The sequence below is a fragment of the Vibrio sp. YMD68 genome (genome assembly GCF_029958905.1).
Classification (GTDB): Bacteria; Pseudomonadota; Gammaproteobacteria; order Enterobacterales; family Vibrionaceae; genus Vibrio.
Window position 1 is genome coordinate 56943 of the sequence record NZ_CP124615.1, and the last position, 55833, is coordinate 112775.

68 protein-coding genes (2 of these 68 running past the window's edge) are annotated in these 55833 nt (G+C 43.0%); 58 read left to right on the top strand and 10 right to left on the bottom strand.

The genetic code is table 11. The features are described from left to right. From QF117_RS21760 to QF117_RS21895, 28 genes are all read left to right on the top strand, one after another. Positions 1-998: the 3' portion of an AAA family ATPase gene (locus tag QF117_RS21760; protein ID WP_282389568.1), read on the top strand. 457 nt of this gene lie to the left of the window's left edge; the window shows 998 of its 1455 coding nt (coding positions 458-1455); its start codon lies off the left edge, out of view; its stop codon occupies positions 996-998. Between the two features lie 2 nt (positions 999-1000). Beyond that, a complete protein-coding gene (locus QF117_RS21765; RefSeq protein WP_181388132.1) occupies positions 1001-1450 on the top strand; it encodes a hypothetical protein in 450 nt (149 codons plus the stop codon). A 13-nt stretch (positions 1451-1463) separates the two neighbouring features. Beyond that, positions 1464-1868 (top strand): hypothetical protein, encoded by a 405-nt coding sequence (locus QF117_RS21770; RefSeq protein WP_017086533.1) that lies wholly within the window; start codon positions 1464-1466, stop codon positions 1866-1868. Further along, the gene (locus QF117_RS21775; protein ID WP_017086532.1) at positions 1868-2068 is read left to right on the top strand and encodes a hypothetical protein; all 201 of its coding nucleotides are present in this window, start codon (positions 1868-1870) and stop codon (positions 2066-2068) included. The genes QF117_RS21770 and QF117_RS21775 overlap by 1 nt, the downstream gene beginning before the upstream one ends. Further along, positions 2062-3306 carry a hypothetical protein gene (locus QF117_RS21780; RefSeq protein WP_282389569.1) on the top strand — a complete coding sequence of 415 codons (1245 nt, stop codon included), beginning with the start codon at positions 2062-2064 and terminating at the stop codon, positions 3304-3306. Before QF117_RS21775 ends, QF117_RS21780 begins: the two co-directional genes overlap by 7 nt. A gap of 10 nt (positions 3307-3316) precedes the next feature. Beyond that, complete coding sequence (locus QF117_RS21785; protein ID WP_181388134.1) at positions 3317-3640, top strand: hypothetical protein; 324 nt, start codon at positions 3317-3319, stop codon at positions 3638-3640. Next, complete coding sequence (locus QF117_RS21790; protein ID WP_053309138.1) at positions 3637-4260, top strand: hypothetical protein; 624 nt, start codon at positions 3637-3639, stop codon at positions 4258-4260. The genes QF117_RS21785 and QF117_RS21790 overlap by 4 nt, the downstream gene beginning before the upstream one ends. A gap of 17 nt (positions 4261-4277) precedes the next feature. Further along, positions 4278-4649, top strand: coding sequence for a hypothetical protein (locus QF117_RS21795; protein WP_181388135.1), 372 nt, complete (start codon positions 4278-4280; stop codon positions 4647-4649). A gap of 25 nt (positions 4650-4674) precedes the next feature. Beyond that, positions 4675-4839 (top strand): hypothetical protein, encoded by a 165-nt coding sequence (locus QF117_RS21800; protein WP_164496845.1) that lies wholly within the window; start codon positions 4675-4677, stop codon positions 4837-4839. A 13-nt stretch (positions 4840-4852) separates the two neighbouring features. Beyond that, complete coding sequence (locus tag QF117_RS21805; RefSeq protein WP_181388136.1) at positions 4853-5470, top strand: hypothetical protein; 618 nt, start codon at positions 4853-4855, stop codon at positions 5468-5470. Between the two features lie 214 nt (positions 5471-5684). Next, positions 5685-6467, top strand: coding sequence for a ParA family protein (locus QF117_RS21810; RefSeq protein WP_041154764.1), 783 nt, complete (start codon positions 5685-5687; stop codon positions 6465-6467). Position 6468: 1 nt separating this feature from the next. Then, positions 6469-7659, top strand: coding sequence for a KorB domain-containing protein (locus tag QF117_RS21815; protein WP_140259107.1), 1191 nt, complete (start codon positions 6469-6471; stop codon positions 7657-7659). A gap of 12 nt (positions 7660-7671) precedes the next feature. Then, positions 7672-7944 (top strand): helix-turn-helix domain-containing protein, encoded by a 273-nt coding sequence (locus tag QF117_RS21820; protein WP_014386681.1) that lies wholly within the window; start codon positions 7672-7674, stop codon positions 7942-7944. A gap of 140 nt (positions 7945-8084) precedes the next feature. Beyond that, positions 8085-8360, top strand: a complete 276-nt coding sequence (locus tag QF117_RS21825; protein ID WP_014386682.1) for a hypothetical protein — start codon at positions 8085-8087, stop codon at positions 8358-8360. Positions 8361-8377: 17 nt separating this feature from the next. After that, positions 8378-8680 carry a hypothetical protein gene (locus QF117_RS21830; RefSeq protein WP_074189612.1) on the top strand — a complete coding sequence of 101 codons (303 nt, stop codon included), beginning with the start codon at positions 8378-8380 and terminating at the stop codon, positions 8678-8680. Positions 8681-8773: 93 nt separating this feature from the next. After that, complete coding sequence (locus QF117_RS21835; protein WP_053309142.1) at positions 8774-8968, top strand: hypothetical protein; 195 nt, start codon at positions 8774-8776, stop codon at positions 8966-8968. An 18-nt stretch (positions 8969-8986) separates the two neighbouring features. Then, on the top strand, positions 8987-9418 hold the full coding sequence (locus QF117_RS21840) for a hypothetical protein (protein ID WP_041154759.1): 432 nt from the start codon (positions 8987-8989) through the stop codon (positions 9416-9418). Then, on the top strand, positions 9415-9660 hold the full coding sequence (locus QF117_RS21845; protein WP_140259110.1) for a hypothetical protein: 246 nt from the start codon (positions 9415-9417) through the stop codon (positions 9658-9660). Before QF117_RS21840 ends, QF117_RS21845 begins: the two co-directional genes overlap by 4 nt. Continuing rightward, on the top strand, positions 9657-10013 hold the full coding sequence (locus QF117_RS21850) for a hypothetical protein (RefSeq protein WP_089204918.1): 357 nt from the start codon (positions 9657-9659) through the stop codon (positions 10011-10013). The genes QF117_RS21845 and QF117_RS21850 overlap by 4 nt, the downstream gene beginning before the upstream one ends. Next, positions 10003-10755, top strand: a complete 753-nt coding sequence (locus QF117_RS21855) for a hypothetical protein (RefSeq protein ID WP_069541810.1) — start codon at positions 10003-10005, stop codon at positions 10753-10755. The genes QF117_RS21850 and QF117_RS21855 overlap by 11 nt, the downstream gene beginning before the upstream one ends. A gap of 14 nt (positions 10756-10769) precedes the next feature. Continuing rightward, a complete protein-coding gene (locus tag QF117_RS21860; RefSeq protein ID WP_032073016.1) occupies positions 10770-11063 on the top strand; it encodes a hypothetical protein in 294 nt (97 codons plus the stop codon). Between the two features lie 13 nt (positions 11064-11076). Then, entirely contained in the window at positions 11077-11280 is a 204-nt protein-coding gene (locus QF117_RS21865; RefSeq protein WP_074189610.1) for a hypothetical protein, read from the top strand. 214 nt (positions 11281-11494) lie between these two features. Next, positions 11495-11971, top strand: a complete 477-nt coding sequence (locus QF117_RS21870) for a hypothetical protein (protein WP_017086512.1) — start codon at positions 11495-11497, stop codon at positions 11969-11971. Positions 11972-12029: 58 nt separating this feature from the next. After that, on the top strand, positions 12030-12263 hold the full coding sequence (locus QF117_RS21875; protein ID WP_014386693.1) for a hypothetical protein: 234 nt from the start codon (positions 12030-12032) through the stop codon (positions 12261-12263). Positions 12264-12324: 61 nt separating this feature from the next. Next, complete coding sequence (locus QF117_RS21880; RefSeq protein ID WP_229626461.1) at positions 12325-14286, top strand: hypothetical protein; 1962 nt, start codon at positions 12325-12327, stop codon at positions 14284-14286. Further along, positions 14283-14876 (top strand): hypothetical protein, encoded by a 594-nt coding sequence (locus QF117_RS21885; RefSeq protein ID WP_014386695.1) that lies wholly within the window; start codon positions 14283-14285, stop codon positions 14874-14876. Before QF117_RS21880 ends, QF117_RS21885 begins: the two co-directional genes overlap by 4 nt. 291 nt (positions 14877-15167) lie before the next feature. After that, a complete protein-coding gene (locus tag QF117_RS21890; RefSeq protein ID WP_282389571.1) occupies positions 15168-15500 on the top strand; it encodes a hypothetical protein in 333 nt (110 codons plus the stop codon). Between the two features lie 11 nt (positions 15501-15511). Then, positions 15512-15742: a hypothetical protein gene (locus QF117_RS21895; protein ID WP_138221968.1), complete on the top strand. Its 231-nt coding sequence runs from the start codon at positions 15512-15514 to the stop codon at positions 15740-15742. 149 nt (positions 15743-15891) lie between these two features. On the opposite strand, the gene QF117_RS21900 is transcribed toward QF117_RS21895, so the two are convergent. The 6 genes from QF117_RS21900 to QF117_RS21925 form a co-directional block, all read right to left on the bottom strand. Then, on the bottom strand, positions 15892-18807 hold the full coding sequence (locus tag QF117_RS21900) for a type III restriction-modification system endonuclease (RefSeq protein ID WP_138221969.1): 2916 nt from the start codon (positions 18805-18807) through the stop codon (positions 15892-15894). 1 nt (position 18808) lies between these two features. Then, on the bottom strand, positions 18809-20692 hold the full coding sequence (locus QF117_RS21905) for a site-specific DNA-methyltransferase (RefSeq protein WP_138221970.1): 1884 nt from the start codon (positions 20690-20692) through the stop codon (positions 18809-18811). Between the two features lie 27 nt (positions 20693-20719). Continuing rightward, the gene (locus QF117_RS21910; RefSeq protein ID WP_235612505.1) at positions 20720-21004 is read right to left on the bottom strand and encodes a hypothetical protein; all 285 of its coding nucleotides are present in this window, start codon (positions 21002-21004) and stop codon (positions 20720-20722) included. A 277-nt stretch (positions 21005-21281) separates the two neighbouring features. After that, positions 21282-21998 carry an LPP20 family lipoprotein gene (locus QF117_RS21915; protein WP_017085192.1) on the bottom strand — a complete coding sequence of 239 codons (717 nt, stop codon included), beginning with the start codon at positions 21996-21998 and terminating at the stop codon, positions 21282-21284. A gap of 96 nt (positions 21999-22094) precedes the next feature. Continuing rightward, positions 22095-22499 (bottom strand): hypothetical protein, encoded by a 405-nt coding sequence (locus tag QF117_RS21920; RefSeq protein WP_017085193.1) that lies wholly within the window; start codon positions 22497-22499, stop codon positions 22095-22097. A gap of 8 nt (positions 22500-22507) precedes the next feature. After that, the gene (locus tag QF117_RS21925; protein WP_282389572.1) at positions 22508-23716 is read right to left on the bottom strand and encodes a hypothetical protein; all 1209 of its coding nucleotides are present in this window, start codon (positions 23714-23716) and stop codon (positions 22508-22510) included. 218 nt (positions 23717-23934) lie between these two features. On the opposite strand from QF117_RS21925, the gene QF117_RS21930 reads away from it, so the two are divergent. From QF117_RS21930 to QF117_RS21965, 8 genes are all read left to right on the top strand, one after another. Beyond that, entirely contained in the window at positions 23935-24738 is an 804-nt protein-coding gene (locus QF117_RS21930) for a hypothetical protein (RefSeq protein ID WP_282389573.1), read from the top strand. A 32-nt stretch (positions 24739-24770) separates the two neighbouring features. Then, positions 24771-25022: a hypothetical protein gene (locus tag QF117_RS21935; RefSeq protein ID WP_282389574.1), complete on the top strand. Its 252-nt coding sequence runs from the start codon at positions 24771-24773 to the stop codon at positions 25020-25022. Between the two features lie 66 nt (positions 25023-25088). Next, positions 25089-25307, top strand: coding sequence for a hypothetical protein (locus tag QF117_RS21940; protein ID WP_140277281.1), 219 nt, complete (start codon positions 25089-25091; stop codon positions 25305-25307). A gap of 13 nt (positions 25308-25320) precedes the next feature. Then, positions 25321-25758 (top strand): hypothetical protein, encoded by a 438-nt coding sequence (locus tag QF117_RS21945; protein WP_140277278.1) that lies wholly within the window; start codon positions 25321-25323, stop codon positions 25756-25758. A gap of 8 nt (positions 25759-25766) precedes the next feature. Further along, on the top strand, positions 25767-26300 hold the full coding sequence (locus tag QF117_RS21950; RefSeq protein ID WP_140277275.1) for a DUF262 domain-containing protein: 534 nt from the start codon (positions 25767-25769) through the stop codon (positions 26298-26300). A gap of 23 nt (positions 26301-26323) precedes the next feature. After that, the gene (locus QF117_RS21955) at positions 26324-26560 is read left to right on the top strand and encodes a hypothetical protein (RefSeq protein WP_140277271.1); all 237 of its coding nucleotides are present in this window, start codon (positions 26324-26326) and stop codon (positions 26558-26560) included. A 13-nt stretch (positions 26561-26573) separates the two neighbouring features. After that, on the top strand, positions 26574-26963 hold the full coding sequence (locus QF117_RS21960) for a hypothetical protein (protein WP_140277269.1): 390 nt from the start codon (positions 26574-26576) through the stop codon (positions 26961-26963). 7 nt (positions 26964-26970) lie between these two features. Beyond that, entirely contained in the window at positions 26971-27144 is a 174-nt protein-coding gene (locus QF117_RS21965) for a hypothetical protein (RefSeq protein WP_165615981.1), read from the top strand. A 25-nt stretch (positions 27145-27169) separates the two neighbouring features. Here QF117_RS21965 and QF117_RS21970 read toward each other — a convergent pair whose 3' ends face one another. Genes QF117_RS21970 through QF117_RS21985 form a run of 4 tightly spaced genes read right to left on the bottom strand, consistent with a single transcriptional unit; the run spans position 27170 to position 30679 of the window. Then, positions 27170-29377, bottom strand: coding sequence for a DNA topoisomerase 3 (locus QF117_RS21970; protein WP_229626485.1), 2208 nt, complete (start codon positions 29375-29377; stop codon positions 27170-27172). Beyond that, a complete protein-coding gene (locus QF117_RS21975; RefSeq protein WP_052481500.1) occupies positions 29378-29680 on the bottom strand; it encodes a hypothetical protein in 303 nt (100 codons plus the stop codon). Next, entirely contained in the window at positions 29662-30435 is a 774-nt protein-coding gene (locus QF117_RS21980) for a hypothetical protein (RefSeq protein ID WP_282389539.1), read from the bottom strand. Before QF117_RS21980 ends, QF117_RS21975 begins: the two co-directional genes overlap by 19 nt. Positions 30436-30439: 4 nt before the next feature. Continuing rightward, on the bottom strand, positions 30440-30679 hold the full coding sequence (locus tag QF117_RS21985; RefSeq protein ID WP_017085216.1) for a hypothetical protein: 240 nt from the start codon (positions 30677-30679) through the stop codon (positions 30440-30442). 163 nt (positions 30680-30842) lie between these two features. On the opposite strand from QF117_RS21985, the gene mobH reads away from it, so the two are divergent. The 22 genes from mobH to traN form a co-directional block, all read left to right on the top strand. Next, positions 30843-33917 carry a MobH family relaxase gene (mobH, locus tag QF117_RS21990; RefSeq protein ID WP_140110309.1) on the top strand — a complete coding sequence of 1025 codons (3075 nt, stop codon included), beginning with the start codon at positions 30843-30845 and terminating at the stop codon, positions 33915-33917. Positions 33918-33923: 6 nt separating this feature from the next. Further along, the gene (traD, locus tag QF117_RS21995) at positions 33924-35792 is read left to right on the top strand and encodes a conjugative transfer system coupling protein TraD (RefSeq protein WP_079857410.1); all 1869 of its coding nucleotides are present in this window, start codon (positions 33924-33926) and stop codon (positions 35790-35792) included. 9 nt (positions 35793-35801) lie between these two features. Then, on the top strand, positions 35802-36386 hold the full coding sequence (locus tag QF117_RS22000; protein WP_053309170.1) for a hypothetical protein: 585 nt from the start codon (positions 35802-35804) through the stop codon (positions 36384-36386). Then, positions 36343-36972, top strand: coding sequence for a DUF4400 domain-containing protein (locus QF117_RS22005; RefSeq protein WP_104975125.1), 630 nt, complete (start codon positions 36343-36345; stop codon positions 36970-36972). The genes QF117_RS22000 and QF117_RS22005 overlap by 44 nt, the downstream gene beginning before the upstream one ends. 16 nt (positions 36973-36988) lie before the next feature. Next, positions 36989-37390, top strand: a complete 402-nt coding sequence (locus QF117_RS22010; protein WP_014386708.1) for a hypothetical protein — start codon at positions 36989-36991, stop codon at positions 37388-37390. A 168-nt stretch (positions 37391-37558) separates the two neighbouring features. Continuing rightward, complete coding sequence (locus QF117_RS22015; RefSeq protein ID WP_172686189.1) at positions 37559-37702, top strand: hypothetical protein; 144 nt, start codon at positions 37559-37561, stop codon at positions 37700-37702. Positions 37703-37859: 157 nt separating this feature from the next. Beyond that, positions 37860-38141, top strand: a complete 282-nt coding sequence (traL, locus tag QF117_RS22020) for a type IV conjugative transfer system protein TraL (protein WP_014386709.1) — start codon at positions 37860-37862, stop codon at positions 38139-38141. Continuing rightward, the gene (locus QF117_RS22025) at positions 38138-38767 is read left to right on the top strand and encodes a TraE/TraK family type IV conjugative transfer system protein (RefSeq protein WP_069541822.1); all 630 of its coding nucleotides are present in this window, start codon (positions 38138-38140) and stop codon (positions 38765-38767) included. Before traL ends, QF117_RS22025 begins: the two co-directional genes overlap by 4 nt. After that, positions 38757-39704: a type-F conjugative transfer system secretin TraK gene (locus QF117_RS22030; protein ID WP_069541823.1), complete on the top strand. Its 948-nt coding sequence runs from the start codon at positions 38757-38759 to the stop codon at positions 39702-39704. Before QF117_RS22025 ends, QF117_RS22030 begins: the two co-directional genes overlap by 11 nt. 3 nt (positions 39705-39707) lie before the next feature. Beyond that, complete coding sequence (locus QF117_RS22035; RefSeq protein WP_079857411.1) at positions 39708-41057, top strand: TrbI/VirB10 family protein; 1350 nt, start codon at positions 39708-39710, stop codon at positions 41055-41057. Continuing rightward, positions 41057-41605, top strand: a complete 549-nt coding sequence (traV, locus tag QF117_RS22040; protein ID WP_083612628.1) for a type IV conjugative transfer system lipoprotein TraV — start codon at positions 41057-41059, stop codon at positions 41603-41605. The genes QF117_RS22035 and traV overlap by 1 nt, the downstream gene beginning before the upstream one ends. A 14-nt stretch (positions 41606-41619) precedes the next feature. Beyond that, positions 41620-41994 (top strand): TrbC/VirB2 family protein, encoded by a 375-nt coding sequence (locus QF117_RS22045; RefSeq protein WP_014386714.1) that lies wholly within the window; start codon positions 41620-41622, stop codon positions 41992-41994. A gap of 94 nt (positions 41995-42088) precedes the next feature. Beyond that, positions 42089-42463, top strand: a complete 375-nt coding sequence (gene traA, locus QF117_RS22050; protein WP_089204935.1) for a TraA family conjugative transfer protein — start codon at positions 42089-42091, stop codon at positions 42461-42463. 207 nt (positions 42464-42670) lie between these two features. Then, positions 42671-48181, top strand: coding sequence for an Ig-like domain-containing protein (locus QF117_RS22055; RefSeq protein WP_282389541.1), 5511 nt, complete (start codon positions 42671-42673; stop codon positions 48179-48181). A gap of 155 nt (positions 48182-48336) precedes the next feature. Continuing rightward, the gene (locus tag QF117_RS22060; RefSeq protein WP_014386716.1) at positions 48337-49041 is read left to right on the top strand and encodes a DsbC family protein; all 705 of its coding nucleotides are present in this window, start codon (positions 48337-48339) and stop codon (positions 49039-49041) included. Continuing rightward, complete coding sequence (traC, locus tag QF117_RS22065; RefSeq protein WP_014386717.1) at positions 49038-51488, top strand: type IV secretion system protein TraC; 2451 nt, start codon at positions 49038-49040, stop codon at positions 51486-51488. The genes QF117_RS22060 and traC overlap by 4 nt, the downstream gene beginning before the upstream one ends. 14 nt (positions 51489-51502) lie before the next feature. Next, entirely contained in the window at positions 51503-51826 is a 324-nt protein-coding gene (locus tag QF117_RS22070; RefSeq protein WP_282389542.1) for a hypothetical protein, read from the top strand. Next, positions 51823-52338 carry a S26 family signal peptidase gene (locus tag QF117_RS22075; protein ID WP_069541826.1) on the top strand — a complete coding sequence of 172 codons (516 nt, stop codon included), beginning with the start codon at positions 51823-51825 and terminating at the stop codon, positions 52336-52338. Before QF117_RS22070 ends, QF117_RS22075 begins: the two co-directional genes overlap by 4 nt. Then, positions 52301-53569: a TrbC family F-type conjugative pilus assembly protein gene (locus QF117_RS22080; protein ID WP_282389543.1), complete on the top strand. Its 1269-nt coding sequence runs from the start codon at positions 52301-52303 to the stop codon at positions 53567-53569. Before QF117_RS22075 ends, QF117_RS22080 begins: the two co-directional genes overlap by 38 nt. Further along, positions 53566-54270: an EAL domain-containing protein gene (locus tag QF117_RS22085; protein WP_074189588.1), complete on the top strand. Its 705-nt coding sequence runs from the start codon at positions 53566-53568 to the stop codon at positions 54268-54270. The genes QF117_RS22080 and QF117_RS22085 overlap by 4 nt, the downstream gene beginning before the upstream one ends. Further along, positions 54267-55274 carry a TraU family protein gene (locus tag QF117_RS22090; RefSeq protein WP_074189587.1) on the top strand — a complete coding sequence of 336 codons (1008 nt, stop codon included), beginning with the start codon at positions 54267-54269 and terminating at the stop codon, positions 55272-55274. Before QF117_RS22085 ends, QF117_RS22090 begins: the two co-directional genes overlap by 4 nt. A gap of 195 nt (positions 55275-55469) precedes the next feature. Further along, on the top strand, positions 55470-55833 hold the 5' end (the start) of the coding sequence (traN, locus tag QF117_RS22095; RefSeq protein ID WP_074189586.1) for a conjugal transfer mating pair stabilization protein TraN. It continues 2417 nt past the right edge of the window; only the first 364 of its 2781 coding nucleotides appear in the window; the start codon lies at positions 55470-55472; its stop codon lies off the right edge, out of view.

A 55833-nucleotide genomic window follows, 5' to 3' on the forward strand; every position in this document is an offset into this window, starting at 1 on the left:
TTGATGATAGCGAACGTTCTGTCATTGCTAACTATGCTCGTGGCCTATCTCACACTCAAATGAAAAACGTCTTTACTTACTCCGCGTATCTCAAGTTCAAAAACGAAGAGTACTTAGGTGAGATCCGTAAAGAGAAAGCACATATTTTACGCGACGTCGGTCTCGATGTGTTGGAACCAACGGACATCGAGAATGTTGGTGGTCTGGAAAACTTAAAAGAGTTTCTTAACGTTCGCAAAGCTGGATGGGACCGCAACCTACCCGTTAAGGGCGTTTTACTAGCTGGTGTACCTGGTGGTGGTAAATCACTGACAGCTAAAGCCGCTGCTGGTGTTCTGGGGACGTCGTTAGTTCGCCTGGATATGGGCCGCTTTTATAGTAAATATCTTGGTGAGACAGAGCGCCTGTTCAATCGAGCGCTACAAACCATTGAAGAGATCAGCCCCACTGTTGTACTGATTGATGAAATTGAGAAATTCTTTGGTAACGCTGATGGTGAGCACGAAGTGTCGAAGCGCCTTTTAGGCAGCTTTTTATACTGGTTGCAGGAACGCAAGAAGAAGATATTTATCGTAGCTACAGCTAACCGTGTTCAGAGCTTACCACCTGAACTAATGCGAGCTGGGCGATGGGACCGCACATTTTTTATTGACCTGCCAACAAACGCAGAGCGCCATAAAATCTTCGAAATCCATATTGCAAAACAAAAAGCTAATTTAGCTGAATTTGATCTGAATAGGCTGGTGGCCGCAACATCTGGCTATACAGGCGCAGAAATAGAACAAGCGGTTATTGATGCTCTTTACCTTGCTAACGCAGAAGACAAAGAACTCAATAACGAAAATTTGCTAGATGCCGTCGGTCGTATTACTCCCACCAGCGAAACACGTAAAGAAGATATAGACCAGATTCGCCGCCTTCGTGATCAAGGGTTCTATCCAGCAAATAATTTTGAAGAAGAAAATCAAGCTGGTTCAGGGCGTAAGGTGTCGGTGTAGGTATGCGTTTTACTCAGGTGTCAATTATCGCATTGCTGTGGACAGCATTCTCTGTCAATGCCAATGGCACTGGCGGAATTATGCTGATAATGCAGCATGATAGATTAAAACATAAAGCAGAGGATGAGGTTATTGTGCCTGGGCTACCTAGTGATGGCTTCATCTTCTCTAGGCAGTATTACCGTTCAGGCGCTGATTTTTTCGTGTGTGATGGTATCAGTTCCGACAAGGGTAAAGTGGTTGCTATTGGTGGAGGTTGCTCAGTAAAAATCAGAGTTGTTCCGCCGTGGTATTCGCTCAAAGGTGTTTCTTACACTTACGAGCATATTGGTGCTGGGCTTACTCTACAGCAGCATCTTGATAAAGAAATTGGTGAGGGGCTCACTAAGCCAGTTTCAGTTGGCTTGAAAGGTAATGCACTTATCGTGTTTTACAAAAAGGTTAAAGATTAGAAGGAATGGCAGAATGAGTCATATCGTAAAAGGTAAGGTGACAGTCGCCTACAAAGACGAAACGCTACTACGCAAAGCACTTGAAACACTTGGCATTGTCGTTGAGAACGAAAGGCTGTATGTCGCGCTAGGTGGCGGCAGTTATTCAAAAGCAGCAGGTAACTATGACCTCGTGTTAGTAAATAAAAGCAACCCAAAATTTCGCATTGGATATCGTAATGAAAACGGGGTGTTCAACCAGTATCAGGAAAACTGGGGAGAAATGGGCTCTTGGACACGAGAGGTTTCATCCAAAGTTTCGGACCGCTATTTAGCGTTTCATTACGAGCAACAGCTTACAGAAGAAGGATTTAACGTAACTGTTCAAGAGCACAATGACGGAACATTGGAATTAGTAGCAGAAGAGGCGGTTTGGTAATGACTAAGAAAGTGAATATTCGTATCAAAGGTGGGAAGGTGAGCGCTGACTTTAGCGGTTTCCAAGGCAAAAGCTGCGAACAGTTGGAAAACAAAATCCGACCAGAAGAGTTGGAAGTTGAAGAAAAACACTTAAAGGATGAGTACCACTTCGATACTCAAACTCAGTCTCAAACGAATACGGAGACCAACACATGGTAGTGAACACTCGTAAGATTGTATCTTTAATGATGCTTTCTGGGTGGTTGCTCTTTGCTCCTGCGGTACTCGCTAATGGCGGTGCCGCAGCAGCAGCTGTTGCTGTTATGAATGGCTCTAATAACAGCACTAGAACGGAGGCTATTCTTCCTCAAAAGTCACAGATATTCGATTATCGGTCTAATGGAGAAAAGCCTCTTGAAACTCGTATAGAGACGTTTCCTCCAGAGAAATGGCGTCAATTAGGTGGTTCGCAAGGTGGTTTTTTCATCTGTCCAGGAAAAGACAGTGAATACCGGACTTACCTTGGAAACAAACGATGTCGCATCCCTGATATTGGTGTGAATGGCTTTCTTGGTGGTATGAAAGATCATCAGGAGCTGCCGTTGGATGAATACTTAGCCATTACAACAGGTAAGAGTGTCGATGTTCAAACGGTTGAGCTAACCAAAAATTACCTGAAAGTGAAATTTGGTTTATATCCAGTTGGTGGAGCGGGTCAAAATCCTACCAGTTCTGTTTTGATTAAGAATGGGCCAGAAATAGCAGAGGCAGCAAAAAGTGGTTTGGAGGCGGGACTGGCCTCTCTTGATGAAGGTGTTATGACGGCTGATGCAGTGCGTCAAGAACTTAATCAAGATGCAAAAAAGGATGATGATGCCTCAACAGAACAAGTCAAAAATTCAGCTGGTGAAACTAATCCATTTGACCCGTTTAGTGATGCGCTACAACAGCTCTCCGATTTAACGGATTCTGCGCTAGTAAAAGGCATGGCTGTAATAGCGATTTTTATGGGTTTGGTTCAGGGGATTGCGCGTCAGAGTATTAGCGCACTATTTATAAACGTTGCGGCTGGTGTGATGATCTTGAATGCTCCCAGTATTATGCAGGCCATTTTAGTTCCAGCGACAACTACAGTCGATACTCAAGACGATATTGGATTCTCTTCTATTGCACTAGCACTTTTGCCAATGGTGCTCATGTTTTCAATTTGGTTTTTCTATAAGAAGCATAGAGAAAGACAAGAACTGGAAATGTTGATGTCACTAGCCGGGGCCAATGGAAATGCGCAGCGTAGTGCGGGAGATAGTGACTTACCTAATTTGAACGAATTAAGAGAGCAAACGCAAGAACAAACAGAGCCAGTGGTTTTAAATCAGTCTACAGCAGCCCCTAAAGTGCAGCCAGTTGAACCAGAAATCGAAATCACTAAAAACAAACGTAAAGTTATTTTGGATTAGGGCCTAGAGTATGACGAAGAAGCGGATTGTAATTAAGCAAGGGGAAGTGATCGGGTTCGCCGATGAAGTTTCCTTTGAAGGTCTCACACTGGAGAGCTATGACAAGAAACGAGTATCAAAAATCGTACCAACTAATTTCTTTTTAATGTTGGCCTTTTACGCTCTTCGTCTTGTTTGTTCTGACAGTTCGAAGCTTGCTGGATGGACGAGAGTTTGGCGTTGCAGCTGGAAGGTTGTGATTGATGGAGAAGAGTTTGGTCCATTCCAAAAGCGCATAGACGCTATTAATTTCGAAAAGGACAAAATTTACGAACAAGGGAAATTAATGCGATGAAAAACTACCTTGTTTTGCTCTCCATTTTGCTGTTTGCGTCCACATCGAGCGCCGAGTCAGTTGCCGTTCCTACCAAAAAAGACTTGATGAATCATCATATTGAAAGTCTTGAGCATAATTACATTGGTCAATCAGTAAACCTTTATGACGAGTCTGCGGTTCATACGGCAATGAAGCAGCATCAAGAATATTTGATGCTGTGTAGCCACAGAATTGCTTCTCTAAAGTGTGAGTTAGCAGCTGAGCATTTATTAGTTTTAGACAAGGCTATGACATCTCACGTAGAGCTAAAGGAAGACTTAGCCAGTATGTGGGCTGTCAAAAAATCACTAGCCCCAACACACCATGTTGAGCTACAGGAACAAGCTTCGAGTAAAGGGTATGAACTGCTATCTAGTTACATCACAAAGCAAGCCTGTACCCTACCAAATGGTGATATGGACCTTGATTGTTTGACTGGGGAGAATGCTACATCTGAACTTTATGAAAATTTACTTAACGCGATTCGTCGGTTAACGCTAAGAAGGTCGCTTTTTCTTGATACACAAGACGAAGAACGTGAGATTGAAATACTCAAAAAAGAGATAGTAGCGGATGCTATCAGCAAAGAAATTCAGTAATACGTAAGGTGAAGATCATGAATAATGATGAAATTAGTTTTGAAAAAAAGACAAAGTATTGGGTGGCTAAACTAAGTGATGTTGACTCGGCCTTGAGTGACGAAGAGAAGGGGGAGCTCGATAGACTTCTTGGCAAAGTTGCGGCTCACAGAGAAGCTACAGGTAAAGCTCCTCTGGAGTGTGTTGTTGTTGAGAGCGATTGGCCGAATTACGCTGAGACTTGGGCATCCATTGAAAGAGTGGCATCAGGAAGCAATGACACTGTTCAGGCTGCGCTTGAAGAAATGATTTCCAATGCCAGAGACAATGGTTATCCGCACCATGTAGAAGCCCTTTGCGAAGCTCTAGACCGACTAAGAGACAATGGCTTAATTCCCGTTTTGGAATAATTCACATTAAATAGGGAGTAGCACGATGAGTGAAGAGCAAGAAATTGTTTACCAAGAGGGCTATAACGCCTTTCTGAGCGGAGAAGAGGAACTGTCCAACCCATATAGAGGCATAGATGCCGAATTCTGGAGTGATGGCTTCGAGGATGCGAAAGAGGATACAGAACAGCGAAGTAATAACTCAGACTAACGAGAAAAATAGTATGAACTACCAGCCAATTTCATTAGCAGCAAATCAATATCGGCATATAAGTTTATCCCCTTCGGTGTTAGGGTTTCCGATGCAATCCCTATTGCTGATATGTGGAACGCTACTTGTTGGTTCATGGCTTGGATACTCTCTTGCTTTTGTGTCGGTAGGTTATGTGGGGCATATTTTCATAAAAAGAAAGTTCGCTCGTGAGTACCATGAGCTACCACATCCCATACCTCAACCAGGACTTGCAGGGCAAACGAGTAAGTTGTACGTAAAAGGCTTGCCCGAACAGTTCTACAAAGACTTTCAGGCATTAGCTGAAACGTGCTCAGAAGTCTGTATTGCTCGTCCCAAGAAGTTAAGATATCTGGAGCTTAGCTTGAAAAGGATCGCGGCCCGTCACGGAGCAAACATCCGTTCAGTAGATGCGGATTTCGTCGCCCTTGAGCATCCTGTCGCTGATATTGAACTAGCAAGGGAGTATTACGTCAGGTCTAGACGCCCAGTAATTCCACAGAGCCCAGTAGCTATTGAGGATTTGGCTGACAATAATCCAATCCAGAACCAAGAAACTAAAGAAGACTTGCTAACCGAAAAAAACAAGCGCAAGGTAATATTGGATTGAGACAGGATGCACATTGTTCTGTCGATACAGCTCACCTAAACATTGATGATTTTTCTCGCGGCCCTTTGAGGCCGTTTTTTTATCTGTAATTGTTATGTTAGTACCACGATATGACATTGCAGTATCATAAAGTGAGTGTTAGAATCTTTCACATGTGAAAGTGGCGATGTTTCGTCACTAGGAATCTCATTTGCAATCGGAGAGCGAGGTAAACATGGCAAAAGCTATCGCCTATGCCAATCAGAAGGGAGGCGTGGGTAAAAGTACTATCTGTATCCAGCAAGCCTTCGATTTGGCAGAAAAAAAGAAAAAAGTCCTGGTACTGGATTTCGATGGTCAGGGTAATACATCTTCACGTTTGGCTCCTCGTGTGGAGTTGGAAGATGGCAGCTACGAGCCAGTATATAGCGGTACTAAAGTAGCTGAATTGTTCCTTGATAACTGCTCAAGCATTCAAGTAACGGAGTGTCCATGTGGTGTTGATTTGATTTACACGCCCAAAAACGATCCGGATTTGTTTGAGATGGAGGCAGTGCCATTGGAACAAGCAATGAACCCAGCTCGACACTTAAAAGAACTAATCAAAGACTATGATTACGTGTTGATTGATTGCCCACCGAGTCTTGGCCGTAAGCTGGTTGCTGCACTGATGATTGCGACGCATGTTGTATGTCCTGTAAAACTATCTGGCTTTGCGGTTGATGGTGTAGAGGGCTTGCTGACGACCATTATCGGTGTTCAGCAACAGCACAATCAAAACTTAGAAATCCTGGGCATTGTCATCAATGATATGGATCGTTCAGTGAACCACAACAAATCGTTTACTGAGCTGAAAAAAGCTATCCCAGAGTTGATCTTTAGTAACATTATTCAACACCGTCCACCGCTTGATTCTGCAACTACAGATGGAGTTCCAGTATGGTCTCTTCGCTATGGTCATGTAGCAGCAAAAGAAGTGCGAGCGGTGCTGGACGAGATTGTAGAGAAGGTAGGTTAAGATGAAACTAAATAACCTAAAAAACCTCAACCAGTTAGCTCAAGCCGCCCAAAAAAAGCAGCCAGATGGTAAGGTAATTCTGACGGTTCCTGTTGATGAAGTTATTTCAAAAGAACAGGTTCGTAAACGGTTCCGTAATATCGAGGAACTGGGTGATTCAATTTTGGAAGAAGGCCAGCAATCCGCGATTGTGGTCTACCCGAAAAATGAAGACGGCAAATATGTCATTCAAAAGGGCGAACGTCGCTGGAGAGCATGTAAGGCCAAAGATATTCCAACAATTGACATCGTTGTTAACGAAAAAGAACAAACGGACTTGGACGAAACAGCGGGAGAATTGATAGAGAATATTCAGCGCGATGATTTGACTGCACTTGAAATTGCTAATGCTTTACAAGTATTCATTGATAAAGGGTGGCAGCAAAAAGACGTTGCAAAACGTATCGGTAAGAACACAATTTTTGTTTCAACGCACCTTTCATTATTAAAAATGCCTGACTGCGTTCGAGAATTATACGATAATGACATTACAGCTGATACGGAAACACTCAATAACTTACGTTTGCTATTCGAACTGAATGAAGAGCGATGCCGGGCTGTCTGTGCCGTTGCTATGAGTGATGGCATGACACGTAAGCAAAGTCGTGAGTTGTTGAATGATGCAAAACGTATCAAGAATGGTGATGAACCAACTTCAAATGAAGATGGTGCAGTAACCAATAACTCTGAGCAGGATAATAATTCGAATTCTGACTCAGAATTGGGTGAAGAGAAGGGTGGCAACTTTACACAAAGTGATGTGGAAAGTTCTGATGATACAACGGGCAATAATGTTGTTCATCAAGCTACGGGAGAGGAATTTACTTCTGATGATGCTTCATCTCAAGGCGATACAAACGCGCCGGGTGATAAGCAGGTTGATGAAAGTGATGATGCAACCGATGATGCCGAAGAAGAAGGCATTGAACCTCCTCTTGCAAAAGGTAAAGACTGGAAAGGGGCTGACCCACGTAAGTTAGTCATCACCGTGAATATTATCGGTGAGAGTGAAAATAAGCGTGGTGTACTGATGACAGATCGTATTGCTACTGAACCAAATGTGGTTTGGGTTAAGACTCTTGTTGGTGAGAAAAAGGAAGTAAAGCCAATTAAAGTAGCGGTGACTGACATCGAGCTCGTAAGCGTTGAGTAAGGTAAGTATGGAATGAAGTTATCTCAGGATATGAGTCGCAAGTTTGAACTGGTAAATGCGCTGTCTAAGTTAGATAAGCCCAGCTTGCACGATCTCCATTCAGAGACCAAGATTCCTGAGTCCACTATTAAACGCCAACTGGCGATGCTTCGTGATGAGTTTGATATGAAAATTATATTCATCCGTGAATCGAGGGGAGAGCGAGGAGCTACAGGCTACTATATGATAACGGACTGGGGTATTTTGGACCGAGAGAAGTTCATCTTGCGGCACGGAAAGCTCTGATTGTAATATCCAACCTCAAATTAGCCCTGGCATTGCGCCGGGGCTTTTTTATGCCTGTAGACTTTTAAAATTTTATAAGTATTATAAAGTGATGCTGTAATATTGAGGAGGTAGCTCCTTTAGTTTTTTGGAGGTCTCAAATGAAAGTTCTTCATCTCCCTGTGAAAGCTCTGTATTTCAGACAAATGCAAACCGGGGAAAAGAAGTATGAATATCGTCTTCAAACGGATTACTGGCGGAAACGTCTGGAGGGCCGCGAGTATGATGAGGTGCATATCAAGCTTGGCTATCCAAAATCTGGGGATACCGAGAAGATTTTAGTTCGACCGTGGAAAGGTTTTGAGGAGATGGTTATTACTCACCCTCATTTTGGTGATGCTCCCGTTAGCGTGTTCGCAATCAAGGTCAATGAGTAATAGGAGATGTACTGATAATGGATTCAGAATTGAAGCAAGAAAGCAAATTTTACCGGGACTTTGAAGATAAGTTGCTACACGTTATAGCAAAAGCCCATGTGATAAACCTGAGCTGTATGAGCAAAGGTGAAGCAATGCGACTGGTTGCTCATTTAGAAAACCTAAACCCTGAAAAATATCCAGAATTTTATGGGGTTAGCAAGTCGCTAATAAACGTTACGAGTTCAAAACTGATTGTTACATTGAACAACACTATTCAAAAAATGAGTTCAAGTCTGTCTGCGCGATTGGCTTTGATCAATCCTGAAAATACCCGCTAGTTTGTACAGAAAAGGGCAATTACTCCCATTGGTATATAGCGTAGGTAGGGGCATGATTGCCCTTGTATCTAAAAAAGTAGCGAGGCTCCGATAATGAATGAGCAAAAGAACCGGGCATTCTGTGAGCAGATGGCTGCGGCAACGGTAGAGCTTGGGACACAAGAGGCACTCTCATGTATGGCTAGGTACATGATAGCCATCGCACACGATCAGGGAATCTCATTACAGTTTGAGTGCGATCTTGGTTCTTTAGAAATCCAACCAAATGAAATACTGATAAAACACTAAAAATTACAGGAGTTGGCTATGAGCAATGCACTGAGCGTTATTACAAAACAACTTTCAAAAGAGTCTGATCCCGCGTTCTTAGAGTTTACAGCTCGGATAGTTGAATCTATTGAATTGGTTTTAGGTTATGAACCAACAGTTGAGAAAGTACGCGACTTGTTGGGAAACAAGAAAAAAACCGTAGCCTTGTTGAATTCTAGTCACAATGAGTCCGTTGTTAAGTTAGCTCTGGAGATCTCACAGTACGACGATAGCCACTACGACACATTACTTTCGGCAGGTATGTCTGCTTTAAACCGATACTTGTCAAAGAATAGCGGTTCTGTTTCTGGTTGTATGTTCATGCCTGGAGATATCACTGCGAAAGAGTTGGCCGAACGATTTAACGGAGAATGGATGTTCTTTAGCGATGATAAGAAGCTTTCACTTACTACAGGAGAAATGTCGTGACGGAACAAAACGAAATGGTGGCATTAGATGGCTATAAATTGCATTCCAAAGTAAAGCGCTTTTTTATTTACGTGTTTATAGCTATGGCTGTCCTGAACTTTATTCAGTTGATTACCAATTTTTACTTACCAGAAAAGCTCTTAATTATCGCAAATGGATTCGCATTAATTTGTGCTGTTTTGAGCGTTATTGATAAGGCCCACTTGTGGGAAAAAACAAGCAGTGATGGGGAAGGCCAGTGAATCGACGTAGACTGTATTTTTTGATGGCGTTCTTGGGTTCGTTGGCATTAGTCAGTGCAAAATTGAAATGGCCTGGGTTCATTGTTGGTGGTATGAGTATTGGTTTTGCTCTTCGATGGTTTCTCATCCACCAGCCTCTCAATCAAGATTCTCGCCCGTTAGAACGAATCGTAACGATCTCTGGAATAGGGCTTTTCATGGTTTTGTCCGGTGGCCTTTTTCATCTGGGGGATAATCCTGCCTTTATCGACCTTATGTTTATGTGGGGGTGTGCATCCTCGGGAGTTGCCTTAGCTGAACTGGTTAATGTGAGAAATCCGGATCGAAGTGAGGGAACTCGAAGTGAGCACTAAAATATACAATGGGTTAATTCTGCGCAATACAACGTTAGAGCAGGCACTAACCAAATTATGCTCCTTGCGCTCTGGTTGCGTTGATACGGCCAAAAAATCCATAGCAAAACTGGGAGCTAGAAAGCTTGCATTTAATGCAGATATCTCGGCAAACGTAACCATGCTCCAAAAGGATAGAAGCTGCCAAACTCTGTCAGATCTGAGAACTATGTTTATCGAGGAAAAGCATAAAGTTTTGGTGGACGGTATTCGTAGTACGGATTGGGACTTCACTTTTAATGTCTGCTTAATTCCCTGGGGACAACATACATTAGGTTTGTACTACGTTGAAAACGATATTGGGTATCGCCAATCCTTAATCGACGTTGGATTTCAAGATTATCATTACCAAAACTCGACAGATAAACCTAACGATGTGACTGATTCAGAATGGAGACAAAGAGAACTCGCTTGGGAATCAGTGTTACCTGGTTGGACAAGACCAATAGAACGCGGTTTGTCTTACAGCGTGGTTGATTGGGATGATTACCAGAGTGCTGTACATAGTAAAAGTCTGATCCAAGAAAACATCCCTTCACAAAGCATTAGACGCAAGCGAGTGGCGGTAAGGCTGACAGAGCTGGAGTTGACTGCGAGTTTTCCTACTTCATCTGCGTTTGAAATTGTTGAAAAAACCAGAGAGCTATATCCGGATAGAATTGATGACGTATTGCTCGGTGATGTAACGGTAGTACGTTTCTAACATAGGGGGGAGTAATGCTGGATTTTTTCTTTATAGGCCCATTAGTCATTGGTTTGGTTTGTTGGTTTAAAGCCCCAAATGAGGAATGGGAGTCACTCGCTAAAGATTTTTCAAAGCGCTGGGCGTTAAGTCTTATAGCTATGATCGCTGCTGCCGCGTTGGGAGGAATAACGATGCCAAATGGACCAGAAAGTAGTGAGTCAGCATGGCTCATATTTGTTGGAATCATTTGGTTTGTATGCATTGTTACGATGCTTTGGGTTGCCCTAACCACACTAATGCAAGCGATTAAATTGAAGAAACAATAATAAGGAACCGAGTATGGCTCACGTAGATCAATATATTGAAGATTGGTTAATGGTGTTCAGAGCTGCGGGTATAAGCGATGAAGTTGCCCAGGAGGAATTTGGCTTGTGGTGTGAAGGGCTCGATGGCGAAATTAGCAATGAGTACACCCAAAACGCACTATCTGTCATCAACGCAGCTGAACAGGCAATTGAAGAACTACAAGGAATTACTGGGTGAGAAGAAAGCGTTCAAACTGGGTATCCGTAAGTCATTTAAGCGCCTATGCCGCTGATCCATCTAAATTTTGCCAGCACAGAGGACAAGCATACAACTCCGAGGCTGCAAACGCTGGATTAAAGGCTCACGCCCGAGCAGGAAGTGGTAACAGTCTTTTACCGTGGTTAGTGATTATTGTTGTAGCCATATTGGTTGCTATTAACTGGGATTTGTTATGACTGGGGAACTAGTGTTTTTGCTGGTGGCGTCAATCGGCCTATTGATGGTTATTCTCAGAGGGCTGTCCATTAAGAGGCAGTTCCATATGCCTTGGTACTGTATCGTGCTGGGGGCTGATATAGGCGGTTGGAAAAAGCCTTGGTTTATTAAACGCCGAGGAGTCTGCGGAGCCCCTGATGCAGTATTTTTTGATCCATTGCGTTTTAGATACATTGCAGGAGAATTTAAAAGCAGAGCGTTCAATGGGCGAATGACAATCCGTGAAAAGTACCAGCTCACACTTTATACTGGGTTAATTCAGCGATTCTGGCTACCTCAAGCACAGGGAGTCATAGCCTATGGTTGTGGGCGAGTATTGAAGCTGGACTATGATAAGACACTTTTTAAAAAGCTTATGGCTCTTCGAGGCGAAGTCAAATCTGCCAGAAAAAATTGGAGGCCAGTCGATCACAGACCGTTGTATAAGCGATAGACAAAACTTTTTACAGGGTTAATATATGATTCTGTAATCTGGCTGAGAGGTCAATGTTATGGCATATAACCCAAACAGTGATGAGGTGTGGGGTAAAGAACTAAGGGTGTATAGTTCGATGAGTGAAGCTGACTACCACCGAGTTCTCCAGCAAGGCGCTTTTGCTTATCAAAGTGGAACGCCATACGCAGAAAACCCGCACAATGATCACGAGTCGAAAGCAGCATGGATTGAAGGCTGGCAACTCGCAGCATTTCATGAACGGATGTCTACCACTCGAACCGTGCAATAAGTTTAATTTGATAAACCAGTGCCTGACAGTGTTCGTCGGCACCTTAATAAAGCGTTATTTTATGAAAAAGTTCCTAAATGTTTTCCAGTTGCCTACTGGATATCAAGTACGTATTGGTAAAAAAACAAAGTCTTTCAATGCCGGAGTATCTAGTGATAACGCGCTTAATTCAGCGTTATCCTTTCGCCTGGATATGTATAAACAGGGGGTATTACCCGCTAATTGGAATGTTGGTTATTTTGAGCCCAATGCTATCAAGATTATTGATCAGGATAAGCAGAAACGTTCACGTTGCACCATCCGAACAAAGACAGATCGGAAGCCCACACACATAGAGGCATATTGGTCAAAGTTCAAAAACCTAGCCGAAGCGCATTCCTTTTTGAAGCGCGAATACAGCAAATGGTGTAGAGAGCACAATGCAATAGCTAAGCTGTATAACCAAAAGCGCAATGAGATTCTGTTCATCTCGGCCCAGAAAGAGAAAGAACAAAAAATATCAATCCTAAGTGATGGCATTAAGTTTGATGCGAAGCTTTGGAACGAGTGTGTGGCCGAATATGAAGGAGTGATGCCTGTTCCTAATACAATCTCTGATCATGTCCAGGTAGAGGCTTATAGTGACAGTGGTGAGAAGGATATCGACCTTAGCCACCATTTCGCTGTTAATGTATCTGATCAATTGGAGCCATACCAGTCTTCCGAAGTTCTCCATGAACTATTGGACCCGGTATACGATATCCTACATGTTGATAACCATGCTGCATTAAAACTAATGCCAGAAGTAAAATGTAGCTACAAAGCTATGCGTGAGAAGTTACGCAAGATTAAGCCAAACCGTAATGTAAAGGGTGCGATTTGTGCTCCATTTTCTATTGAGACAAAGCTTAAATCATCGTTCCTCGATTTTGCCATACCAGCGTACTGGGATGGACTTCCTTTAAACCCATCCAAAACAATCGTTAATCTAGCCAGTCATAATGGGATCATTCAGGCTGCAAGTCTTTTAGCGACAGCTTCATTTATGTTTATGGGCTACATGCAAAAGCAGCGTATGTTGCAATCGGATGAGAATGTAGAACTAGAATTTCCTGTGTTCGAAATCAGTGAAAAGATGCTGAATTCTGCAATTGACTCTATCTACCAAGCGCTTCTATTACAAATGGGACGGAAGGCACTGAACTCGATGGGTAAGTGCGAAGAACGATTAAATCTGTGGCATGACGTTGATGTCTGTGACGTCTACGACGATCAGTTTGGAACTGCTGTCCAGATGGGGCAATGGCAGTGCTTTATGCCCCGAAGCAACAACGCGACGTTGCGTAAACTTCAACTATTGGTGCTGGTGGCAAAAATTGAGCATAACCTAGAAGAAGGCTTTGTTCGTCGTCAACTGTCGAAAAGTGGTATCGGAATTACTCCCGTTGATAAATTGAAAGATAAGTACAGCCATATTTCTCATGATTCAATTGAGCGATTTGAACAACTCCGGGCTCAGCTCTATGTATCCCCCAAGAAATTCTACCCCTTGGTTAACATGAGTTCTTTGCAAACCCCCAAACCTGAGCAAGTGTTTATGGCAAGATGCCGTCATTGCGGCCATGTTCCGAATAAAACTATGCGCAAAAAAGATGGGGTCTGGCTTGGAGCAATCGAGTGCCCCAACCATTTAGACGAAGCGGTATCCGGTGAAAGGGAATATGAGGCCGAACTTCATGAATTAGTGATTGAGTGGCAGAAACGTAACCTGAAAAACTTTGATTTTTCTAAGACATATATGTGGGACCTTTCCAGAAAATCATTCTCTACTGAGCTTGGACCTTTCCTCGATGAAGTAAAGCGTCGTCTTTCCGATATGGTTGAGTACAACAGTCTCGCAATATCACTTCCTAAAGAGATCGTAAAGGACAGGCCAGGGAAAAACTTTGCGAAGCGTATCTATGCGAATTATCTCTGGGCGTGTTTTTTCTATGATGCTTATCAAATCAAACTTTCAGAACTAAAGAAGGAGACCGCACGATGAAATCAGGTCTTGAACGGTTGAAGGAAATAGTGACACAAAGTGCGTTTTATCGTTCTCCGAATTATTCCGTAAACGTTAGCTTTAAAGACTTATTCAAACCCGTTGGTGGTTTGCTTGCCTACAATAGCTTGGTGCAAGAGCTAACGGAGGAGATAGCTTTATCTCCTTATGAGATACTTGAAAAGTTAACCCCTGAGTTTCAGCGTTCCAATCAGAAGTGGACGAAAAACATGCAGCAATGTTTCGTTGAAAACCTCTTGTGTGGATGTGAAACGAAAGTACAGCTTTATGATGTGAAAGGCAGGGGGGGAGAGCTGGATGATTCCCTTATCTTAGATGGGTTACAGAGGCTTACCGCTATTGCGGCGTTTCATTCTGGTGAATTCGCTGTATTTGATGAACTGTATTGGGAAGACTTAAAATCTGGAGGTATTTTCCCAAGGTTGAATTTGATCGTTAACATCTACCAGTTTGATTCTGATATTGAGGCATGTCGCTTTTACATTCAGATGAATAAAGGAATTACCCATTCTGAGGCTGATTTAGAAACTGCATATTGCTTTATGCGCAAGCACGGTGAAAAAGTCTAGGTAGTCATTATGGTGTGCATTTTAAGGTCTAAACGGATTGAGTCATCTCGTCAGATATCACTTTGTGGAAAAGTTGTATCTGGTAACGGAGCTCATTATAGGAACATCACCGCTGCGAAGAACGGAGCTCAGCCAGTATGCAAAGACTGTTTAAATTCGCTGGGAATGACAAGATATCAATTGCGGCCAACTAAGAAAAAGAAGCCTAAAGTCAAGCCAAAAATGGCAAAGAAGGTTTCTAGGAAGGTGCATGAGTCCTCTGCGAGACAGCCAAAGTTCAATAGACAGGATGTGTTAGATAACAAGGAACTGTTTATTGGGTGTGCAATGGTTATGTTAGAACAGCAGGAAAGGTTAGATCTGTTCCTTGAGAATAACGCTAATGCCCAAATTGCACTTGATTACTACTATTACGGGCAAACAGCTAGAATGACGGCTGAAAAGTACAAATCGACGCAGGTCAGCATTCCAAATAGAGCCAGAACGGGTCTAATTACGCTTAGTGAAGAAATTGAATGCAACCCATTAGATTGGGCATCATGGCCCGTACAATCTCTCTGGGAGCTAAAGAGAGCGTTATTAAGTATTGCTGTTGAAGCTGTGCCAGAACAGTTAAACAACTAAGAGGAAAAATCATGCACCAGGAAGTAGATCCAAAAGGGCTAACGTGGCCTATTAAACCGTCAATTGTTGTTGATGATTTGGTTGCAGGTACAGTTAATGTGTGCTTATCACCAGAGATCCCACCAGCAGTTTTTTCGCTCAAACAATGTTTTGAAAACGTGCCTTTCAAAAATGAATCTCAAAAAGGCTGGGCTAAGGTGCTTCGTGAAATCGCTGACAACTTAGAACAGAATGACCAATAATGATACCTAGTGGGGTTAGTATGTTGGATTTTGCAGGGATTTGAAAATAAGTACTTTGAAAAGCTTGTTGTTAAAAAAAATATTTTTTCTAATGTCTAATATATATAAAAACTAGGGAGGCTGTTTAGCCCCCCTTGAAATTACAAAATCTAAACAGCAAAAGATTGTTTTACTAGTTCAATGATCTTATCACCAGCATATTGGGTTTTAAACTCAACTTTTATATCTTTACTAATTTGGTGGAACAGCTCTTTAGCGTGTTCAATTTTTCGTTCTTCTTCTTTCCGAAGATTATCTTTTCCATCAACATTTTTCGTCTCAATGATGAAGTTTAGGTAATCACCCGAGTCAGTTTTAACTACATAAGCAAAGTCAGGTGAATAGGAGTAACCTCCAGAAACAGGTAACTTGATTGAGTTTTTAGGTATTTTGGTAAACACGACGACACATTGAATTTCACCTTCTGTAATATTCAATCTTTCCAATTCTGAATCGTAAAAAACTTCTTCGAATAGGTATGAATCTACTGGTGGTTTTTCATTGTTATGTAGAACACCAAGATCACTCGACAATACATCTTTCAGCGGTTCACCATCAGCATCAGTGAACTTAGTAGGGTGCATCGTGTTCGAGATAACGTTGTATCCCAACGCAAACTTCGTAAATGAGTTATTAAGTAAGTATTTACTGAAACCCGACTTAATCTTACGAATAGTCTGAATGTTCATATACTCAGTAATGTCTATCGTTTCACGAACTTCACAGAATACTTGGTGTAGTGTCGATAGCTTGATGAACATTTCCTGTGAAAGTTTCGGCAAAAACTCTGAATAGCTCATCGTACTGAACTTGGAAAAGTCATCGTCAGAGCCAAGGATGCTTTTCGACATAGCGATATCGTTGTGGATATAAACCTTTTCGATACGAGTTTGAACGCCAGTTTTCTTAAATTTACTTGCCTCATCGAGTAGGTAACTCTTGAACAGAGATTTAAACTCACTTTCATCATCAATTTGGTATTCTAACACGGCTTTTTGGTTGATTAGATCCCACAGTTCCCTAAGCTCATCGAACTTACCCACGCGCATTTTAGTGCGTTTTTGACTGCCATTTGCTTTCTTGATCTTGTCTTTCTTAACGCCAGCAGGGAAGGCTTGCGGATATTCAGACTTCAATTTTGAGTAAGCATCAGAACCAACGAAAGTCTCGTTTTTGTCGATAATGTTCTTCCCAACAAGATTCATCATCAGATCAAAAGATGATATATCAGGGTATTTGGCAAATATCTTGTCTTTGATGTCCTGAGTCAGCTTGCTTGGAACTGTCTCTTTAAACGAGCTGTTATTCACTTCTTGAACAAGCTGATTAACAAAGTCTTTCTCTGTAAAGTCAACATAGTAGTTGAGAGTGAAAGGACCGCGCTTATCACGCGCCATAAACTCATTTACTGGCAAACGTAAGCCACGACCAACTTCTTGTAGCTTTGATGTAACGCTTCCGCTTGAACGGAGTTTACAGATCTGGAACACGTTAGGATTATCCCAACCTTCACGTAGTGTCCACTTTGAGAAAATGAATCGTCTTGGATTGTCGAGCGAAAGCAGTTTTTCTTTGTCGTGCAAGATTTCGTTAATCTCTTGCTCGATCTTTTCATCCTTATCGCTGTTATCCTTTGAGAAATAACCACCGTGAACGACTGATACATCAGCGATGGTTTGCTCTAAATACGCTTTATAAAAAGCGTCTTTCTCTGTTTTAAGCAGTTCCTTTGCTTCTGCAACAACCCACTCTTCAAACTTAGTTTTTAAACTACCAGAAATATCATTTCCATCTCGATAGCCTTCGATATCGTCGATGAAGAACAATGTTAGTGGTTTGATGCGTGGTTTGAGCGTCAAATAGTGCCTTTCCAACTTGAAGTGTTCTTTGATCGCTTTGCGCATCATATTGTCTTCAAGCGTTTGCGAGTATGAGTATGGGTTAATTGAACCGCCAGTTTTCAGCTCAATACCATTACTCAAAGCAACTGTGGTTTTGTTCAATGCATCAATGACAAGATCATGGATTGCTGAGTGTGTTTTTGAAAGAGACTCGCCCTTTGCAAGTTTAAACACGCTCTTAGCACCATTCTCGTTTAGCTCAAATGTCGCTTCTTTACCATCAGACTTGATGAATTTTAGGCTTGCATTGTCATCACCAACAACATCTTCAATATACGCATCAATGCCTTTAACCAAGTCGTCGTTGAATGCATCAACGGCCGTTAAGCGATAGACCAGGTTTTTATAGTCATTGTTAAATGTTGCACCATAACGAATGATGTACTGAGCATTAAACTTCTCGATGTTTTCCCACGTTTTGCGTGCAGTGGGGAACTTGTGCGGCTCATCAATGATGATGAATGGTTTTATTGCACTGATTGCCGCAAAAGGCGTATCGAATTGATTGTCTAATAAGCCGACATCATAAGTCTCAGTTAATGATTTAGAGTTAATCATTCCTGAGTTGATGATGAGAACGTGTATGTAGCTCTTGTTAAAGTTACTTGCTTCAACAAAATCATGTATGGCTTGTGGCATATAAGTTTTGGTGTTTTTACCAGAACTTTTTTGACTTTCTACAACATACGTTTTGATCTCACGCTCGTAGTCATCTCTGAAATGCTCCTTCAAAGCATCACTTTTCAAGAAGTTGACTGTGCCAGCTTTGATCGAAAGGGTAGGGACAACCACGATGAACTTGTTAATACCAAAAGATTTATTCAAATCGAACATCGTTTTGGTGTAGGTGTATGTCTTACCAGTACCAGTTTCCATTGAAACATCAATGATATTGCTCTTGGCATTATAATGCTCTGGTATATGGTCGATGCGGTTATACTCGTGAACCATTTTGATATTAGAGTAGTATTGAGCATCTGAAAGCTCTAATTCAGGGTTGGCTAATATACGCAAGGTTGCGTCATTTGATTGCTTAGGTTCAGCACCTAAGAAAACAGTTGTAACAGCATCAACGCCTGTTTGCTGGTGAGGCAAGTTTTTTTCGAAAGTAAAACCTTTTGACATATCAGTTTCTTACCACCAAATCAATTTCAAGAGACTTTTTATTTGCGTAGCCTTTCAGAGCTTCGTTTAGTTCCATTTGCTTTGCACTATCGAAATTGTTTCCGTAGAACACGACTTTGTTAGGCTCAAAATCTTTGTTGTTGTCGAGTTCGTGAAGCAAAGCTTTGATTGTCTCGCTGTTAAAATTAGGTGCGATCAGATACAAGCGTTTGTCGCACAGGTGCGCAGTGTAGCCATTCAAATCTATATCTTGGATTGGTGTTGTTAATAGGCTACCGTCATAAACACACCACGTTGTAAGCAGCGTGTTGTATTGCTTGTCAGTTAGCACCGCATCATCGAAGAATGAGTGGTTTTCAAGGGTTAATTCACCTTCATCTTTTACTCGGAAGTCTTCAACGGTTTCGAAGATCTTAAAGCCAAGATCGCCTTGATAGTCAGGGTTTTCAGCTCTAATTTTCTCTGATGCTTTTAACAATCGATCTTTAGTTATATCGAAAATGGTTTTATAGCCTCTTTCATATGCAGGATGGTCACTCTGTAGAATTTCCTCTATCTGCACAGAAATAAATTGTCGATTGGCATTATCTAAGGTGTTTAAACGAAAGATTGCATTGGCCGTAGAGCCTGAACCAGCAAAGAAGTCCAAAACAATATCACCTTCAGAAACAACTATATTCACCAAATCAGAAATTAGGCTCATAGGTTTAGGATTACTGAAAGGATGAAATCCAAACAAAGTTAACAGATCATTGCTACCATCACTTGTTGTACCAGAGCTATCAAGTAGAGATTCATTGATTAGAATTGAGCGAGGTTTTTTCCCTTTAGGTAGTCGTTGTTTAAATTGAACAGACCAACTACCATCATCTTTTTGATAAAGGCGTACATCTCCTTTCTTAAGATCAGATTCGAATCGTGATTTCGAACGCAGCCAGCTTATCTTATTTCCATTTTCATCATACTCTAAAACAGTTCCATCAGGGCAGGTGATTGCATAGTATTGTTTACCCGATTTTCTTTTAAATGTATCCCAATAAAACTTTGACTCTGAATCTTCTTGATTATATCGTTTTAGATATTCTGGTTTGTAACTCTCGAATAGACGTTCAAGGCTATTCTTTTCTTTCGAATACATCACTATATATTCATGTTCTACTGCCACATGAACAGAATCGTTACCACCGCCTTTTTTATTTTTCCATACAAAATCAGTAATAAAATTCTGCTCTCCGAAAACTTCATCACACAAAAGTTTTAGTTGAGAATGTTCATTTTCATCAATGGAAATACAAATCACTCCATCATCTTTAAGTAGGTGGCGTGCTACATAGAGACGTGGATACATGAAAGTAAGCCAAGCACTATGACTACTTGAACCTTTTGTAGTGAAATTAAGAATTCGAGTAGCTTCATCGATGTTGATTCCAGCTAATTCACTCAGTTGCTGCGGTGTAAATTTTCGATCGTCGTTGTAAGCGAAACCGTCTGAACCTGTATTATACGGTGGGTCAATGTAGATCATTTTCACCTTTTCAGAGTATGCATTGACCATATGCTTCAACACTTCTAGGTTATCGCCTTTGATCAACAGATTTTGGCTATCTTTGTTAACTTCAAGATGGTTGTGTTGCTTATCTTCGTGCAAAAGCGTTTGGGGGGGCAGGTTTGTTAACAGTCGAGCGTAAGACTTACCTAACCAATTTAGAGAATATGACTCTTTCGAAAGCTCAACATCAGACGACTTCACTACTTCAAGCAACTTTTCTTGAATAAAGTTCCCTTGCTTATCAAAGCATTGAGGGAAGTGTTTCTTGAGGATAGCAAGCTGTTTGCTATTGGCTGTCTCAACGTTTGAATATACTATCTCTTCTTTAATGTTCATTTTTGTTCCAAATTCAATGATTTGTAATTAATCGTTATCTGATTTAGCTATGATTTTGATCGATGCCTCTGTAAGCCCAATACGCAATAACTCAGCGATAGCACCGTCTAAACTCTTGAAGATACGAGCCTCATAAGGTTGTCTTGAACTACTCAGAACAAGCGGCTCACCATTCCACTTCATACCGTTAAAGACTACCGTGTACTCACCTTTGCAGCCCACAACTTGCGCCTGATCTAAAATGCCTCTCTTGACTCTTTCCTTCGCCATAGAGCTAAGAATGCAATTTCCGCCATTTATACCCGAAATCATGTACATTTCTCGTTAGTTGTTTCTGTTACGATATCAGATGTCGTAACAGAACTATAGTTTGCTGGCTGCTTTAGGTAGTAGAGTCTGCATTCTTTTGACGGTTGGTTGCCAAGATATTACTCAAAGGTTGGTTCCGCTAAGGCGGCGTTGACTAAAAAGCTTGGGTGTGAATGGCAGTGGGAAGGTGCTTAGTTTAAAATCATATTTGATGCATATTGCTCATAAGAAAGGCCAGAATTCTGTTCTGGCCTTTCTTTTATCTGGCGGTGATAAAGGTTCATGCATCTGGATCAGTAATGATGCTATCTGTAACGTCTTGCACTTTATCGCTGGCCTTATCCAAAGTGAGCTTTGATTCTTCAATACGCGCCTGACGTCGTTTTTCTAACCTAATCTCAAGTTCATCAAATGCGTTTTTAATATCCGTGTTGGCCGCTTCACTTTTCTTTTGCTGGAGCATTGTGTTGAATTGGTCATAAGGAAGCTTCACGAGGACATAGGCGTTGATACGACCTTGTAGAGGGATGACTTCTTGCTCGATAACTCGAAAGCCCACAACAGGTACGTTGTCCACCAAAGTGTCAATTAATTGAGTGTACTGTTCTGTAAGGCCGCTATTGCCGTTGTCCTGGGTATAAGAGCGCTCATTACCTGAGAGTTCCTGTTGGTAAGCTTTAGCTAGAGCGTATTGCGCTTCGAGATTCGCTTTTTTGATCGCAGTATGCAGCTTTTGGCTATCTCCCATACCAACTGCATAAATACCCTCAGAATCAGGCTGAGGAGGGCTTATGGCCCATTCTGGGACTGAGTTAACCATTTCCTTTGCTAGCTTTTGCTCTTGCTCCATCTTGTTAGCAGCTGCTTCTTGTCGAACTTGCTGAGCTTTAGCTTCTCGTTCAGCGATGTCAACAGAGGTGGGGCTATTAGAGCAACCAGCTAATGATAATCCGGCGCTGGCAGCTACAAGAGCTAATTTGAGTTTGTTTTTCATCATGTGTTCCTCATTACTAACCGCCAATGCGGCTTAAACGTCCAATAACTCATAGAATCATAATATGATTCTATGAAAAAGCAAAATACTTGATTTCCATTAACTGTTGCTGCCTAACCAAATACAAAAGTGTTCTTTGTTATCAATAGTGTATTTTCCCTGGGAAATGGTAGTTAATGCAGAAAGCTTTCGGCTGCTTCTAATTTCAATACGCTCAGTGAGTTGTTCTGAGGAAACATTTGAACCATCTAATTCCTTATCATTTTTTGTAAGAGTGCTGGTGGCAGTAACATGCCCACCGAACGATTGAGCCAAAGCGCCTTTGGCCTTTGTTTCTGCAATGAGTTTGGCAGTGTATGGATCGCTAGATATGGGGGCGCAAGCCGATTGAGTGTAGCGGTATGAGGGGTGAGAGTGCTTATTTAACCAATCGGGTGCATTTGATAGAGCATTTGGTGAGAGTAGTAGTATGACAACACAAAAAGTAGCTTTAATTCCATTCATGGTCTGCCTCATTTTTTTGATACCGGCTTTATAACTACATCAGCTGAAATGGTCGTAATGTAACTTAGCTCGGCTGCGGGAATGTTTTGCAATACCACTGGGTTCTCAACGTTCCTATGCACGTATTTGCGAGTAGCATCATCTGCTTTGAACTGAATTCGATGTATATAGCCATTTTGAGTGTTGAGAGTATCGAATGAATCCACAGTGGCAGATAAAGGGATATCTGCTGAGTAGCTGCCAACGGAGATACGGATGCTAATCGACTGGGAAGTTAACTCATCATAAAGGGATTTTGTGTATGCGACTTTTTGATTGTTTCCAGAGTTTTTATGTTTAGAAAGTGAAAGTTGAAAACTGTTTCGAGTCGCAGGTTCCACAACATCAAAGTGCTTGCCAAAAAATGATTTGGTTGGCTCGTAAGGCGTATTCCATGTGACGGACACCATCATGTTATATGTGCCATCACCATTGTCTAGAAACTCTGGTGTTCCAACAATAATCTCCGTGTTGTACTTGAAATAGTCAAAGATTTGCTCATGCAATGTTTGCTTCGCTCTGTCGAACTCTTTGTTATTCTGTTTTGCAATCTGGAATAGTGTGCCTTGAGCAAAAATCTGACGTACAGAGGTACGGTTTTGATCGAGTTTAAGTAACAAGCCATCTCGTTTATCAATTAAGTCAGTGCGTTTTGGAGGCTGGCTATCGCTTGGATTAATTATGCCGTTAAGTCTTGATATCTCATCTCGAAGGTATTGGTTCTGCTCTTCCAGCCGTAGTATTGTTGATAGTCTGTCAGGGTCAGTTTTCAATTTAGAAAGGCCGTCTTGAACGGACTGTTTAGATAGTCTTATCACTGCGTTGGTAGTGAGAGTGACCTTTCCTGATTGATCCAAACTTCTCTGTTCTGTGGTGCTTAATACTTCAAGAAAGCCTGCCGTGAGAACGCGAATTTGTTGCTTTGTTATCTTGTTATCATCAACGACTAAGCTTTGTTCTACGTAAGTTCCAGCATAATCAGAAGCTGATTTTTTGGCTTGTTCAATAGATAGATTTCTTGCATCAATTAGAGTGTCATTGTCCCCGAGAACGTATTTTTCCGTAACCTCAAGCGTCAAGTGTGATGGAGTATCTCCTAATGTTTTTATCTGTGATGCAATAACACTACTAGAAAGTAGCGTCAGCACAGTTGCAATTAAGTAGATTGATTTGTTCATCAGATACCTCGAAGCCTTTTAGTTAGTATCGTTTACTATCTCACGTTCTGGAACATGGGCTTATGTGGCATCGCGCCCAAAAAGGGCAGTTACAGGTGAATTTTGTAATAGTGCATGTAAGCCGATCTAAACGTCTCAATACTTTTTGTGTTGAGATACGGACAAGCGCTGTTAACAGGGTATTCTAGGTGCCTGACACTATAGAATGGAGTACCACTATGACACTACCAAAAACAAATCCCACGGCCTTTTGTAAGGCGTTTATTCAAAGAGAGTTAGTTAGCTGCCAGGAGTCTAAAATCTGGATGTCATACTGGCCTGTCATGGGAAGGATGATTGAACGTGCTGATGAGTTGCGCTTAGCATTTGAAGAGTTGATATCTCGATTTGGTTATTCAGATAAGTTTGAAGGGTTTCCTCCACAGAACTCGTACATATGGCTGAGTTTAGAGCATATTTGGATGAGCACGGACTTTTGTAAGGAAGAGGTTATCCAGACGAGAAGAGAGCAAAAAGAGCTTCTATCTCTCCAGGAGGAAATTGTTCATCTCGCGTCGAAATTAGCCGCGACAATACGGCGTCAAAATGAGTTATATGAGACCTCAGGCTTTATCAGGAATGAGTACCAGTCTCTTGTTGATGCTGTAGAGTTTGCCAGCAATGATAACTACCTGTATGGGAGCCATTTATCAGGAAAGATTAGAGCCTTGGCTGGGCAGTATGACTTAAAATATTGGCCTAGTAGGGCTGATGTCATAGAAGCTATCGCTGACTTTGAAGATGATCAACCAAAGCCACTACATAGTGAAATCCCTCAGAGCGTATTAGACGGACGCGCATCAGATATAAAAGACTTCGTTCTCGCATTCGACAACAAGTTTGATGATCTTAATGGATTACCAGACGGGTTTCGTTTCAGCAACAACGCAATGGCCGATATTATCAATGTCGTACTGGAGCTCTCGCCGGATAAGTTAGCGACAGGTGATGCGGTTAGAATTGTTCGTAACAGACATTCTTAACTTGGGTAAGTGAAAGATATAGGAGACTAGCCATGTCAGGATTCAATTCTAACTTGAAACTTGATTATCTATTTGAAGACGGTACTCGCAGGGCCATAGAGCTCTACACAAGCCCGTATGGAGCCTACATGAGATTGCAGAAATCAGATGATACTGGACAGGAAGTGATTGCTCAGGAAGCCGCACTGATGAAATCTAAAGAGTGTCGCGCATTAGCAAATACTTTGTTGGCATTAGCCGAAGCTTTAGAAAGTGATAACAGTGTTAACGAGGATGATAAATAATCGGTTGGCATAAACATCGCATCATAATATAATACTGTAAAAGAAGGTAAAAAATCGGTGAAGTTAATGGCAGAACGTAATCATGAACATGGCAAAGTCGCCATCACGAAAGATACCAATGGTAACTTTTATATCGAGCTAGAAAATGCACAGGGTGATGCAATTGCTCAGGCTATCTTGACTGCTGAGGATTTTGCTCATGCAATCACAGGAAAGCACACCAATGCTGATATTCGCGTCTACAGAAACGTCGTTGCAACTATTGATAAAAAGCAAGGATCATAATGGAAGCGAAATTATGACAGCTCAAACAACCTCCCAGACCATTGAATCAGAAGCTGATTACCATTCAAAGCTATCAAGAGTAGAAGTACTTATCGTTCAAAAATCTCTTAGTAAAGACGAAGAAGCTGAGCTCAATATGCTGGTGGATGCCATTGAAGCCTATGAGACAATCCACTATCCAATGAGACAGTATACGGACTTAGAAAAGCATCTTCTAAAATTAGGCTTTACTGAGCTGTTTGGGGTTGGTCTGTGGGCCAAAGAAAAGTTCGGTACAGTTGTAGATACCAACTCAGGGACCGCAAAGGTTATTCCTCACATTGAAGCCTCTTTTGACAACTATGTTGGTTTTGCTGAAACCGTTGTTGATCTAAATGCCGCAATAGAAAAATCAGAAAATAGCGAGTTCTTCATTAATGAGCGTGCTAGAGCACGAGAGCAATCAAAGTAAGTAAGATCATGACAAATAAAAAACAAAAAGAGCTGTCCTTTAGACTGCCTCGACCAATCATTGCATTTTCATCTGGTGGGACAAGTCTAAGTGAGCTTGTCAGAGGTAATGGCTATGATGAGTCTGCTTATCCTTGGGCTGCAAGAATGCTTGGTAGATTTCCTTTGCCCAGCTGGCAAAGAGGGTTGGTTTGGACAGAAGAGCAGAACCAAAACTTTATCGAGTCTGTGTTTCAGGGGTATGACCTTGGCTCCATCATGGTGAATAGCTGGCAAGAGGGAGATAACGGTGTGATGATCCCTATGTCAGATATCTTATTGGATGGGCAGCAGCGTACTAATGCAGTAATTCAATTTACAAGGAATGCATTTCCCTATGAAGGTTATTACTGGAACGACTTAAATAGGAGGGAGCAGAGAGTTTTTCTGGAGACTCAGATCGGTATTAAGAAAACACGATGCTTTGACGAAGAAATTTTGAAAAAAGTTTATAACCATTTGAACTTCTCTGGGGTGCGTCACGAACTCTCTCAAATGGCTTAATGTCTGTCTATGGGGAAATTTTGATGTTTTTTTATCTGTTTAATTGGAAGGTTAAGCTAGGTGTTATCTTAACTGTAGGTTTGTTTTTGGGAGCAGTGATTACCTTTGTTGTTGCTTGGGGAACACCAATGCCAAAAGATGTCTTTTCTTACGCGAGTTATTTTATATCATATCGTTGGTTTTTATTTTTCATTGTTAGTGGTTTGTCAGTTGGATCTGCAACAATGAAGTATCATGAAAAAATAATGCAAAGTATTTAAATAAGGTCTAGCAATGTTAGAGCAGTGTCCATATTGTGGAGCGACTTTTACAGTTAATGAAATTGGAGGTGGTGGAATTTGTGGTGCTTGTAGAGAGCCTATAGATTGTCCGCATTGCCAAAAGACAGTTCGAGAAGAGCGAACCACAGGCTTTTTCAAAGAAACTCTTATTGCTGCACCAGATAGCTCTATTTCACAGTATTTAGGGATTACAGATGAAGAGTGGGATGAGTTATCAGTTGAACTGAATGCTAATGATGGGAGTAGTGGAGATATGACTTACTGTTATTGGTTTGAGGTTCCAGAAAGTATATCAGAGGCCATTCAGAATAAAACTGGGTGGGAGGTCGGACAAATTATTGATGATATCCCTGTTTGGGTTGTTGAGAACAATTTTAGGTGACACAGTTATGTGGTTTAAAAAGCACTTTGAATCGTTTTTAATCAGGGTTGCTGCGTGGATTTTGTTGGAAAGAAATGTGTCACGTTCACCAGTGATCAGTCGTCAAGACAACAATGCCATGTTCGAAATGGCGTATGAACTTCGGGAAATTGATAAACGAATACGAAGTGAGTACAAATAGAAACGGGGCCGAAGCCCCGAGAAGTTTAGTCAAATAACTCTTCCAGAGATTTTTTCTTCCGAGAGTACGGCATCGTCGATTTACAATCAGGATACCCAGTACAACCCCAAAAAGAGCTAGCTCGCTTTTTACCTGGAGCCTTACCTTTACGTAGGCGCATTGGCTTGCCGCAGTCAGGACAATCAGGACAATCCTCAGCAGCAATACGCTTTTCTGGTTTCCCACGATTATCAGGAAAAGTTTTTCTACAGGTTTGGTTTTGGCAACCCCAAAAGAAACCGTCACTACCTTTGATGCGTTTTAATTTACCACCACAGTTAAAGCATTCATGAGTAGGACCTTCCGCATTTTTGAAAGCCTTAGCTAAGATGCCTTCTGGCTGAGTTAGGGTTGGAGCATTCTGTTTGAGTTGTTGGATCATTTGAACAATCCAACCTGAGATTTGCTGCATAAAGACGGACATGTTTCCGTTCCCTGTCGCTATCTTCTCCAGTTCCTGTTCCCAAGCCGCCGTCATGCCTGGGCTTTTGATCGCTGCTGGTACGACAGCAATAAGTGCGTGAGCTTTATCTGTGGCGATAAGGAGCTTTTTCTTTCTCTGCAAGTACCCTTTATCGACCGCACCCTGAATAATGCCTGCACGGGTAGCTGGGGTGCCGAGGCCAGCGGTGTCTTTTAGGATTTGCTTGAACTTTTCTTCTGTGACAAAGCGAGCAATGTTTTCCATCGCGCTTAGTAGTGTGGCTTCGGTGAAATGAGGTGATGGCCGAGTCATTTTGTCAGTGATTACCGAATCATTGATCAAGGCTGGTTCACCCTGGCTAACTTTCGGTAATTTCTCTTGCTCTTTTGGTCCATCAAGATCATCGCCTTCATCTTGAGGGGATGATTCTGCATCATTGTTGAATAGTACTTTCCAACCTTGACGTAAAGGAGTTTTGCCGTTGGCCGTGAACGAATGATTGCCGCATTGAACATCAATTGTAGTTTTGTTGAATTCAAAAGGACTGTAGAACTGGGCGATGTAGAAACGACGAATTGCATCGTACAGATTGAACTCTTTTTCGCTCATGGCACTTATGTTGGTTTTGGCCGGAGTTGGAATGATGGCATGGTGAGCGGTGATTTTTTTGTCATTGAACGCTCTTGATGATCTCGATTGGTCTGCTCCAGCCACCAGCCCTGAAACACGCTGATCCGAAAGAATCAGAGCTTGAAGAATATCGGGGATATCCTCTTTCTGTGATTCTGGCAGGTATCTGCAATCTGTACGGGGGTAGGTGGTTGCTTTGTGCTTTTCGTACAAAGCTTGTGCTGCATCAAGTGTTTCTTGCGCACTGTACCCCCAACGTTTGGCCGCGTATTGCTGTAAACTAGTCAAATCAAATGGAAGAGGGGCTGATTCCTTGCCAGCTTTTGTTTCAGCCTTACTTATAAGTGCTTGTGCTCCTTTTACTTGAGCGGCTACTTGCTCTGCATACGCTTTGTTTGTACATCGCCCTTGATCGTCAGAGCACTCTTCTGGCGGCACCCAGTGAGCAAGGAATTGACCGTTTTGAACAGATACACCGACGTCCATCGTCCAGAACGGTGATGGTTTGAAGTTGGCTATTTCACTGTCTCGCTGGCACACAAGGGCGACCGTGGGGGTGATTACTCGTCCTATATGGAGCGTTTGCCCGAAGCCAACCTCTCTTGCAAGTACTGTATAACAGCGAGACATGTTCATACCCACTACCCAGTCAGCTCGCTGGCGAGATAGGGATGCGTAATAAAGAGGTATTGTCTCCTTGCCATCTTTGATGTTTCGAAGTGCTTTTCTGATACTGCTTTCATCAAGAGCAGTTAAACAAACTCGTTTTACGGGGCCTTGGTATCGGAATCTATCGAGTAGGGAACGAGCGATCGCTTCGCCTTCTCTGTCATAGTCAGTCGAGATATAAACTGTGCTGGCTTTTTTCACCAGCTGCTCGATCACTTTATATTGCTTGGAAGAGCTACGCCTCACCTTGCTACGCCATGATTCAGGAGAAATAGGCAGTGTTTCAAGGGACCATGCTTTATATTTCTCGTCATAGTCATCGGGCATATAGAGTTCTAATAGATGACCAAGAGCCCAGGTTATTGCCCGGCCACTTCCATCATGAATAAAACCGTCGCCGTGCTGAGTTACTCCCATCACAGCTGCGAGGTCTTTTGCTTGGGATGGCTTCTCACAAATGTACAGATCCATTTAAGCGCACTCCTTTGGTTTGAGCGCGATGTCTTGAATACCGTTTTGCTGCGTAGAAAGGTTGGTCAGCTGTTTCCAGTTTTCGGAGGCATCGGCTATTAAGGGGGATTTCTCTGTGCCAGCAATAAAAGCTAGGTTGGCAGAGATAACGACTGCTGCTTCTTCCGGAGTGCCACGTTGTCCGGCCTCAACCAGCATGATGTTCAGCTCATCAAAGAGCTCAGCTTTAGCTTGAAGAACGAGAAGCTCTTCTTCCGTCAACTGAGTATGTGATGAGCTGGTGGTTACTTTATGGCTTTGCATGGGTTTACCACTGTAAATGGGCGAGTAGAACTGCGAACGATGTTGCGCTGTTCATTCGTCATTTTTTGTGATGTGCAAAATTGCGTCCAAGCGGTGAGATAATCTTGGTAAGTGTGTTGTGGCGGATTGCACTGACCAACCAGATCGCTTGGGATGCTGCCTGTTTCGCCTTTTTCTTTCTCGATGAACTGCCAATCGCGTTCATCCATGCCATTACCGCTATCACAGAAACGCTCCCAGCGTGATAGTTCGTATAAGGAGTACCCTTTGCCTTTCACACCAGAAGAAAGTTTTTTGTATGCGGAAATGGCATCTTCCATGTTGGAACCATTTTTATCCTTCTGCTGTTTTATCAATGCGCTTTCATTATTCGCGCCGAGACTACTTGGACCTAATACATGGATGTAATCGGGTTTGCGAAATGCTGCTTCACCCAGTCCTAAATCTTCATAAGAAACATTGAGACCACGATCTACACGATCTTGCTTCTTATGTGCTTCGATATCAGCACTGCCACGATTTTCAGCAATATTCAAAAGGAAGTAATAGGCATCGACATCATCATCAGACGCAAGCAGTTTGTCAGCCTTCGCTTCGTAGATAGGAAGGTTCTCTTGAATCCATTGATCTGTCGGCTGCTGAGGAATGCCGTAGCGTTGGTGCAATTCTGCGTTTGTTGGTGGGATATCTTTGGTTGAGGAACACCCAGCCAAAATAGCTAACCCTACAAGTACTACTAATTGCTTTTTAATCATCTGCTTACCCATTGAATTGTTGCTCCAACCATTGTTCATCAATGGTGTCGATTGTCCGGCCATCACTGTTGCTTAAAAGCTTACGAGTAATGGCTGTTGTCCAGTTATTAACAAGAGACATGTCAGACTGAGCCTGATGCAAAGCCTCTTTGTCTCCCTGCATGTTGTTAGCGGTTACTGCCTGTGCTTGGCGCTTTAAAGCATCAAGTGCCAAATAGGCAGCATCGGGCAATGTTCTTTCCATACAACTCTCCTGATACCAAATAATGATGCTGTGTATTTTATCTGGTCACTCAATCATCTCTGACGCCTCAAACTGCCCAAAATGGACAGGAGGGGAGATATGAGAAGACAAAAGGGTCTGCGAGCATATACGCACGGAAAAAGCGCAGGTAAATAAGAACCAGATGATAAGTAGTGCCTTTAAAAAATTATTTGGTGGGCGCGGTGAGAAAAAAGTAGAGGTAGTAGCTTCCCAGATTAGGGATTTAGCTGACGAAGAGATACCTCGATACCCGCCGTTTGCCAAAGGGCTACCAATGGCCCCAGTCGATAAAGTGTTGCAGACACAGAACGAACTTATTCAAAAAATCAGGAGCACTTTAGGTTTTACTCAAGAAGAGTACGACCGTTTAGTCATGCCTGTAATTGGCCGTTACGCGGCGTTTGTTCATTTATTACCAGCATCCGAAGCTCATCATCATCGGGGTGCTGGTGGATTGTTTCGTCATGGGCTGGAGGTGGCCTTTTGGGCAACACAGGCATCTGAGTCAGTTATTTTCTCAATTTCAGGCTCCCCTCGTGAACGAAGAAACAATGAGCCGCGATGGCGTTTGGCATGTTGTTTTTCAGGGTTATTGCATGACGTTGGTAAGCCATTGTCTGATGTTGTGATCACAAACAGCGATGGTAGTAAAACGTGGAACCCATATTCAGAAACTCTGGTTGACTGGGCTAAGCGCCATAATGTGAGTCGTTACTTTCTTCGTTGGAGAGATAGAGAACACAAACGGCACGAGCAATTTTCGCTGCTGACCGTCGAACGAATTTTGACTCCAGAGGCTTTGGAGTTTCTAGCTGATCCCGGCAAAGACATTGTTGAATCCATGCTACAGGCAATATCAGGTCTTAGAATCAATGACCCGGTAACAAAGCTAATGCTTAAAGCTGATGGTGAAAGTGTTTCTCGTGACCTCAAACAGAATCGCCTAGATGTCGATGAGTTTGCTTACGGTGTTCCTGTTGAGCGTTATGTATTTGATGCTTTACGTCGATTGGTTAAAACGGGCAAATGGAAAGTCAATGAGCCTGGCGCGAAGGTGTGGCATTTACATCAGGGTGTGTTCATTACATGGAAGCAGGGAGCCAGTGATATTTATGACTTGTTAACGGAAGATAAAATTCCTGGCATTCCTCGTGATCCAGATACCTTGGCTGATATTTTAATTGAGCGTGGTTTTGCTCTGAAAAACGTATTACCAGAGCATGGCAAAGATGTTTTCTATCGTTATTGGGAAGTGATCCCTGAATTACCTCAAGAAGGGGAAGAAGTCACAGGGAAAATCAAAATGCAGATGCTGCGTCTTGAATCGTCGGAGTTGGTTTTTACCACTGAACCGCCTGCGGCCATCGCGGGTGAAGTTATTGGCGATGAGGACGAACAGGAACTTGATGCCAGTGAGCTTGATGACGATGCTCCGGAAGATGGAGATGAGAACTCTGATTCGCTCACCGCTACACCAGAGCCTATTGGTTCTCTTGATGATGGATTCGAAATTCCAGATTTTATGGCAGCACCGCCCTCAACGGACTCTCAATCATCGGAACCGAAAGGTGGCACTTCCACCGATACCAAAACAAGCAAGAATGACGATAAAGCTGATGCCCCAAAAGAACCATCAGCACAAGAAATCGCTCAAACCGCAGCACCATTAGCATTAGACGATCCATTGAAAGGGCTGAAAGATGCTGGTGGGGCATTAGGAGTTTGCGATTTCCCATTCGACGCATTTGGGCTCAATACCGAGCCTGATACAACACAAAAAGACAAAGCTGAAACGCCAAATGTTCCAACAGAACAAAGCGAAGAGGACACATCTTTACCCGGCATAGACAACATTCGCTCGGGTAAGAAGCGTCAACCTAAAGCATCCGCAAACACGGCAGCATCCTTGTCACCGAATGAGTTTTTTGGCCCTGAACCGAGCGCAATATTTGATGCCCCACCAATGCCGCCAGAGGATATGTTTGCACCAATAGATGCTGTCCCTTTGGATGCCTATGACTACTCCCATGAGATGGAAGAGCGTGAAGAGTTTGTTCCAACAGAACATTTCCAAGATGCAGAGACATATTCTTCTAGTCAGCAGGATAAATCGAGTGATGTTGATGTGCGTGGTCATTTGGAGAATGTTCTAAGTGGATACGGCGCGGCAGAAAGTATTTTAAAAGAAGCCATTATTCCTGTGCTGGATGGACACAAAACATTAGGTGAAGTGCTTTGCTTTATGAAGAAAAAAGCAGTGATCCTTTATCCAGAAGGTGCCCGAGCACTTGGGGCTCCAGCCGAAGTCTTGAACACGTTATTTGACGCTGGCGCTATCGTGCCTGACCCAGTTCATCCAAACCGGAAGGTTCATGATTTTAGTGGCATTAAAGGGTTGTTACTTTCTTCTGATATCTCAGATGTTATCAAAGCTGCGATAGAACAAGCTGAGAAAGACTTTGACCCAATTCGTGAAGTTAGTGCGCTAAATGATAAACGCCAATCTGGCAAGAAAGCTGAAAAGGCACACTCAGAAAAGAAGGTTAAGAGCCAGCAAACCAACCAATCTACGCCGAAAAAGCCTAAACCTGCAATGGATATTTCGGCATTACTGCCCGGAGAGCAAACAGGTGGCCGCTCATCTGAGAATAAAAGAATCGCACAACAAACGGCACAAGGTAAGAAGGGCACAGCAGCTAAAACTCAAACCGAACAGCACAAAAATGAGAGTGAAAACAGTGCTTCTAATGAGGAAAAGCAAAATGTGTCACGTTTACCTAAGCGCCAAAAACCAAAGACAACGGTAAATAAACCACCAAAAGAAACGCGGCCAGTGAGTCTGGATTTCGATTCTGATTTAGAACTGCCAATGACAAAAGTGGTCGGGCAAATAGATCTAGAAGACGAGGAACCTAAAAAGCCTCAGAAGGCGAAAGAAATTAGTGATGAGGACTTTTTACCTCCTCAGTCTGACATTGATGCAGAGGAGGCAATTAGGCTTCTGAAAGAAATGATAAAAAACCAAAAAGGACGATGGTTAGTCGGTCCGGTCATTAAGGAGGATGGGTGTTTGGTAACAAGCGATAAGGCTCTGGAGAAAGTAACTGGTGAGTGTACGAATCTTAGCAAATCTATGCTGAGAGCATTACTCGCTAGTGGGCAACGACGCCCAAGAATGACTATTCGCCAGGGGAATTTAAGGTTAGAGGTGGAGTAAAGATAGATGAGCATGGATTATGACCCACTTGGGTATGAAATGCCGTGGAGGCCAAATTTTGAAGGTCGTGCAGCGCTAGGGTGGGCAGCTGCCAGCGGTGTGGCCTTGACGGTTAATCAAATGGCAGAGTCAATGCCTCCGGAACCGTTTTATTGGATGACTGGTATTTGTGGTGTTATGGCAATGTCCCGAATCCCAAAAGCCATGATGTTACATCGTCTCCAGAAGCATCTATTTGGTCGTGAACTGGAATTTATCTCTTTAAAAGAGCTAGAAAAAATGATGGCTGGCTCAGAAGATGATATGTGGCTTGGTCATGGTTTTGTATGGGAAAAGCGTCATGCTCAGCGTGTATTTGAAATCATCAAACGTGACTGGCACACCTTTACTGCTCAAGAGCCTTTAATCAAGAAGACGGTTCGCGTCCTTAAAGGCAAAAAGAAAGAAGATCCAATGGGGCAAACATGGATTCACGGTGTTGAACCAAAAGAAGAGAAGTTGATGCAACCGTTGAAGCATACAGAAGGCCACACGCTTATTGTAGGTACAACAGGTTCAGGCAAGACTCGTATGTTCGACATTATGATCACGCAGGCTATCTTGCGCAATGAAGCAGTGATCATTATCGACCCTAAGGGTGATAAAGAAATGAGGGACAATGCAAGGAGAGCTTGCGAAGCTATGGGCCATCCAGAGCGATTTGTTTCCTTTCACCCTGCGTTCCCAGATGAATCCGTGCGATTGGACCCTCTACGTAACTTTAGCCGTGTGACGGAGATTGCGAGCCGTTTGGCCGCGTTGATACCTTCGGAGGCAGGTGCAGATCCATTCAAATCATTTGGTTGGCAAGCACTGAACAATATCGCTCAAGGTCTTGTACTGACTTATGAACGTCCTAGCATTGTTCTGTTGAAACGATTTTTGGAAGGTGGTGCCGCAGGTCTGGTTATCAAAGCTGTACAGGCTTATTCAGCACGAGTAATGGAAGACTGGGAATCAAAAGCAGCACCATATTTGGAAAAAGTGAAAAATGGCAATAGAGAAAAGCAAGCCTTTGCCATGATGAAGTTCTACCAAGATGTTATTCAACCAGAGTTCCCTCACTCAGATTTGGAAGGCTTATTGTCGATGTTCCAACATGACTCGGCACACTTCGGGAAAATGGTTGCTTCACTGCTTCCTATCATGAACATGCTTACCTCGGGTGATTTAGGAAAGATGCTGTCTCCCGATTCAAGCGATGTCGATGATACCAGGCCAATAAGTGACTCAGCCAAAATAATAAACAATGGCATGGTTGCATACATTGGTCTGGATAGTTTGACCGACAGTATGGTTGGTTCTGCAATCGGCTCTCTTTTCTTATCTGACTTAACAGCTGTTGCTGGTGATAGATACAACTTTGGTGTCAACAATAAGCCCGTCAATATCTTTGTGGACGAAGCCGCAGAGGTGATCAATGACCCATTCATTCAGCTTCTCAACAAAGGTCGTGGCGCGAAACTTCGACTATTTGTTGCAACACAAACATTCGCTGACTTTGCCGCTCGGATGGGTAGTAAAGATAAAGCACTACAGGTTCTGGGAAACATTAACAACACATTCTCATTGCGTGTAATTGATCCTGAAACACAAAAGTTCATTACAGACAACTTACCGAAAACACGTTTGAACTACGTCATGAGAACGCAGGGCCAAAATACGGATGGTGAGCAGCCGATTATGCATGGGGGCAACCAAGGGGAACGGCTTATGGAAGAAGAAGCTGAATTGTTCTCTACGCAACTCCTGGGGATGCTGCCCAACCTTGAGTACATAGCCAAAATCTCTGGGGGGAAGATAGTCAAGGGACGGCTACCTATCTTGACATCTTAATGGCGAAATATGAGTGCGAATAAGTATAAAAATTATGAGGTTACTAGAGTGGTTGATGTGAATCCGCACAAGAAAGTACTAAGCGTGATCCGAAAGCGTGATCGAAAAAATGCACACACACTGGCACTGCTGTTTTTTGATTGGCCTGCAACCAATGATGTGATTGAGCAACTATGTTGTTTCATCACGGATGGGATCAAATCGGAGAAAGAGCCAGTGATTTATCCGATTTTGGAAGAGGCATTAGATAAATATAGCGGTGTAGTGTTCCATGCGAACAAACGTAAGTACGAGGACCCGGTAAGACTAGGGGTTTTCTTGGAAACCATCATCACTGAAACAGCCAAAGCGCTAGAAATTGAGATTGAAGATTCACTAGGTAACAAGTGGTCTGTGGAGAAAGGTGAGCCTTTTTCTCACTGGCTTGCAGACCATAAAGGTGAATTATTCATTGTTCCACATCAACATCAGAATGAATGCAAACTTCGCAAGGCTTTGTATCAGTTAGTCGCTAGCGAAAGTGTAAAAACAGTATTAAGGAGAACCAATTATGAAGAAGCCGTTGTGGCTGGTCGTTTGGTTGCTAGTCATTGAGGTCTTGGTGATTCTTTTGCTAGTACCTGGTGATTGGACAGATAAAACAATTCAGCGTGAATCAGAGCTGGTGGAGCAGAACTTAGGCTATGAAGCTAGACAGTGGATTAGTGATACAGCTGGGGACTGGTACAAAACTAGTGTGCTTGATTCTGGCTTTTATGCTGCTATGTATCACACGTTAATTCCAACAGAAGAGGAACGTAGAAAGTCGAAAGGAATGGAGAATATGGGCCAAGCATGGTTCGTTTGGGTGGAGGGGCGAATTGAAGCCTTTACCAATGTAATTTACCAGTTCTACACGCGGTTAGCACTTTTGTCCTCATGGGCACCGTATCTGCTCATCTTGTTCATCCCGGCTGTTTATGACGGTTTGATGAGTTGGAAGATCAAACGAACCAACTTTGACTATGCGAGCCCTGTTGTCCACCGATATAGCATTCGAGGAACGTTCTTCCTAAGCATGGGGCTGTTTATTACCTTTTTTGCTCCCATAGCTCTAAATCCAATTGTAATCCCCGCTGTGATGATGCTCTGTTGTGTGTTGTTGGGACTTGCATTCGGCAATTTACAAAAACGAGTTTAACCAAAGGATATTCAATATGAAAAAGACTGCGCTAACAATCATTGCTGCATTCATGCTTGCAGGTCCAGCAGTGGCGAAGACAGATAAACCCTATACGGAGGAAGTGGAAACTTTCTTTGAGACCTTCGAACTGATGTGTGAAAGTTGCGCCGAAGTTTCGGAGTTTATGGTTCAGACACTAGAAGAGAAGTGCGATCAACCGATAACTATAGAAAATATTCAGAATGTAACGAAAACACACCCTCTCTATGCATTTCTTCTGGCTATGGGGAACATGAACCCAGATGGAAAACCTCTTAGCTTTCAGTCTGCCGCTGACAACGTGGACTGTAACGATGGAATGAAGTGGGTAGAAAAGACCCAAAGCGCGATGAAAGCAGCATATCAAGAGCAGAAGAAGCAAGCGCAAAACGGATAATTCACATTTCATTGCAAAGGCGGCCATTTATTGGCCGCTTTTTTGTGTCACTCACTTTCACATGTGAAAGTCTTAATGCTTCCCAAATGGACAAATACAGCGCTGTGAAATGAGCACGAGATCAGGTGAGAATAAAGAAAAATTAAATAGCAATCAGTTGGAGGTTATATGTCTTCTCATACTCATACAGCAAATAGTTCTGAACGCTCTGGAGCCTTATGGGGCGTAGGGCAAATTATCCTTTGGCAGTTAATCTTTGCCGTAGGTTTCTTTTTTGGTATTCAGTATGGCGATCTTGTTCGCTTGTTTTAACCTTTCACATTACCCGCTCTAAAAACGGCTTTATGCCGTTTCTCTCTTTATAAGACCACTTTTCGCCCAAGTTGCCCAAAAAGGGCGTTAGCCCGTGGCGTGTTTGTTGAAAAAATCTTCCAGAATTGGCGACATTGGAAATTGGAAGAGATATGGAATGAAGCCCGTCAAAATCCCACGTCGTATAGACGAACCGCCGCACATGCTGCTCTGGAGTGCAGATGAGCTGGCTCCTATGCTTCTTGGCCTTGTCATCGGAGTGATGATGGGCAAAGCCTTGATTTTTTTCTTAATCGGCTTGGCCGTGACCAATTTATATCGTCGATTTCGTGATAACCACCCTGATGGCTACATGCTTCACATGCTGTATTGGGGGGGATTCATCGCAACAAAAGCAAAATCTTTGAAAAACCCATTTATCCGGAGGTATTTCCCTTGAATTTAAAGGCGTATTTAAAAACCTGGGAGGGCACTCAGGCTGAAAATAAATGGGGGCGAGTCTTCGTCCTCGGTCTGATCTTCACCGTCTTGCTGCTAGCTGTGAAGTTGTTTAGCAAAGAGACCATTGTGACCGTTCAGCCTTGGACTTTGAATGAAGAAGCTTGGGTATCACAAAAAAATGCCTCTCAATCATACAAAGAGGCGTGGGGATGGGCTCTTGGAACGCTGATGGGTAACGTAACTCCCGGCAACGTTAACTTCATCAAAGAACGTATGGAGCCAATTCTAGCACCGACTATTTATCAAGAGTTTATTGATGCACTTGAAATCCAAGCGCAAGAGATTCAAGCAGACCGAATCACTATGCGATTCGAACCTCGTTTCGTCGAATACGAAGAAACGACTGACAAGGTTTTTGTGTATGGGCACTCCTTTGTTAAGGGGGCTGCTTTTGACGCAAAAGAGCAACGTACAGACAGAACATACGAGTTTGAGCTCCGCGTTTCGAACTATATGCCTGTCCTTGATTATATGACCACTTATGAAGGTCGCCCTCGAACGAAGAGTGTTTTAGACAAATTAGAACGTAAAGAAGAGAGCCGGAGAAAGCGTAATGAAGGTTAATTCGATTGTTTTGGCGCTTTCAATTGCGCTTGGTGTTTCAAGTGCAGTGAATGCATCAGATGAAATACCAGTTGTTCCTGTCAGTGTTATGAAGAACAACGTTCCAGCCCCAATAATCCCTGATTCAGTAGCCAAACAAAGAGCTACAACTACTCAGGCCAATAGCTCGAATCTGGCTGGTGGTTACACTGAAAACTCACAACTGGTTATGGAGCCTGGGGTTAATCAGATCATCCCTATTGCTATTGGTCATCCCAACCGAATCGTTACTCCATTTGGTAAGCCGGAAGTGACGTCAACATCCTTACAGCCGGGGCAAAATAAAGGTGAATGTGGGGAAATATGCATCAAAGAGAATGTTATCTATGTGGCTACGGCCAAAGAATACCCAGTAACCATGTTCATTACAGAAAAGGGCTCAGAAGCTCGTGCGCTGAGTTTAACAATGGTTCCTCAAAGAATCCCACCTCGTGAAGTGTTTTTGAAGCTCGACAATAACAGCTTAATACCTGGCATGTTTGCAAACAACAAAGCTAAAAGCTGGGAGCAAAGTCAGCCATATATCGAAACACTTCGAACAGTATTCAGAAAACTGGCTCTTGGTGAAATCCCTAATGGCTACTCCATGAATCGAACTCCAAGCAATGTTCAATTACCTCAGTGTGCGCAGCCTGGTATTTCAGTCAATTTTGCAAATGGACAAATGATGATGGGGCATCATTTGACTGTATTTGTAGGTATTGCTCGAAACGTCACAAGTGAACCTATTGAGTTCAAAGAGCAATCTTGCGGAAACTGGAGTGTTGCTGGTGTGACTTCATGGCCGCATAAGGTTCTTGAGCCAGGCCAGAAAACCGAAGTGTACGTGGCAGTAAAACAGCGCGAGAAAACCGAATCGGCTACTCGTCGTCCTTCACTGTTGAGCGGAGGAATGTAAACGATGATTAATATGAATTGGTGGAACGAGCTCGATCCAAACAAAAAGCGTTGGGTTGCTGTTGCAGGTGGTGTTTTCGTTCTGTTTGTGGCTGTGAGTCTTTTTTCTGATGAAGGTACAAGTGACTCCAGCAATAAAAGTCGTAAAGAAACCATCCGTCACGTATTAACAGATAAAGGTACTCGTGAAGCGGGTATGGATGCATTGGTTGGCAATCTCAAAACAACTAAGGCTGAACAAGAGCAGTTACGTCGTGAGCTGGACAGAGTAAAGCGTGAGTTGGAAGACACAAAATCAAAAGCTGGCGCATCAGTAGATATCGGTAAAGAGCTTGATCAACTAAAGCGCGATGTTAAGGAGCTTTCTCAAGAAAATAGAAACTTAGCGCGAGATTTAGAAAAAGCTCAGAAAGACGCTGAAAAACGTTCAGGGAAGCCAACAGCTGGTGGCGCTGAAACTGGTTCGACAGAGGAACAGGGCGCTCAACAAGCTGGTGGATACACCTCTACCGAAAAGCTTGATTACAAGGACCCTAATGAGTTCTTTAAGAAAGCTCCACTACCAGCTGACTCTCACAGCAAACCAACGGGTAAGGAATCGGATAGATCAGGTAAACCTACCGCTCAACCGGGAATTCGAATTGTTAACTACACAGAGTACAACGAAGCAGAAGAGAAAGCGGCGGAAGAGCAGGAGGACCAAGACAACTCTATCTACTTACCTGCGGGTTCAATTCTTACTGGTGTAACGATCACTGGTATGGATGCTCCTACCGCAAAGGGAGCAAGAAAAGACCCTTTCCCAGCAACAATTCGACTCCAGAAGGAAGCTATTTTACCTAACCGATTCAGAGCCGATGTTCGTGAGTGTTTCTTGATTGTATCCGGTTACGGCGATCTGAGCTCAGAAAGGGCATATCTACGAGGCGAGGTTATTTCCTGTGTTCGTGAAGACGGCGGCGTAATTGAGTCTCGCTTGGACGGATATGCAGTGGGTGAAGATGGTAAAGCTGGTGTACGTGGCCGCTTAGTATCTAAACAAGGTGCAATGATAGCCAAATCTTTGACGGCTGGTTTCTTGAGTGGCTTTGCTCAAGCGCTTGATACAAACCCAGTTCCAGTTATCAACACTAATCCAACAGACACACCTGTATATCAACAAGTGTTCAATGAAAACACTTTGCAGAGTGGTATATCAAAAGGCGCATCAAGTGCGATGGAGAAGGTTGCTCAGTTTTATCTTGATATGGCTGAGGGAATGTTCCCTGTAATAGAGGTCGATGCAGGTCGTCAAATTGACGTAATTATCACCAAGGGACAGCAACTAAAACTTAAATCGCAGGGGACAAAATAATGACGAAAAAAACACAAAAGCTGACCAGAAAGGGCAGTTTCACAGGGGGCTTTCCAATGGTTAAGCCCATAAAATCTACAGTGTCGATGATTTTGGGCAGCGCTTTATTGCTATCAGGCTGTACCTCAATCGGCAGTGATGAGTATAGCTGTTCAGGTATTCCTGATGGTGTTCAGTGTATGTCAGCGCGAGATGTCTATGCGGCGACAAACGATGGCAATATCCCACGCTCAGTAAAGCCTGGAGAAGAGCCTGTTTCTGTTTCAGGAGAAATAGCCAACTCATCATCGACGGGAGATTCAGTGATAGACAATTACGTCACACCGCGCCTCCCGAATCGTCCGGTGCCTATTCGTACTCCAGCACAGGTCATGCGCATATGGGTAGCCCCTTGGGAGGATACTAATGGTGACTTGATTGTGACTGGGTACGTTTACACCGAAATAGAACCGCGCAAGTGGGTAATTGGGGAAGGCACTCAACAAGATGTACCTATGCTCAAACCCTTGCAAACGATAAAACCCAAAGCTAATTCAGAAACTAAATAGGAGAACTTAGCAAAATGAACGTCACATCCACATCAAACAATAAAGTCAACCTTTTGTTCTGGGTGGCGTTGGCTCTGGTGATCAGTTTTATGTTTGCCAATCAAGCCCACGCTGGTACAGGCGGTACAGAATTTGATGATATCTGGACCACCATTACTGACTGGACTCAAGGTACGCTTGGCCGAATCATCGCAGGTGCAATGATCTTGGTAGGCATCGTTGGTGGCATCGCTCGTCAAAGCTTGATGGCATTTGCGATGGGTATCGGCGGCGGTGTCGGCTTGTACAACAGCCCTACCGTTGTTGAATCTATCATGACAGCAACTCTTGAAACTGCTGACAAAGTTGCCCCAGTTGCAATTCAACTAAGCAACGGATTAGGTATGTGATTTCATACCTAATAGTACTTTGTAAGTACTTGATATAACGGGCAGTTGAATATCTCAACTGCCTTTTTTAAGACTGAAAATCAGGAAAACAATCATGGAAATTACAAATAAGGCTAACAATAAAGCCAATCTTCTTTTCTACGTCGGTTTAGTAATGATCGTTGGGCTTATGTTTGCGAATCAAGCTCACGCTGGTACTGGTGGTACAGAGTTCGATGACATTTGGACCACCATCACCGACTGGACTCAAGGTACACTGGGCCGCATTATTGCTGGTTCAATGATTTTGGTAGGTATCGTTGGTGGTATCGCTCGTCAAAGTATCATGGCATTCGCAATGGGCATCGGCGGTGGCGTTGGTCTATATAACAGCCCTACGGTTGTAGAAGCGATTATGACCGCTACATTAGAGTCAGCTGAAAAAATTGCTCCAGCAGCTATTCAGATCAGTAACGGCTTAGGGCTATAAGGTCTCAATACTCACTTTAATCCCTCCTTTTAAACTTGGCATTTTTGGTTTCAGTCGTCAGAAAATGCCAAGTGATCCCCCTCCCATAAAAACGCTTTAAAAACGCTCAAATTGGGCAGTTACACAGTCTGTGTATAGCCGATTACTCCAGTAACCTCCTGTATTGGGTTCTTGTAACCCTATTCAATAGCTATTGGAGAAAACATTATGAATAAGTTCAAGCTAAGGCTACCAGTCTTGCTTGGTGCGATGGCCGCAATTGCTGCGCCATTAGCTCAAGCGGAATTGTTAGAATACAGCTTTAATACACCTGATGGTGCAGAACGCACATTATCTCCAAGCACCGTTTACGCCAACCCAACAGGGAACATAAAGTTCGCGTTGAGTGCAGGGATCGACCGTAAGGTAAAAATCTCTATCGTAAGGCCAGACGGTTCAGTGGTGAATTCGGCTACGAGTCACCTGCTTGGAGGCACAGACCGTATTACAGTTAATGGAAAATCCTACTATGGTGCGGAGTTAGAACTAGCCGCGCCAGGAGAGGGCGAGTATTCATTTAAGGCAGAAATTCTTTCTTCTGATGGTGAATCTGTTCAAACAGACAATTATAAAGTGTATGTGGACCTTACTGCTCCGACTTTATCTAATGTCGTTGTTAAAGGGGAGTGGAATAGAACGTTATCAGATGGGACATTGTTGAGGGGGCCTAATCGTTTTTCTGGAATAGAAGTGGATGCATCTGATGAGAATGGAGTTGAAAGCGTTATTGCTTACTCTATTGATAGTAAAGGTGTAAAACACGGTAATGCATCAACCGAATTAGGTGATAGGGTTGCTCAGATGAATGACTGGCATACAGTTTTCCCTAATGGGGAAGATGTATATACCCTAAATTTTGTCGCTACAGACAGGGCTGGTAACTCGTATACATTGAGTTATCCGATTGCATGGGACAGTGTTGGTGCAAAAACGGGGGAGAACCCTGTTCCTGTAGCTATCTATGATCCCAATAATCCAGCAGCTGGTTCCTATACTGTTAATGGCAACAGTGTTACTGGCTACGTGCCATACAGCCCTGGAATGACCGTTTACTCAGACAGTTACCATGCGCTGTTTGCTATACCTAAAACCAACGATTATGGCAGCACACCATATGGCGTAAATGAAGGTGGTTGGTGTAGTAGGAACTGTATTTCAAGTACAGTAGTAGTAACGGATAATGATTATGTCTACAAGCGAACACAAGATGATATATTCACAAGTGATTCACAGAAGACAAAAGCATTTGGTATTTATGACTGGGTAATGAACTCTGGTGGAAGTTATGCGGTTACTGTGACCCCATCATCAGCAGTCAAAATTGCTCCTGTTGTAAAAAATGTTGAATATCTTCGTAGTGACGACATATGGGTTTATGGTGATGGAGCTATCAACCAAAATTCTTTAAATGCGTTCAAAAAAGTTAAAGTAGAGGTTGATTCTCGTCCGTATACACAAGTTGTATCTGGCACATGGTTATCAGCAGTAACTATTCCGCCAGGACAAACAGTTGTAGAAGCGGATATTGATATATCGTTTAGTGGACGAGGTTGTTCATGGCCGGGATATGGTTCTCAACCGGAAGGGGTTTCTGAACTAGCCTCAACGTTATTGCATAAAACCTTCTGTTATGATTTGGGGTCTCCAGAAGTTATATCTTTGGTAACAAAGGATAACTCTACTCTTGTGACTCATTTGCGAGAACCAGATTCATTTGATGGATGGGGATATGGTCGTTGGATAATCAGTGGTAACTCATCTGTTGCAGCTGTAACTGCTCAAGGTGATGAAATTCCTTTAGAAAGGAAAGCTTTTGAGCGTTCAACAACACACGACTGGAGCATGGAATACTCCTCTCGAAAATTACCAGAAGGCAGTTATAAAGGTTATGTTGTAACTGCGATAGATGGGTTTGGTAATACAACGAGGAAAGAGTTTTTTGCTCCAGAATATAGTTTTGAAATCGATCAAACGCCTCCTTCATTGAACATTTCAGTTGACTCTGGCGCTTCTATTAAGACACTAGATGATGTGATAATTAGTTTGAGTGATGTTGTTGATAGTAACCCTCAAATCACATCCATAGCTTTAGTTGGTGGTCCAGCTAATGAGTCTGTTCAATTGTCATGGCGTGAAGAATCAAATGGTCGATTCCGTTTGGAATACCCTGTGATGTTCCCTTCTTTGGCAGAAGGTGAGAGTTATACTCTGACTGTAAAAGCTGTGGATCACCAGAGTAACGAAGCGACAAAAGCCGTAGAGTTTGACTATAAACCTCGTGAAATTACGCTTTCAGGCGGATTTAACGGCAATATGGCTATTCCGGCAGTTCCGTATGAGTTTACCTATGCAGACGGTAAGAACATCATTGAAACTGAACCTCTAACGTTAAGTGATGGTTCGGTCGTAACTGGCTCATACGACGTTATGGTGACATTGCGAAGTGATGCTCAAATTCCTTTGGTGGTAAACGGTATTCGAGTTGAACCAGGCCAAACAGCTGACATTATGAAAAACCATAGCTTTGCTTCTACTGGAGGACGATTAAGTATTCCAGTTCGAGCTGTTGATGGTGCAGATGCTGGCACAGCAAGCCTTTTGGTTATGACGACAGCGCCTAACTCTCCAGTTTTGGTAGCCAATATCAAAACATGGAAAGCGAGTGAAAGCTTAACGGCCAATACTTGGGAAGTTCGACAAGTCATCGACAACTTCAATGTCCAAGTCTCTGCCGACTCAGGAGTACCATGTCGCTATTCGACGAACCTGCAAGAAGCTCAATCATCAGATCCTATCAAAGACCCTGTGTGTTTTGTTGAGTGGGAGCAGATTCCAGATGAAGCCGAAGTGGTAAACAGTAATCGAGTTGCTGGTATATCTGGTCAAGCATTGCAGATCGGTGAACAGGATGTCACTTATGGTGTATATCTGTTTAACGGCGAAGATAAGGTAAAAATCGGCGGCGGTAACAGAAAGCTAAATGTGGTCTCTGCTTTGGGTTCAGTAACTTACTTACCAGAGTCAGATATTGCTCAAGTAGACCGTGTTATCCAGAACTTAAATGTTCAGTTACGACAAACCTCAGGTCCAAGCTGTATCCTGACGATGGATGCTGAAAAAGCCAAGCAAGATGAGAGTGGACGTGTATCCGAAGCGGCGCACAGAAGCTGCTTATTTGAGTGGAAAGAAGTTCCAGAAGGGCTGCTACAAGATACTCGATACGACACACCCACACTAATTGGTTCATTGGCAGAAAAAGCAACGGTTCCTTTAAGTTGGCGCGTTAGCATTTTCTCTCGTAGTGGAGCTCGTGTAGCGTTAGCGGATGAGACCTTTAACATCGAGGTTGTTGACCCAGCGGTTCCCCAAGTTGATCTGATGACCGATTATCACTTCAAGGACAACATCTACATCGTTCCTATGACTGGTGATTATTTCGGTGATGTCCAAGTGAATGCGAAGCCATCAGACTTGAGGGTTTCTATCTCTAGGAACAATGAAACACTTGAGTCAGAAGTGCATTCATCCGGTATGGGTACAGCGATGAAGGTGAATCGTCGTATTCGAACAGATGACCGCAAACTGTGGGAAGAAGTAACCTACCAAGTTGACTCTTCATATGAAAAAGTACCTGAAATTAAGAGCACTAAAGAATATCGACTGATTGCAATGCCAAGCAAAGGTATTCGTCCAATGCTGTCAATGGATGGTAATACTGTTCTCGATATCCAAACGCTGAACGTAAAAGTCGATATACGCGATTTGTACCGTGGGAACGACGAATATGATGAAGCAACTATGGGACAGTGGAAGGTTCGTCTGTCTCGTCAGATCTCTCCAGGAGAGATTGAACCAATGTCAGAATGGGTGGATGCAGAAAACGGTTCAGCTGAAATAGCAGTTGAAATGTCGAAAGTAGACTCTAGCTACATTCGATTTACCGCAGAAGCGAAGCTTGTTAGCCCAGTTGAAGGATATGAACGTATCGAGGCATCTCCAAGCCCAATTTTTGCTACGGTTCTTCGTGGTAACAAAATTGATGGTGAGGTTACAACTCGTCGTTTATCAGGTGCAGCTCCTTTCAATGCCGCTTTTAAGTTAGGTATTGTCGATCGACTTGATTATCGTTCAGTTGGAGATGTCTTCTGGGAAGTGAGTAATGACGACGGCCAGACATGGAATGAACATGCTACAGAAGAGCGTAGAAAGTACAGTTTCGTAGAGAGTTTTGGTGTTGGTAAATATCTAGTTCGAGCTAAAGTTGTAAACGTAAACTCGGGCTTAGAAAAGTACACTGAAAATGTAGAAATTGTTTCGTATGAAGCGCTTGAAGTTGATGTTCCTGGTCCAGATACGCTCTTGGTGGGTAGTTCTTCTGAATACTCAGCGACCATTATGGATGGCGAGAACGCATTTGATGCAAGTAAAGCTGTGATTGAGTGGTCAGAAGATGGTGGTAAGAATTACACTACTGCGGCTCCACGTATCACGCTAACCAGAGAAGAACCACAACGAGTTAAGTTAATTGCTCGTGTACGTTCGACGATGGCTCCAGAAGATGATGCGTATGCGTATAGCCAAGCCAAGAAAACCGTAGAGTTTAAAGCTGTTAAAGCTCCGCGTATTCGTATTGATGGACCTCGTTTAGTAGAGAAAGACTTTACTTACAAACTAACCGCAGATACTCGACTGCCTTATCGAGATTTGGATGCCGAAGTTAAGGGTTTCTTCACGCTTCCTGATGGAACCATTATTGAAGGCAACACTGCTGAGTACGTTCCAAATCAAGCAGACTTGGATCAAGCTCGTGTTGAAATCAAATACACAGCATGGATCGACGGTTACAAAGAGTCTTCTACATCGGAAACGGTATACAAAGCTCGCGTATGGCAATATGTCTGGCCTGAGTTTGCACTCAGCTACAGAGCAAATGCAGATGTAGCACCAGCTATTGTTAGCGCTTCTGTCCGTCCTGTTGGATTCCGAGGCAAGCTTGAAGAGCCTACCTACGAATGGATCTTACCGGAAGGTGCAAAGCTTAAAGATCAACGAGACACGTCTCGCTCTTTTGAAATCACAGAGCCGGGCGAGCACCTTGTGAAGGTCATTGTGCGCGATGCTCGTGGTAACGAAGCAGAAGCTCAGTTAGCTATAACGATAGGTCAAGCTGAAAGCTATAAGGTAGAGTTAGAATACTCAGGCTCGAATAAGTTGGATCGTGAGCCTCTGGATGTTCTGGTTCGTCCATATATTGAAGGTGGACACCCAAGAGACCGAATTAATGTGATGCAGTACACCGTTAATGGAAAGTCTCTTGAGGATACTGGCCGTTATGGACGAATGACGCTTGAAGCGGGAGAGCACACAATTAACTTCCGGATTAAGTCTGATATGGGCAAAGAAGTGGAGAAAGAGTTGAAGATAAAAGTTATCGAAAACCAAGCTCCGGTTTGTTCTATCGAGCATAGAGAAAGCACATTCGCATGGCTTGTTTATGCCTCATGTGATGATGTCGATGGTCGCGTGAAAGGATTTGAATGGACGCTTAATGGTGAATCTGTTGCCTCTTCATCACGAAGATTGACGATCAGCAAACGCAGCTATGATGCAATGCCAGAAGTTACTTTGACTGGTATAGATGATGCTGGTGGTCGCAGTGATCCTGTGACTCTTCAATAAAATTATGACTATCTAAACCAAGCCCGGCACTCGCCGGGCTTTTTTGTCTCTCCGCTCTAATTGACCAAACAGGGCAACTACAGATGCAGGCTTGTATCCATATCCCGAATAAACTGCCAACTGATGAAAAAGTAACTGACGGTTAAAGGATAGGTATGTTGAAACAAGCAATAGCACCAGTGCTCATGCTGCTTAGTACTGTAGCAACAGCGAAAGATTTTACTGCTGCTGATGTGCAGAAAGCAGAGGCAAAGATTACTGGAATGGTTGAGTTGCCAATTTATGGCATCAATGCAGTAGAAAGTGACGGTCAAATCGTGTTTTTGTCAGAGAATGGACGCTTTGTTATTTCAGGACAAATCTACGATCTCTGGCAAAAGAAGCCTCTCAGTACGTTGACAGAAATGCGCGATGTCGCTGACCGATTTAGGCTACGTGACATGAATGTCGATATAGATGCGATGAATGTGGCAAAGCTTGGGACTGGCCCAAAAGAAGTAGTGGTCTTTGTTGACCCTCAGTGTGGTGCCTGCCACCAGCTAATGGAAGAGGCGAAAGCTCTCAAAGACGAATACACGTTTAAGTTTGTCGTGATACCTATTCTTGGTGATAAGTCAAACCGTTTAGCTCGCGCTCTGTCTTGCATAACTGACCAAGATAAAGCGTTTGAAGCGCTTAGCCAAAGAAAGCTTGGCTCATACCCAACATCATGCAGCAGTAAACGTCATGATCTCACTCTGCTTACCGCACAGTTACTAAATATTCGAGGTGTTCCTTATTTGATTGCACCTGATGGGCGAGTTAATGCTGGCCGACCACAGAATATGGACCTGAAAACATGGCTGGAGAGTGATAAATGAACATTATTACGATAAGAAAAAAGCTCCAAGAAAAGCTTATCCCAGAACATTTAAGAGCTGCTGGGATTGTACCCGTGCTTGCGTACTCAGAAGATGATTATACCTTCTTGATGGATGACAAAAGTATTGGCTTTGGTTTCTACTGCCATCCTCTGTGCGGGGCTGACGAAAAGATTCAAGAGCGTGTTAATGGTTTTATGAACCAGGAATACCCGGCCAAAACCACCATGCAGTTTATCTTGTTTCGATCTCCTGACTTAAACCATGAAATGTATCGAATGATGGGGTTACGTGATGGTTACAGAGATGATCTGTTGACCTCTTCAATCGAGCAGCGAATGGAGTTTCTTCAAAAACATACGACCGAGAGAATGGTTGCCAAATGTAAGAAAGGAACATTTGATCTTGGTCTAATCCACGACCTAAAACTGTTCGTCACCGTAAAAGTGCCCATCAAACATGCCAATGAACCGTCTCAGGAAGAACTAGACTCTCTGGCAAACCTACGGACTAAAGTTGAGTCTTCACTAAGAACGATTGGTGTTCACCCTGTCCCCTTAACTGCTGTCGGTTACATCAGAACAATGAATACCATGCTCAATTGGGGGCCTGAGGCATCATGGCGAACAGATGGTTGCGATTGGGAAACAGACAAGCCCATTTGTGAGCAAATTTTTGATTACGGCACAGATTTGGAAGTTGATAAGAGCGGTCTACGTTTAGGCGATTATCACGTTAAGGTTATGTCTGCGAAGAAAATGCCCGACTCTTTCTATTTCGGTGATGCAATCACCTTTGTTGGGGATCTTAGTGGGGGCAACTCAGCTATTCGTGAAAACTACATGGTCGTGACAAACCTGTTTTTCCCAGAGGTTGAAAACACCAAGAATGCACTTGAAAGAAAACGTCAGTTTACAGTAAACCAAGCATACGGGCCTATGCTGAAATTTGTTCCAGTACTTGCTGACAAAAAGCATGACTTTGATGTTTTGTATGAGTCATTAAAAGAAGGCTCAAAACCTGTCCGTGTAAGTTACTCATTGGTGCTTTTTGCTCCTACAGCTGAACGCGCTCAAGCAGCAGCAACAGCGGCGCGTAACATCTGGCGCGAGAACCGCTTCGAGATGATGGAAGACAAATTTATCTCGTTACCAATGTTTATCAATTGCTTGCCATTCTGTACCGACCGAAAAGCCGTAAAAGATCTGTTTCGTTATAAAACCATGACCACTGAACAGGCATCAGTTCTATTACCGGTATTTGGCGAGTGGAAAGGGACTGGCACTTTCCACTCTGCATTGATTTCTCGTAACGGACAGCTAATGAGCTTGTCTTTGCATGATAGCGACACGAACAAAAACTTAGTGGTCGCAGCGGAATCTGGATCGGGTAAAAGTTTCCTTACCAACGAATTGATATTCAGTTACTTGTCTGAGGGGGCTCAAGTTTGGGTTATAGACGCAGGTAAGTCATACAAAGATCTGTGTGAACTGCTGAAAGGGGACTTTGTGCATTTCGCCGAAGGCTCCAACATTTGTTTGAACCCATTTGAACTGATCACGAACTGGAAAGAAGAAGAGGATGGTGTTGTCTCTATCGTCAAAGCTATGGCATCCGAGAAAGGCTTGTTGGATGAATACCAACTCGCAGGTTTAAAGCAAATTATGAACGAGCTCTGGGAAGTTATTGGCCGTGATATGACTGTAGACCACATCGCCGATAAGTGTTGTGAGTCTGATGAGCAACGAATTAAAGACATCGGTCAACAGCTATATGCATTCACATCAAAGGGTAGTTACGGTAGCTACTTCTCCGGTTCGAATAACGTTAACTTCCAAAACCGTTTTACAGTCCTGGAGCTTGATGAGCTACAAGGCCGCAAGCATTTACGTCAGGTTGTTTTGCTGCAAATGATTTACCAGATTCAGCAGGAAATGTTCCTCGGTGAACGTAACCGTAAAAAAGTCGTCATCATTGATGAAGCATGGGATCTGCTTAAAGAGGGTGAAGTTAGTACATTTATGGAACACCAATACCGTAAGGCAAGGAAGTACGGTGGAAGTATCGGTATTTGTACTCAGTCGATCAACGACTTGTATGAAAACCCTGTGGGTCGCGCTATTGCTGAGAACTCGGCATCCATGTACCTACTTGGTCAGACAGAAGAGTCAGTAGAATCCGTAAAACGAAGTGGCCGTCTGTCTCTTTCCGAAGGTGGTTTCCATACCCTAAAAACTGTTCACACCATTCTAGGTGCTTATTCAGAAATCTTCATTAAATCAAAAGCTGGCATTGGTGTTGGCCGTTTGGTTGTGGGTGATTTCCAAAAACTACTTTATTCAACAGACCCGGATGACATCCGAGATATCAATAAGTATGTAGATCAGGGCTTAAATATCACTGACGCAATACGTCAAGTAATGCATCAACGTGGCATGGCCGCATAACTAAAAAGGAAAGGATGATGAACTTTAAATCAATTTTAATTGCGGCGTTGTTAGGTGCAGCTGGTGGATTTGGTGGTTCTTATTACTTCATGGTCAAAGAAACCGCAGCACTTCATGACCGATTAGCGTTAACGCCTCCAGTAGTTGTTGTGGATTTCACGAAAATTGCGAGCTCATACCCATCCGGAGCTGATGAGGCTGAGATCGAACAATTGATGCTTAGAACAAACAACGCAATCTTCAAACTCAAAGAAGCGGGGTACTTGATTATTGATGGTGCCGCTACTTTAGGTGCCCCTGAGGATATTTATTTACCTTCGGAGGTAATACTGGAATGAAGCTCATTGTTAGAAAAGAATCTTGGAAGCGATTTGCTTTAAAGGCTGCAATTGTACTTGCTCTTCTTTGGGTTGCTGGGACGTCCTTTGCGGGACGTTACCGAATCGGTTATGACCCTCAATTAGAGCGGTGTTTACCTAATCATTCTGTCTACCTTATCGACCTAAAAGATAAAGAACTCCATCGAGATGCTATTTACGCCTTTTCAGCAAAGGGTATGGAGCCACTTTATGATGATGGAACAAGGATGTTAAAAGTCCTTTCCGGGATGCCAGGCGATACTGTTGAAGTCAATAAAAACTGGGAAGTTGTAGTGAACGGAGAGGTTAAACAAGTAGGGTTACAACTGGCTAATAAGTTGAATGTTCCTGCTAGTCATTTCTTTGGGAAAGGTGTTCTTCCAGAGAAACATTATTGGTTTCTCGGGGAAAGTATATCGAGTTTTGATTCACGCTATTGGGGAGCTGTAAAAGATGAGCAAATCATTGGCCGCGCATATCCGCTTTTCTAAATTGTCTGTATTAGTTGCGGCCCTCATTTCAAGTTCTGTTTTTGCTAGTAACAGTCCTCTAACTAGCGAGGATATGGCTATCATCGAGCAAGGAAGGGAGTTGGCAGAGAAGGCTCGACAAATGGAAGAGCTTCCTGATTGGGCGAAGAATACAAATTTAGATCAAGCTCAGGTAGAGGCGCGTCAGTTTTTCCAACAACTACAAGAATCAGACCCCACGCTGAAAGCAATGGCGGAGAGGCAGGCCGAAAAAAATGTCTATACAGGGCACTCAACTCTTATTTTTGCATCTTACTCATTGGGAAAAGAAGGGCTGAAAGACGTACTTGATACGGCATCAGGTGAAGATGATGTGGTAGTTGTTTTCCGTGGAATTCCGGATGGTATGAGCATTGGTGATGGCATCAAAGCTGTTCAAAAATTAGCTGAGCAAATGGACCCAGTGCCTAATGTCGTTATCAACTCTGTTTTGTTCCAAAAACATAATGTCACGTCAGTACCAACGATAGTCTTGCTTGAAGAAGAAACTAAGCCTGGACACGATCCCAAAGAACTCGCAAAAGTTACAGGTTTATCGACGCTGGAGTGGATAAGAAAAGAGGTGGATGCTGGTGAGTCTGGCGACTTCGGAGTTCGAGGCCCAGCAGTTGAAATTGCGGAGCAAGACTTTATCGAGAGAGCTAAAGCTCAACTAGCGGGTATTGACTGGGAAGAAAAGAAAGATCAGGCAGTAAAGCGGTTTTGGCATAACCAGCAGTTCAACGAAAGACCACGGGCACCACGATATCGAGAGCGATTGCTTGATCCAAGCATATACCTATCGAAGGACATAAGTACTGCTGAGGGAGTTGTGTTTGCTCGTAAAGGTGAGGTTATAAATCCACTTTGCGCTCACGGCGAAGAGTGTAAGCCGGGAACTCGTCAGTTTACTCAGGCCGTTATCATTTTCGACCCTTTAGATAAAAAGCAAATGGAACTGTTGGCTGAAATTGTCCCTAAAGTGAAGCAAGAACGTGGGGTGCAAAGAGTCACATATATTGCTACTCAGTTTGAGCGCGATAGTGGTTGGGATTCATACAAACACGTTACGGACACAGTTGACGCTCCTGTTTATCTGCTTACGCCGGATGTAGTTAATCGCTTCCAAGTCGAGTACACGCCAACAGTGATTACGGCTAAAGGGAATAACTTTTTGGTAAGGGAATTTGATGTTAAGGAGGCTGTGGAATGAACCTGATCCCTGCATTTCAGACGATTACCTCAAATGGTAGCAATACTGTTGGAGCAGAAGTACTTTCTAGATGGCACCATCAAGGTCAAGTCTATGGCCCAGCAGACCACAAAACACCGATTAATTGGGGTATGGTGGATTTAGAGATAATGAAATCTCTGATTCCCCTTGTCCCTGTTATCGAAAGGCTTTACCCCAGTATTTTTATTAACGTATCGCCACAGACATTGAGCTTTTCAGACATACGAATGAAGTGGTTCAAATTGTTGAAAGAGCTTACAGATAAAGCCCCATTCCAAGTAGTTATAGAAATCACGGAAAAGGTAACACCAGAACAGTTGGATAACGCATGGTCCTTACTTAGTCAGTTCAATGTTGCTTTAGCTATGGATGACTTTGGAGAAGATCACTCATCAGTTAGTCGCCTAACATCTTACTCTTGGCAATTTTGCAAAGTTGAAATAGGACAATTGAAGGGTTTGGCAGGTAACGCGGCGGTTCAGTATTGTCGTCTTAACAACATAACACCGATTGCAGAACGAGTTGAAAGTGTAGCTCAATCAGAAGTGGCAAAACTTCTTGGATTAGAGTGGCAGCAAGGTTTTTTGCATGGCAAACCCGTCACGTTCGACCTTGAAGTGAACTCATTAATAAAACAAGCACAAGTATCTGAGCCAGTTAGAGTTGGAGTTATGTCGTGAATAAAATATTGAAATCAATTTTATTAGTGGCCCTACTTGCCTTGGCGGGGACTGCTAAAGCTGATCCAGGATGCCAGAATGCAGAAGTCATTGGCCCTAAACTTTTTACTGATATCTGTTGGTCATGCATATTTCCGATTCGAGTGGCAGGGGCAACAATGAGCGGAGGTGGTGGTTCTTATCCGTCTGATGCAGTTGGGAGCCCTTTGTGTGCTTGCCAAGATAACAATGGGATACCACGACCAGGTGTAACTACGTCAATGTGGGAACCTGCTCGTTTGGTTGAATTTCAACGAGTTCCAGGGTGCTCTTCTGTGCTTAATGGAACTAGATTCCCCTTTGACAGAACGTTCCAAGGTCATCATGGAGAAGGAACGATGGACGGTGGTGATGGCTCATTTATGCATTATCACTTTTACGCCTTTCCTCTTATGACAATGTTGGAACTGTTCGTGAAGAAGACCTGCAATGCTGATGGTTACTCTGATTTAGATATTATGTACCTGTCCGAGTTAGACCCTACTTGGAACTCTGATGAACTTGCATTTTTTACTAATCCCGAAGCTGCTGCTGTCGCTAATCCTATAGCAGCGGCAGCATGTACAGCTGACGCTGCGGCTGCGAGTATTGGTAAGCCTCTCAAGCAGTTGTTTTGGTGTGCAGGTAGTTGGGGGTCAATTTACCCTTTAAGTGGAAACCAAAATGGTGGAAAAGGGGTGATCAAAGACAGTAGTCTACTTGCAACCCGTGTTCTAACAGCTTTGCATCGTCGAGGTTTGTCATGGAAGACGATGGGTTCTGATGCAATGTGTAATGGTGTCATAAGCCCAACATTACCCAAAACACAATACAAATTTACCTTATTGCATCCAGTCGCAGAAACAAATTCTTCACATGTTATCGGAGAGTCAACGTTAACGTGGGGGATAGGGAAAACAATTCCAGCAATAGGTCAAGATCCTATTTACACGATATGGCGCTGGAATGATTGTTGTAATAACTAAAGCTCAAGAAAGAAATCACTAATAACTAGCCCCGTTTTGGGGCTTTTTCTTTATATGGAGGACATGAGCAGCGTAGGTAAACGACCCCAGTGTTGTCCAAAATGGACAGTTCCACAGTCTAAAGAAACTCGGTCGGGCGACTATCATGGCGATATATGTTGAGGGGTAATAAGAACGGGTTACAGGAATAAAGTAATGAGAAATTATACAAGGTTGATGAGGGCTGTCGCTTCTCTGCTAATAGTGACAACCCCTTTCTTGCCGATACATGCCTATGCTAACGGCAATAGCGCTAGTGAGGCAGGACGAGAAGCGCAAGTTTTAGCAAATGATTTAGTGTCTTCGTTCAAGTCCGCTCCAGGAGGAGTTAACAACGGAAATATTAGTTTTCCAACACTTGAAAATGGTCAATTTCAAAATGGTGGTGGAACTATAAATGTAAATGATTTATTTCCGGGTACAAGCAGCTCCAATAGTGACCCTTCAAGTTATTACTTCCCAGATGGAAACCCGAACTTAGGTGAACTAGAAGGTGTCTATAATGACAACAATGGTATGG

Bases quoted from the DNA above. Each gene is read 5' to 3' on its own strand.
- QF117_RS21765 (WP_181388132.1), top strand. From the start codon at position 1,001: ATGCGTTTTACTCAGGTGTCAATTATCGCATTGCTGTGGACAGCATTC.
- QF117_RS21770 (WP_017086533.1), top strand. From the start codon at position 1,464: ATGAGTCATATCGTAAAAGGTAAGGTGACAGTCGCCTACAAAGACGAA.
- QF117_RS21775 (WP_017086532.1), top strand. From the start codon at position 1,868: ATGACTAAGAAAGTGAATATTCGTATCAAAGGTGGGAAGGTGAGCGCT.
- QF117_RS21780 (WP_282389569.1), top strand. From the start codon at position 2,062: ATGGTAGTGAACACTCGTAAGATTGTATCTTTAATGATGCTTTCTGGG.
- QF117_RS21785 (WP_181388134.1), top strand. From the start codon at position 3,317: ATGACGAAGAAGCGGATTGTAATTAAGCAAGGGGAAGTGATCGGGTTC.
- QF117_RS21790 (WP_053309138.1), top strand. From the start codon at position 3,637: ATGAAAAACTACCTTGTTTTGCTCTCCATTTTGCTGTTTGCGTCCACA.
- QF117_RS21795 (WP_181388135.1), top strand. From the start codon at position 4,278: ATGAATAATGATGAAATTAGTTTTGAAAAAAAGACAAAGTATTGGGTG.
- QF117_RS21800 (WP_164496845.1), top strand. From the start codon at position 4,675: ATGAGTGAAGAGCAAGAAATTGTTTACCAAGAGGGCTATAACGCCTTT.
- QF117_RS21805 (WP_181388136.1), top strand. From the start codon at position 4,853: ATGAACTACCAGCCAATTTCATTAGCAGCAAATCAATATCGGCATATA.
- QF117_RS21810 (WP_041154764.1), top strand. From the start codon at position 5,685: ATGGCAAAAGCTATCGCCTATGCCAATCAGAAGGGAGGCGTGGGTAAA.
- QF117_RS21815 (WP_140259107.1), top strand. From the start codon at position 6,469: ATGAAACTAAATAACCTAAAAAACCTCAACCAGTTAGCTCAAGCCGCC.
- QF117_RS21820 (WP_014386681.1), top strand. From the start codon at position 7,672: ATGAAGTTATCTCAGGATATGAGTCGCAAGTTTGAACTGGTAAATGCG.
- QF117_RS21825 (WP_014386682.1), top strand. From the start codon at position 8,085: ATGAAAGTTCTTCATCTCCCTGTGAAAGCTCTGTATTTCAGACAAATG.
- QF117_RS21830 (WP_074189612.1), top strand. From the start codon at position 8,378: ATGGATTCAGAATTGAAGCAAGAAAGCAAATTTTACCGGGACTTTGAA.
- QF117_RS21835 (WP_053309142.1), top strand. From the start codon at position 8,774: ATGAATGAGCAAAAGAACCGGGCATTCTGTGAGCAGATGGCTGCGGCA.
- QF117_RS21840 (WP_041154759.1), top strand. From the start codon at position 8,987: ATGAGCAATGCACTGAGCGTTATTACAAAACAACTTTCAAAAGAGTCT.
- QF117_RS21860 (WP_032073016.1), top strand. From the start codon at position 10,770: ATGCTGGATTTTTTCTTTATAGGCCCATTAGTCATTGGTTTGGTTTGT.
- QF117_RS21865 (WP_074189610.1), top strand. From the start codon at position 11,077: ATGGCTCACGTAGATCAATATATTGAAGATTGGTTAATGGTGTTCAGA.
- QF117_RS21870 (WP_017086512.1), top strand. From the start codon at position 11,495: ATGACTGGGGAACTAGTGTTTTTGCTGGTGGCGTCAATCGGCCTATTG.
- QF117_RS21875 (WP_014386693.1), top strand. From the start codon at position 12,030: ATGGCATATAACCCAAACAGTGATGAGGTGTGGGGTAAAGAACTAAGG.
- QF117_RS21880 (WP_229626461.1), top strand. From the start codon at position 12,325: ATGAAAAAGTTCCTAAATGTTTTCCAGTTGCCTACTGGATATCAAGTA.
- QF117_RS21885 (WP_014386695.1), top strand. From the start codon at position 14,283: ATGAAATCAGGTCTTGAACGGTTGAAGGAAATAGTGACACAAAGTGCG.
- QF117_RS21895 (WP_138221968.1), top strand. From the start codon at position 15,512: ATGCACCAGGAAGTAGATCCAAAAGGGCTAACGTGGCCTATTAAACCG.
- QF117_RS21900 (WP_138221969.1), bottom strand. From the start codon at position 18,807: ATGTCAAAAGGTTTTACTTTCGAAAAAAACTTGCCTCACCAGCAAACA.
- QF117_RS21905 (WP_138221970.1), bottom strand. From the start codon at position 20,692: ATGAACATTAAAGAAGAGATAGTATATTCAAACGTTGAGACAGCCAAT.
- QF117_RS21910 (WP_235612505.1), bottom strand. From the start codon at position 21,004: ATGATTTCGGGTATAAATGGCGGAAATTGCATTCTTAGCTCTATGGCG.
- QF117_RS21915 (WP_017085192.1), bottom strand. From the start codon at position 21,998: ATGATGAAAAACAAACTCAAATTAGCTCTTGTAGCTGCCAGCGCCGGA.
- QF117_RS21920 (WP_017085193.1), bottom strand. From the start codon at position 22,499: ATGAATGGAATTAAAGCTACTTTTTGTGTTGTCATACTACTACTCTCA.
- QF117_RS21925 (WP_282389572.1), bottom strand. From the start codon at position 23,716: ATGAACAAATCAATCTACTTAATTGCAACTGTGCTGACGCTACTTTCT.
- QF117_RS21930 (WP_282389573.1), top strand. From the start codon at position 23,935: ATGACACTACCAAAAACAAATCCCACGGCCTTTTGTAAGGCGTTTATT.
- QF117_RS21935 (WP_282389574.1), top strand. From the start codon at position 24,771: ATGTCAGGATTCAATTCTAACTTGAAACTTGATTATCTATTTGAAGAC.
- QF117_RS21940 (WP_140277281.1), top strand. From the start codon at position 25,089: ATGGCAGAACGTAATCATGAACATGGCAAAGTCGCCATCACGAAAGAT.
- QF117_RS21945 (WP_140277278.1), top strand. From the start codon at position 25,321: ATGACAGCTCAAACAACCTCCCAGACCATTGAATCAGAAGCTGATTAC.
- QF117_RS21950 (WP_140277275.1), top strand. From the start codon at position 25,767: ATGACAAATAAAAAACAAAAAGAGCTGTCCTTTAGACTGCCTCGACCA.
- QF117_RS21955 (WP_140277271.1), top strand. From the start codon at position 26,324: ATGTTTTTTTATCTGTTTAATTGGAAGGTTAAGCTAGGTGTTATCTTA.
- QF117_RS21960 (WP_140277269.1), top strand. From the start codon at position 26,574: ATGTTAGAGCAGTGTCCATATTGTGGAGCGACTTTTACAGTTAATGAA.
- QF117_RS21965 (WP_165615981.1), top strand. From the start codon at position 26,971: ATGTGGTTTAAAAAGCACTTTGAATCGTTTTTAATCAGGGTTGCTGCG.
- QF117_RS21970 (WP_229626485.1), bottom strand. From the start codon at position 29,377: ATGGATCTGTACATTTGTGAGAAGCCATCCCAAGCAAAAGACCTCGCA.
- QF117_RS21975 (WP_052481500.1), bottom strand. From the start codon at position 29,680: ATGCAAAGCCATAAAGTAACCACCAGCTCATCACATACTCAGTTGACG.
- QF117_RS21980 (WP_282389539.1), bottom strand. From the start codon at position 30,435: ATGATTAAAAAGCAATTAGTAGTACTTGTAGGGTTAGCTATTTTGGCT.
- QF117_RS21985 (WP_017085216.1), bottom strand. From the start codon at position 30,679: ATGGAAAGAACATTGCCCGATGCTGCCTATTTGGCACTTGATGCTTTA.
- mobH (WP_140110309.1), top strand. From the start codon at position 30,843: ATGATAAGTAGTGCCTTTAAAAAATTATTTGGTGGGCGCGGTGAGAAA.
- traD (WP_079857410.1), top strand. From the start codon at position 33,924: ATGAGCATGGATTATGACCCACTTGGGTATGAAATGCCGTGGAGGCCA.
- QF117_RS22000 (WP_053309170.1), top strand. From the start codon at position 35,802: ATGAGTGCGAATAAGTATAAAAATTATGAGGTTACTAGAGTGGTTGAT.
- QF117_RS22005 (WP_104975125.1), top strand. From the start codon at position 36,343: ATGAAGAAGCCGTTGTGGCTGGTCGTTTGGTTGCTAGTCATTGAGGTC.
- QF117_RS22010 (WP_014386708.1), top strand. From the start codon at position 36,989: ATGAAAAAGACTGCGCTAACAATCATTGCTGCATTCATGCTTGCAGGT.
- QF117_RS22015 (WP_172686189.1), top strand. From the start codon at position 37,559: ATGTCTTCTCATACTCATACAGCAAATAGTTCTGAACGCTCTGGAGCC.
- traL (WP_014386709.1), top strand. From the start codon at position 37,860: ATGAAGCCCGTCAAAATCCCACGTCGTATAGACGAACCGCCGCACATG.
- QF117_RS22030 (WP_069541823.1), top strand. From the start codon at position 38,757: ATGAAGGTTAATTCGATTGTTTTGGCGCTTTCAATTGCGCTTGGTGTT.
- QF117_RS22035 (WP_079857411.1), top strand. From the start codon at position 39,708: ATGATTAATATGAATTGGTGGAACGAGCTCGATCCAAACAAAAAGCGT.
- traV (WP_083612628.1), top strand. From the start codon at position 41,057: ATGACGAAAAAAACACAAAAGCTGACCAGAAAGGGCAGTTTCACAGGG.
- QF117_RS22045 (WP_014386714.1), top strand. From the start codon at position 41,620: ATGAACGTCACATCCACATCAAACAATAAAGTCAACCTTTTGTTCTGG.
- traA (WP_089204935.1), top strand. From the start codon at position 42,089: ATGGAAATTACAAATAAGGCTAACAATAAAGCCAATCTTCTTTTCTAC.
- QF117_RS22055 (WP_282389541.1), top strand. From the start codon at position 42,671: ATGAATAAGTTCAAGCTAAGGCTACCAGTCTTGCTTGGTGCGATGGCC.
- QF117_RS22060 (WP_014386716.1), top strand. From the start codon at position 48,337: ATGTTGAAACAAGCAATAGCACCAGTGCTCATGCTGCTTAGTACTGTA.
- traC (WP_014386717.1), top strand. From the start codon at position 49,038: ATGAACATTATTACGATAAGAAAAAAGCTCCAAGAAAAGCTTATCCCA.
- QF117_RS22070 (WP_282389542.1), top strand. From the start codon at position 51,503: ATGATGAACTTTAAATCAATTTTAATTGCGGCGTTGTTAGGTGCAGCT.
- QF117_RS22075 (WP_069541826.1), top strand. From the start codon at position 51,823: ATGAAGCTCATTGTTAGAAAAGAATCTTGGAAGCGATTTGCTTTAAAG.
- QF117_RS22080 (WP_282389543.1), top strand. From the start codon at position 52,301: ATGAGCAAATCATTGGCCGCGCATATCCGCTTTTCTAAATTGTCTGTA.
- QF117_RS22085 (WP_074189588.1), top strand. From the start codon at position 53,566: ATGAACCTGATCCCTGCATTTCAGACGATTACCTCAAATGGTAGCAAT.